Here is a 55,464-nt window from a genome sequence, read left to right on the forward strand (position 1 = left end):
CGGCAGCGTGATCGCCGCGATAGTGTGCGGTCTCATCGCCGCCATGAAGGGCCGTAATCCGTTGGGATGGGGACTTCTCGGGCTGTTCTTCTCGATCCTTACCCTGATTGTTGTCATCGTCATTCCGAGCAAGAAGTCATAGCCGGGCCAGCAAATGGCTGGGCGTCTTGCGCTCCCTATCGAATTGCCGGGTCAACGCGCTCGTGCGCGGTCAGTAGTAAGTGGTCGAAGTCCGATTGGGAGCTGACGCGGGGACCGAGGGTGCGGAAGTCTTCGCAGATCTGTTCGGCGAGCAACCGCAGCTTGATGTTGGCCTCCTGGGATAGCCACTTGAGCAACTCGAAGGCCGGACCATCGGCGATGCCGTAGACCAGCATCAACATGCCTTTGGCCTGCTCGATACCGGCACGCTGTTCGGCGATCTCGGCCAGCTTCGCGGTGACGAGGTCTTCACGTTCCTGGTCGGGCGGCGGAGAAACATCGACGTAGAACCCATGGGTTCCGATGACTTCACCCTGTTTATCGCGCAGCTGGTCACCGACGACCACGACCTGATGGACCTGTCCGCCGGTGTCGATGATCCGGTGGCGCGTGCTGAACGCCTGATGGGTGTTGAGGATCTGATCGATGGTTGCCGCGACCTGGCCGCGGTCGTCCGGGTGTTTGTGAGACAGCACCAGCTCGGTGGTCGGGGTCACGTTGCCGGGCTCGTACCCGTGCAACCGCTGTACCTGTTCGGACCACTCCCAGCGCTGGTCGGAGAAGTAGAACCGGAACCAGCCTGCTCGATGCGGCGCACCGCCGGCCAGGGCTTGTTCGACGTCGGCCGATTGGCCGTTGAGGTCCCAGTTCATCGCGGACTTCGTCTCCTCGGGTTCAATTCACCGACACGACCGACCGCCGCCACACGTGCGCGGTCCACCCCAGAGGGGCACGGAAGATGCGAGAACTCGCGAGGCCACGGCGTCGATATGTAGGGCGCTGGTTGTTCAACGCCGAGGGCGAGTCAAATCATGACATAAGGGTCGGCGCTGCTGGGCCGGTGGCGGGTGCGGCGGCGGTCGCGGAACTCGGCCGCCGCCCCGCCCCAACCAGCCGATTAGGCGTTGATGACCTCCCGTTGGTCGATGGCCTGGCGTCCCTCGCCGCGGCCGATGTTGATCTTGCGGGGTTTGGCTCTTTCGGCCACCGGGATGCGTAGGCGCAGGACGCCTTCGGTGTAGGACGCCTCGATCTTGTCGGTGTCGAGGTTGTCGCCGAGCACCAGCTGTCTGCTGAATACGCCGCGGGGTCGCTCGGTGGCGAGCATCTCCCGGTTGGGATCGAGGGCCGGACGTTCGGCCCGCACGGTCACCACATTCCGCTCGATGTCGATGTCCAGAGAATCGGCGTCGATTCCCGGCAAGTCGAACTCGACGACGAATTCTTCGCCCTCACGCCAAGCGTCCATTGGCATCACCGCGGGGCGGGCGGCCGTGCCCAGTACTTGTTGGGCGAAACGGTCCAGGTCCCGGAAGGGGTCGGTACGCATCAGCATTGCAGCCATCTCACACTCCAATCTGTTGCCATGTTGTTGAACTTATCTATGCCACCTGGCATAGGTTTTATATATCACTGTCGAAAGTTTAGTGCAAGTGTGATAAACAGGTTTTCTGTGCGAGCAAGCGAGGAGGTGCTCGATGACCGACATCCCGGACGAGACCAGCGCGCCGTCGCCCGACCATGGCGTGTACGGCATCTCGGTCGCCGCTGAGCTGTCCGGCGTCGCCGTGCAGTCGCTACGTCTCTACGAGCGCCACGGCCTTCTGATGCCTTCTCGCAGCGATGGCGGAACCCGACGCTACAGCGCCGACGACTTGGCGCGGCTGCGGCGCATCAGCGCGCTGGTCGACGCCGGCGTCAACCTCGCCGGCATCGCGCGCATCCTCAGCCTCGAAGACGACAACGCGGAACTATCCGCGGCGAACTCCGATCGGCGCTCGAGCAACCGCACCTTACGCTCGGCTGCGAAAGTCGGGAAATCCAAAGGGAAGAAATGAACTATGCGACCACGCGGAATCGTTGCGCGGTGGGGTCGGCGGGGTCGGGCAACGTCATGCCCGCCGCCACGCCTGAACGCAGGTAATCGATCACGGCTTCGTCAAGAAACTCGCCGGGTACGACCGCGGGGATGCCGGGCGGATACGGCGTGATCTGCTCGGCCGCGATGCGGCCGGCGGCCTCGACGGCAGGCACCATCTCGGTCGGCCCGAAGAACGCGTCGCGGGGCAGGCATGCGGTCTCGAGCTGCAATTCCGCCGGCGCCGGCAGCTTTATCGCTGGCGGCCGCTCGAAACCCGTTGCCGCTTGCCGCCATTCGTGCATCCCGGCAACGAGCCGGTCTGCGGTCTGCTTGTCGTCGGCGAACGACATGGTGGCCAGTACGCGACGGTGATCGCTCATCCCCAGGTCGATCCGGCGGTTTTCGCGAAGCCAATCCCCGGCCTGGTATCCCGATGCGCCGGTCGCCGCGATGTCCATCAACACCTGTGTGATGTCGAGGTCGCAGGACGCCTCGGCGCCGAGTAGCTCGTCGCCGAGCACCTGCAAGTCCGGAATCTCTGCCAGGCGGTCCCGCAGATAGCCGGCGAGTTCGAGTTCGGCAGAAAGCAGGTCGTGCCCCCGCTCGACCATCTGACGTCGCCAACCATCCAGGGCCGCATACACCATCACGTTGGGGCTGGTTGTCATCAGCAGGTCGGCGCACGCCGACAACAGGGTCGGATCGACCAGGTCGCCCTGCAGGTGAAAGACGGAACCTTGCTCAAACCCGGCTCCCATCTTGTGGACGCTGACCACGCAGACGTCCGCGCCTGCGTCCATCGCCCACGTCGGCAGGTCCTCGTGAAACGGTAGGTGCGCCCCCCACGCCTCGTCGACGATCAGGGGCTTGTGCCGTTGATGGCAGATGGCGGCGATGGCGGCGATGTCGGCACAGGTGCCATACGGGCTGGGGCTGACGATCAGGGCCCCGGCGGCGTCGGGGTGTTTCTCCCAGGCCGTCTGCACCTGCTCCGGCGAGGGCGGATGCGAGAAGTGCAACTCGCTATCCCAGCGCGGGGTGATCCATCTGGGCCGCACGCCCGAGAAGATCAAGCCCGCGACGATGGATTTGTGGCTGTCGCGGGGGACCAGTAGCCCGCCATCCGCCCCGCCGGCGACCGCCATCATCGCGGCCTTTACCGAAAGCGAGCTGCCACAGGTGGAGAAGAACGCCGTGTCCGCGCCGACGGCGTCGGCCATCAGCTCTTCTGCGCGCGCCAGATACTTTCCGCTGGCCTTTCTATCGTCGAGCCCGCCGGTGGCGAGGATGTCGGCACGGAAGGGTTCCTTACCCAATACGGCCAGCACGCGTTCGTCGGTCCCGGCTCCCTGGCGGTGTCCCGGCGGGGTGAAGCCGTACCGGTCTTTGCGGTGATAGTCGGCCAAGGCATCCAGCAAGGGGGCTTGCGACTGATCCATGTTTAACCGGGTACCCGACGCTGATGGCTCCAATCTGGCGACCGAGTGCGCCCGGGACGATTCGATGAGCAGCGGGCGTGCGGCGGCCGAGGATTTTCCGCCACATGTACTGAGGCAGTACTCATTGCTCGCCGACGGCGAACGCGGCGTGATTGTCGGGCCGCGCGGCGACTATTGCTGGATGTGCCTGCCAAGCTGGCACAACGGCGCGGTGTTCAATTCCTTGCTTGGTGGCCCCGGCGTTTACGCCGTGGCACCCGAACAGTCGCGATTTGTGTGGGGTGGATATTACGAACCGCGGTCATTGATCTGGGTTTCGCGGTGGGTGACCAACGACGGGATCGTCGAATGCCGCGAGGCGTTGGCGATGCCGGCCGATACCCACACCGCGGTGTTGTTGCGCCAGATTCACGCGGTGGACGGGCGGGCGCGGATGGCCATCACCCTGGACGTCCGAGCCGGATTCGGCGCGTGCGCGATGACGGACCATGATTGCGGCGAGGACGCCGGAACTCAGATGTGGACCGGCAGATCCGGGTCCTGTCGATTCCGATGGATGGGGGCCGACGGAGCCAGCGTCGGTGACGACGGCGCACTGCACGCGGTGCTCGACGTCGCGGCGGGACGTGACCACGATCTAATTCTCGAATTGTCCGACAGTGAACTCGACGCCCGGCCGATGCGGGCACGGGAAGCCTGGGCTGCCACCGAAAATGTTTGGAAACAAGAAGTTCCGCAAGTCTCCGATAGCCTGGCCGACTTCGACGCAGAGGTTGCGTACGCGGTGCTGCGCGGCCTGACCAGTAGCTCCGGTGGGATGGTTGCCGCGGCGACGACGTCGTTGCCGGAGCGGGCCGAACAAGACCGCAACTACGACTATCGATATTGCTGGATCCGCGACCAGTGCTACGCGGGGCAGGCCGCCGCTGCGGCCGGGTTGTATCCGCTGCTCGACGATGCCGTTCGCTTTGTGAGCGAACGCATCCTGGCCGATGGCCCAGGGCTCAAGCCAGCCTATTCGGTGGACGGCGTCGCGCCGCCGCGCGAACAAGACCTCGAGCTACCGGGCTATCCCGGCGGCGTCGCCAGAACGGGAAATTGGGTGTCGGACCAGTTTCAGCTGGACGTCCAGGGTGAGGCGCTGTTACTACTGGCGCAAGCGGCCCGCCTGGATCGTCTTGATGCCTCGCATTGGCGAGCAGTTGAAATACTGATGCATACCATCGAACAGCGTTGGGATGAACCAGATTCCGGAATATGGGAACTGCACGAGCAGCGTTGGGCGCATTCCCGATTGATGTGCGCAGCCGGGTTGCGCGGTATTGGTGCGGTGGCGTCACCGAGGTTAGGCGCTGAGTGGCAACACCTTGCCGATCGGCTGATCGCCGATGTGGATTCGGACTGTCTGCATCCCAGTGGGAGATGGCAACGGGCCCAGGGTGATCCGCGCATCGATGCAGCGCTGTTGTTGCCCTCGATTCGAGGCGCGATCCCGGGGAACGACCCGCGTACCGTCGCCACGATTGATACGGTTCGCTCGGAGTTGACCGAGCAGGGCTTCGTCTATCGGTTCCGCCCGGACGGCCGAACGCTCGGTGAGGCCGAGGGGGCATTCGTGTTGTGTGGCTTCCTGATGGCGCTAGCCGAACACCAGCAGGGTAATGACCTTGCGGCGGTGCGATTTTTCGAACGCAACCGGACGGCGTGTGGGCCGCCCGGGCTGTTCGCCGAAGAGTACGACGTGGGGCAGCATCAATTGCGTGGCAATCTGCCGCAGGCGTTCGTGCACGCCCTGCTCTTGGAAACGGCATATCGTCTCACACCTTGTCGTACGTAAGACTGCCGATTGGCCTGACCGACACCGGGTACCCGGCCTGCCGAAATACCTTTGACGACCGTAAAGGAGTTGCGATGACGGGAATGTCGGAGGCCGGTGCGCACGTGCTTGGTGGTGCACGGCGCGAAGCCGACGTCTACCGTGGCGACAATCCCAGGCCATTGGGGGGATATCTGGTAGTCCTTGGCGCCTATGGCCTTGTGGTGGCTGTCGCTACCGTGCTCGCGGCGCTCACCGGGCGCAGCCTGCCGCAACGATGGCGCCTGCACGATCTCGTCACAGTAACCCTGGGCGCGCACAAGTTCTCGCGAATTGTGACCAAGGACGCGGTGACGAGCCCCCTGCGAGCACCCTTTACCCACTTCGCGGGTACTAGCGGCCCGGCCGAGGTGAACGAGGAGGTTAGGCAGGCAGGTTCGTTGCGGCACAGCATTGGCGAGTTGCTGACGTGCCCGTTTTGCTTCGATATGTGGGTGACGACCGGCTTTGTCATCGGGCTGATCTTCGCACCCAGATTCACCCGCCTGATCGCCGGCACCTTCACTGTGCTGGCGGGCGCCGACTTTTTGCAGCTCGCCTACGCCAAGGCGCAGCAGGCAGCGGAAAGCTAGGCAGCGCAACAGAGTTCGCAGTCATTTTTCAACGTTGAAGAATGAGTCTCCGTCCTCCGGCGTGCCGTCGATCTGGCCGCGTTCGCGACCGTGAGCCTGCGGGTCGATGCGGTCTAGCTCGTCGTCGCTCACCAACTCGACCTCGTCGGATTCGTCCGAATACCTGGATGACTGGCCGACCCCCGAATCGTCGGGAGTTTCCGCCGCGAGTTTCTCGTCGAGTGACTCGTGATCGTCGGCATCGATCCACCGGTTCGGCGGGTCTACGACTTCGTCACCGTCGTCGTTGCGCACCTCGTCGGAATCGAGGCTTTCGGACTGGTCCAGCATGTCGTCGTTGTTGCTATCCACACTGGCCGATTGCCCGACGGCACAGGGGATTAAACGCCGGTGTCGCCCGGTCCGGGTGATCAGGACCTTTCGTTAACGGGCCCTACCTTCGTCATTTGGCTTCGTGACCGATGATTCCGATTCGCCAGCGTCAATAAGGTTTTGGGTCATGGCTCCCGCGGGTGAAACAGAACTAGCCGCGGCTTATGATTGCGCCAAGCACCACGGTCACGCTCAATAGGTTGATCGCCCCCCCGCGGTGCGGGGGAGGCCCGGCTCCCTTGAGGGGGTATGCATGCCGGACGGCAACAACACCATCGTCGCGGAATTGGCAGAGCTGGTTGCCAGCATCGAGCGCCAGAGCACCGCAACCGAGACCGGGCTCCAAGAGCTCATCGAACGCGGTACGGCGCATGTCGCCGGTTGCCAATACGCAGGAATCACCCTGGTCGACGCGGGCAAAGCGATCACCAATGTGGTTGCCACGCATCGCTACGCGACGGAACTCGACGCCGCGCAGCAGCGCTACCGGGAAGGGCCGTGCGTCGCGGCCGCTTGGGAGCACCACATGATGTGCGTCGCGGATCTCGGCGCAGACGAACGTTGGCCCCGTTATCAACAATTCGCCCTGGAGAACACGCCGATCCGCTCCGTATTGTCCTACGAGCTGTTCGTCGACGGCAGCACGACGGCGGCGCTGAATTTCTATGCCGAGCAACCACATGCATTTCCCGACGAATCGGTTGAGCTCGGCGGCGTCTTCGCCACCCATGTCGCGCTGGCGTGGTCGATGATGCGGCGCAAAGACCAATTTCGCAGCGCTCTGGCATCGCGGGACCTCATCGGTCAGGCCAAAGGCGTGATAATGGAGCGATTCAACATCGATGCCGTCGAGGCATTCGAACTCCTGACCCGGCTATCGCAGCAATCCAATCGCAAGCTGATTGATCTGGCCGAGGCGTTGATCGAGAGCGAACATCCGCTCAAGGGCCGGCATCGGCCTTAGTGCTCGATCGGGAAGGGTACGGTCCGGCGCTCGGCGATGAGCCGTTCGCCGAGGTCATAGTCGTCGTCGGCGTTATGGGTCAGCACCCCGACCACCGTATCGCCCGACTCGTACCACACGGTGAACCCGTCGCGGTGCTCGCGTAACTGGCTGCGTTCGTAGCCGTCACCCCAGGCGTGATACTTCAGGGTCGCGTCGCCCACTGAAGTCCAAAACCCCGGCACGCCAACCCATTTGGTAGGCCAGCTTGCTGCGCACGCTCCCGCGATCGCGCCTTGGTCACTCGCGTCTTGCCAGTGTTCGACGACCAGGTGACGTCCTGCGACCTCATGGTGCGCCAAGGCGACGTCGCCGGCAGCGTAGACGTCGGGTGCCGTGGTGCCCATGTCGGAGCCGACGACGATCCGCGAGTCACGCATCTGCAGTCCCGCCTCGGCGGCGATGCGGCTCTGCGGCGCGACGCCCGTCGCCGCGAGCACCAGATCGCAGTCGATGGTGACGCCATCGTCGAGCCGGACACCCGCATCGGTGATTTCTTCGACAGCGACCCCACCGACATGGCGAGCCCCGGCACCTGTCACCAGATCGCGCAGCCGTTCGGCGGCCTGGCTGCCTAACCGCTTCTCCTGCGGAAGTGCTTCTGGGGCAACCAGAGTCACTGAGACATTGCGCAATGCCAGGGAAGCTGCGGCCTCGCAGCCGATGAAGCCGGAGCCGATCACCACGGCGGAGTCGGCGTTGTCCGCGGCGTGGCGCAGCGCGGTCGCGTCGGCCAGGGAGCGCAACAGCAGGGCCCGCTGACCGCCGGGCACGGGTGGGGCCTGCGGCGCCGCACCGCACGCCAAGATCAAGCTGCCGTACGTGTGCCGCCGGTCGCCGACGTAGAGCGTGCGCGCAGCGAGGTCCAGGCGATCGACTCGGGCGTCCGTGGTGAGCTCGATGCTCCGCTCGGCGAACCACTGCGCATCGTGCAGTGCTACGTCCTCGGTCTGACCGCGCAGGTACTCCTTGCTCAGCGGTGGGCGCGCGTAGGGCACGTCGACGTCTGCGGTGAGGATGTGCACCGGCAAGTCCGCGTTGTGCTCACGAAACGACTCCGCCGCCGCTACCCCTGCCGGCCCGCTGCCCACGACGATCAATCCGGAGTCGACCACTACGGCGTGATACCCGCACAGCGGAGGCTAAACCGGTGCCTTGTTTTGACGACCCCGACGCGGGTAGCCCGCCGTGTATGAAAGCCGTGACCTGGCAGGGCAAGCGCGACGTGCGCGTCGAGTCGGTGCCCGACCCGAAAATCGAACAGTCCACCGACGCCATCATCGAGGTGACTTCGACCAACATCTGCGGATCGGATCTGCACCTGTACGAAATTCTCGGGGCGTTCATGAACCCGGGTGACATCCTCGGCCACGAGCCGATGGGGATCGTCCGCGAGATTGGTCCGGAAACCGGCGACCTGCAGGTCGGTGATCGGGTGGTGATCCCGTTCCAGATCTCCTGCGGCAGCTGTCACATGTGCCACCACGAACTCTTCACCCAGTGTGAAACCACCCAGGTGCGCGAACAGGGCATGGGCGCAGCGCTTTTCGGCTACTCCGAGCTCTACGGCTCAGTACCGGGCGGGCAGGCCGAGCTGCTGCGCGTTCCGCAGGCCCAGTTCACCCACATCAAAGTGCCTGTCGGGCCGCCGGATTCGCGGTTCGTATATCTCTCGGATGTGTTGCCGACCGCATGGCAGGCGGTCGACTACGCCAACATCCCGGACGGTGGCACGGTGGCGGTGCTCGGGCTGGGGCCGATCGGTGACATGGCCGCCCGCATCGCCGATCATCTCGGATACCGCGTTATCGCGGTGGACCTGGTGGCCGAACGCCTGGCTCGCGCCGCGAAGCGGGGCATTCATACCATCGACATCGGGCACCTCGACGTTTCGCTGGGTGACGCGATCCGCGACCTGACCGACGGGCGTGGAGCCGATTCGGTGATCGACGCGGTGGGCATGGAGGCGCACGGCTCACCCACGGCCAAGTTCGCCCAACAGGCGACCACCGTGCTGCCGGATGCGATCGCCAAGCGCTTGATGCAGACCGCCGGTGTGGACCGGCTCAATGCGCTGTATTCGGCCATCGACATCGTTCGCCGCGGTGGGACGATCTCGCTGATCGGCGTCTACGGCGGAATGGCCGACCCGCTCCCGATGCTCACGCTTTTCGACAAGCAGTTGACCCTGCGCATGGGGCAGGCCAACGTGAAGAGGTGGGTCGACGACATCATGCCGCTGCTGACCGACGACGACCCGCTCGGCGTCGACGACTTCGCCACTCACGTCCTGCCGCTGGACCAGGCCCCGCACGGCTACGAGATCTTCCAGAAAAAGCAGGACGGAGCGGTAAAGGTTATGCTCAAGCCATGAGCTGTACTGCCCGAGTCGCGAAATAACAAGTGCACTATGGCGTTTCGCACAGTTGTTTGATCGCGGCATGTCTCGGGTATCAAGTGCGCCATGACTAGAGCCGACGCGCCTGTTCCCACGCCCACCGGTGAATTGTGGCCGGGCAAGGCGTACCCGCTGGGCGCCACGTACGACGGCGCCGGCACCAATTTCGCGCTATTCAGTGAAGTGGCTGAGCGCGTGGAGTTGTGCTTGTTCGACGCCGACGGCACCGAGACGCGGGTAACGCTGCCCGAGGTCGACTACTACGTCTGGCACGGCTACATCCCGGCCATCGAGCCCGGTCAGCGCTACGGCTACCGCGTCTATGGCCCTTACGAGCCCACCGAAGGTTTGCGCTGCAACCCCAACAAGCTGCTGCTGGACCCGTACGCGAAGGCCATCGACGGAACGTTCGACTGGAACCAGTCGCTGTTCAGCTACAACTTCGGCGATCCTGACAGCCGCAATGACGACGACTCCGCGACGAGCATGCCGAAGTCCGTGGTGATCAACCCGTACTTCGACTGGGGCAACGACCGTCCGCCGTCTCACGAATACGCCGACACCGTCATCTACGAGGCACACGTCAAGGGCCTGACGCAGACTCATCCGGACATTCCCGACCAGATCCGCGGAACGTACGGCGCCATCGCGCACCCGGTGATCATCGACCATCTCAAAGGTCTGGGTGTCACCGCTATCGAGCTGATGCCGGTGCACCACTTCGCCAACGACTCCACGTTGGTCGACCGCGGACTGTCGAATTACTGGGGCTACAACACAATTGGCTTTTTTGCGCCCGATTTCAAATACACCAGCTCGGTGTCACCGGGTGGTCAGGTGCAGGAGTTCAAGGCGATGGTGCGCGCCCTGCACGAGGCCGGTATCGAGGTGATCCTCGACGTCGTCTACAACCACACGGCCGAGGGCAACCACCTGGGGCCGACGTTGTCGATGCGCGGCATCGACAACCAGGCGTACTACCGGCTGGTCGACGACGACAAGCAGTACTACATGGACTACACCGGCACGGGAAACAGCCTCAACGTCGGGCATCCGCACTCACTGCAACTGATCATGGACTCGCTGCGGTACTGGGTGACCGAGATGCACGTCGACGGCTTCCGGTTCGACCTGGCCTCGACCTTGGCCCGCGAGTTCTACGACGTGGACAAACTTGCGACGTTTTTCGAACTCGTGCAACAGGATCCGACCGTCAGCCAGGTCAAGCTGATCGCCGAACCGTGGGACGTCGGACCCGGCGGCTACCAGGTGGGTGGCTTCCCGCCGCAGTGGACGGAATGGAACGGAAAATACCGCGACACCGTCCGCGACTTCTGGCGCGGCGAGCCGGCCACACTCGACGAGTTCGCCTATCGGCTGTCCGGATCGGCGGACCTTTACGAGCACACCGGGCGCCGGCCGGTGGCGTCGATCAACTTCGTCATCGCCCACGACGGGTTCACCCTGCGCGACCTGGTCTCCTACAACGAGAAGCACAACGAGGCCAACGGCGAAGACAACAACGACGGCGAGAGCCATAACCGTTCGTGGAACTGCGGTGCCGAAGGGCCGACCGACGACGCCGCCGTCAACGAATTGCGCGCTCGTCAGCAGCGCAACTTCCTCACCACGCTGCTGCTGTCGCAGGGCGTCCCGATGATCTGCCACGGCGACGAGCTGGGCCGCACGCAAAACGGCAACAATAACGGCTACTGCCAAGACAGCGAGCTCACCTGGGTCGACTGGGACAATGCCGACACCGGCCTGCTGGAGTTCACCCGCACCGTTTCGGCGCTGCGGGCCCAACATCCGGTGTTCCGCCGGCGGCGATTCTTCTCGGGCAAGCCGGTCGGCCGCCGCGGCCAGGACGGGCTGCCCGACATTGCCTGGTTCGCCCCCGACGGCGACGAAATGACCGACGAGGACTGGGGTGCGAGCTTCGCGAAATCCGTCGCGGTGTTTCTCAACGGGCACGGCATTCCCGACCGCGATACGCGCGGTCAGCGGGTGATCGACGACTCGTTCCTGCTGTGTTTCAACGCCCACTACGAGCCGCTCGAGTTCACCCTCCCGCCGAAGGAATTCGGCGCCTCTTGGCAGGTGGTGGTGTTCACCGGACCTGAGGAGACCACTCCTGCCGACGAGGTGCCCGGGGGCGGCAAGCTGACCGTGGATGCCCACAGCGCGGTAGTGCTGCAGGTGTTGTCCGACGGCGGCTGAATGCGGCCGCCGTCGGACCAGGGCGCGTTATCGGTGACTTTCGGCCGATGATCTGTGACCTTAAGCCCCAGACACGCGTATGCCTTCCCGTGCAAAATGGCGGTTGCGCCGCCGCATGGGAAGGGGCAGCTCGTGCAGAGATCAGACCCCGACGCATGCCTGAACGACGTGGCCTGGTGCCGTCGAGTCGCGTTGTCGATGGTGTTCGTCATCGCGGTTCTGTCATGGGCCGGCTGGGCGGCCGGTGTCGACCGGTTGACCCGCATCCACCCGAACTGGCCGCAGATGATGCCGTGGACCGGCGTCTGGCTGGTGGCGCTGGGAACGGCGATTTGGGCGCAGTCGGGTGACCCATCGCGGGGCCGGGTGTTTGCCGGCCGTGTCCTGGCCCTGGTAGTGGGGGTTTTAGCCCTGACCACGCTGGTCGAGTACGGGACTCACGGGTCCGCCGGCCTGGACGAGGTGTGGTTCGGCGACGCGGTGCGCGCGTCAGGATGGACCTGGCCGGGCCGGCCAAGCGTACAGACTGCGACGTCGTCCGTGCTCCTGGCGACCGCGGCCGGGCTGATGCGGGTGGAGGGCAGGGCTCCGGTGGTCTGGCCCGCGTTCATCGCCGCCGGCGGGGCCATCCCGTTCGTCACGGTCGGGGCCTACCTGTTCGACGCCCTGGCGCTGGTGGGGACCTCGCCGACGACCGGCCAGGCGCTGATGACGGCGCTCGGGCTGTTGCTGCTCGTCGCCGCGATCGTGCTGGCGCGCCCCGACCGGTTTCCGCTCGCTTGGCTGCTCGCCCGGCCCGACAAGGCGTCACTGCTGCGTCTGGCGACGATCCTCGGCGGCTTTCCGGTCGTGGTCGCGGTGGCTCGGCCGATCTTTCTGTGGCTCGGATTCGGTGAGCAGACGGTCTGGACCTTCTCGATTTTGCTGGGCACCGCCACCGTCGGGGCGATTACGTTCTTCTTCATCCAGCGCGAGCAGAAACTGCTGATAGAGAAGGAGCAGGAGAGTAAGGAACGCGCCGAGGCCGAGATGCGCTATCGCATCCTCGCGGACAATGCGGTGGACATCGTCGTACACCTGCGCGGCAGCGAGCTTGCGTGGGTCTCGCCGTCCGTCGAGGCCGCGCTGGGCCTGCCGCCGCAAGCCTGGACCGGCCCGGATCTGGACCGCTACATCCATCCTCAGGACGTCGAGGCCGTCAGTGCCGCGCTGAGCAGGGTCGCGGCCGGTGAAGCGGTCCTGCAACGCTTCCGCGTGCACTCCACCGACGGCGTGTACCACTGGGTCGAAGGCCACGGAAAACCGTACGTCGACGCCGAGGGCAACACCGACGGTCTGATCGCCGCGATGCGCATCATCGACGAGCAGGTCGAGGCCGAGCAGCGGCTGGAACGGCTGGCCCGGTTCGACCCGCTCACCGGCCTGGCGAACCGGGCCGAAGCCATGGGCCGACTCGCCGCGGCACTGGAGCAGACACAGCCCGAAGGAATCAGCGTGGGGGTTCTTTACTGCGACGTCGACCATTTCAAAGAAATAAACGACACCTGGGGACACGGCGTTGGCGACCTCGTGCTCGCCACTTTGGCAACACGGATCCAGAAGAGCGTCCGCCGGGGCGACACCGTCGGCCGGACGGGAGGTGACGAGATTCTCGTCCTGCTGCCCGGTGTGCGCAGCGCCGACGAGCTCACCCGGATCGCCGAGAAAATTCGTTGTGGTGCCGCCGAACCCATCCACGCGTCCGGCAAGACGTTCCGCGCGACCCTCAGTATCGGCGCCACGATTGCATTTCCCGGCGAGTCCGTCGACGCGGTCACCTCCCGTGCGGACGGGGCCATGTACAAGGCCAAGCTGGGGGCCAGGAACACCGTCCAGCAGAGTTAAGCAGCATTGGTCGCGCAAGGTGGCCTTCGACCTCATGGGCGTGTGCCGCAGGCCCTGTCCGCCGCGGAAGCATGACGCGCCCTGATGACTCTCTTGCGGATACCGCAAGCCTGAGGCTCGAATTCTACCCGGCGGTTACGTGTTCCACCCGTGGTGGATACGCTGTGCCTGCAGCGGGCTCGTTACAGGAGAGGGCAAATATGTCACGGACAGTGGTGGTCGGCGCGTCGAGTGGCCTGGGGCGCTGTATCGGAATCGGGCTTGCCCAACGCGGCGATCGGGTCGCGTTGCTGGCCCGCCGGCGTGAGCGCCTCGAGACCGCTGCGAAGGAGGCCGGGCCGGGGGCGATCGCCGTCGAGTGCGACATCACCGACCAGGCCTCGTGCCGGTCGGCCATCGGTGCGGTAGCCGACACTTTCGGCGGCATCGACAACATCGTGTACACCCCGGCCATCAGCCCACTGGTCCGCATGGTCGACACCGACGCCGAGACATGGCGCCGGATTTTCGACACCAACGTGGTCGGGGCGTCGCTGGTGACCGCGGCGGCGATGACCCACCTGACCGAGTCGGCGGGCAAGGTGGTGTACCTGTCCTCCGACGCGGGCCCGTACGGTCCGCCGTGGCCTGGGCTCGGCGCCTACGGCGTCAGCAAGGCGGCGCTGGAACGACTCGTCGAGGCGTGGCGATCCGAACACCCCGACGTCGGCTTCACCAACCTGATCGTGGGGGAGTGCGCCGGCGGCGAGGGTGAGGCGGCGACCGGGATGAACGCCGGCTGGGATATGGACCTGACCATGCAGGCCTACCCGCTCTGGGTTTCGCGCGGCTGCATGCCGGGCAAGTTGATGCCCGTCGAGGACCTGATCGACGTGGTCCACACGATCCTTCGCACCAATGCGTCGACGTCGATGCCGCTGGTCGTCGCCCGTGGCGCGCCGTCGAGCCCCGCCGCTTTCGCCGAGGCCAATCAGTCCTAGCTCAGCGACCGGTGAGTTTTTCCCGCACCAGGTCGGTGACGAAGCGAACCGGCGACACCGGCTGGAACGCCAGGGCCGCCTCGGTGAGTGCGTCGCGAGACGCGACGGGCAGCTCGATGTCGCCCGCGGCCACGTTGAACTCGAGCTGTTCGACGCTGGATGCGCCCGGAATGGCGACCACGCCCGGATAGCTGATCAGCCAGGCCAGCGCGACCTGGGCCGGCTTGGCGTCGACTTCCTTCGCGACGTCGCGCAACAACTGCAGCAATGGCTCGAGGCGCCGCAGGTTTTCGGTACCGAATAGCGAGTTGATCGCACGGACGCCGCCGGGACGATTGTCGACGCTGTACTTGCCGCCCAGCAGCCCTTGTTCCAGTGGGCTGTAAGCGATCACGACGCGGTTCTCTCGTTCGGCGAATGGCACCAGCTTCTTGAGCGCCTTGGGGAAGGCGAGCGAGAAGTGGACTTGATTGCTGATGACCGGGCGGCCCAGCGCGGCGTCGGCTTTTTGCCAGCGCTCCAGCGAATAGTTCGAGACGCCGGCCGCGCCGATGTCACCGCTGTCGATGAGGTCGCGCATGCCGGGCATGATCACCGAGTCGGGGACCACAGGGTTGGACTGGTGGATCTGGTAAAGCGGGATGCGGTCCAGTTGCAGCCGCCGCGCGCTGGCCCGCTCGCGCTGCTTGATCACCGCCGGGAAGGGTGCGACCGGCATGATCTTGCTGGCCACCGCGACCTCGGCACGTTTGTCGCCGAGCGCCTCGCCGAGAATCCGCTCGCTCTTGCCCAGGCCGTAGACCTCGGCGGTATCGAACAGCGTCACCCCCATCGCCAGCGAGCGCTGCACGATGTCGCGGGCGGCGCCGGCGGCGTACTCGTCCCCGTAACCCCACTCGCGCGAGCCGAATTGCCAGGTACCCAGCCCGATCCGGCCGACCCGGCCCACTCCGTCGACGTCGAGATACTTCATGTGCTCACCGTACTGGGCCGGGCGAGCACATGTGATGGTCAGTCGGGGATCTTGTTGAGGACGTAGTTGACGATGCTCACGGCCGTTTGGCGAGGGCCGCTGGCATCGGTGGTGCCGAGGCTGACGACATACAGGTCGACCACGACGTTGGCTTTGGCCGCCGCCGCCCGGACGAATCGCACCTTCAGGCCCTTGGGTGCCAGATCCATCGTGGTGATGCCGTTGCCGGCATCGGCGGGCGGGCTCAGCGACAACGTGTACGTCGGGCCGCCGCGGGCGGTCAGCGTCACCGGGGCTCCGCCGCAATCGCGCCAGCCGTCGACCAGCTTCGTGCCCTGTGTTTTCGCGGTCGGCGAATCGCGAAACGCCATGACCGCCTGGATCACCTGGATCGACTTCAACAGGGGTTGCGTATCGGCGAACGCCTCCGCGCGATACCGCAGCATGGCCTTGAGGTCGTAGGCCTCCGGGGCGCCGGGCATCACGGCGCCCCAGCACTGCGGACGATCGATCGTCGCATCTGTATCGCTTTTACTCGGCCGATCCCAGGTTTGGCCGGCCTCCAGGTTCTGGTCGTTGGTCAGGCTTTTCAGGGCATCCAGCTTGGGCAGCAGCCTGATGACGTCATCCGGCGCCACCTTGGGTGCCGGCGGTGGCTCGGCGGGGGGGCCGGGGGGGGCCGGGATTGCCGGCGCCGCGGTTTGTTGGGGGCGCGAGCCGGACAGCGTGGACAACGTGACCCACCCGATCAACGCGACGACGGTCAGCGTGATGAACGCATATGACAGGGACAACCCAAAGAGTGCCCGGTCACGTCCGAGCTCACCGGTGCGGCGGATCTGCGCGAGGCCGAGATGCCCGAGAAGCGCTCCGAGGGGGGCGAACACAAATGCGAACACCAGCGATAACGTCGCGAAGGTGTTGACGGGCGGGCGCTGCGGCGGCGAAGGTGGCGGCAAGAAGATCGGCGGTCCGACCGGCGGCGGGCCGTACGGAACGCGGCCCAGCGGATCGTAGGTGAGGGACTCCGGGCTAAAGGGATTGTGTCCGAACGGATCCTGAGGGTTCGTCGCGGCCTCCTAGGTCTGGGATCCTGCCCAGACTCTAATACCGGGACTCAGGCCATCGGTAGTTGTGAATAGATTGAACCCGCGCGTGTTTGACGCGACGATCACTGGGTACGCGCCCGCGGTGAGCCTTCGTAGCCGGGTATTTCGGATGCTCAGTCTCGGCGGATACGTTGCGTTCGACTTGCCCCGGACGGTAACCGGTGTGGGTGCGTTGCTGCTGCTGGGCAACGCCGCGTCGCACCTCTATGTCCTGACCAGCCAGCCGGCGTTGCCCTGGTACTTCGTGGTCTACGCAACGAGCGTCATCGCAGGCTGCGCCCTGAGCGCGGGAACGATCTGCCTAGGGCGCAGTTCCGTTATCGAATCAGGTTGGTTGCTCGGGAGCCTGCTGTCTCTCGCCGTAGTCGGCGCCGACATCGGCACTCGGATGGCGAGCCTCGCAGCCATGACGTCCGTGACCGGGCGATGGGATTTCGCTCCGGCTACCTTCGCCCTGGCCTTCGCCGGCGCGTTCCTCGCACTACGCGCGACAGTGCTGCTGAGGATCAACGTCGCCTATCCGCAGCGGCAGCACTGGGCGGATTGATCGGATCGCAGCATGACGACGCTCGACTATCCGGCCTGGCTTCGTGTAGACCATTGGCTCAACGTGCTGTTTCTGACGTTGTTGCTGCGCAGCGGCATCGAGATCCTGTCCACACATCCCAAGTTGTACTGGCATGACGACAGCAAGCCGGGCACCGAATGGGCGCGGTTCACCACCAAGAAGATGCCGACCGACAAGCTCTACGACACCCTCGACGAAGAAGAGGATTACAGCTCGTTGGTCGCCCTGCCCGGACACAAGAAACTCGGCATGGGGCGTCACTGGCACTTCGTCTCGGTGCTTGGCTGGGTCGCGGTCGGGCTGTCTTACTACATCCTGCTGTTCGCGACGGGCCAATGGCACCGGTATTGGCCGTACTCATGGTCGATCTTCACCGAAGCATGTCACGACATCGTCACCTATGCGACGTTCAATCTGCCTCCACTGCTGCCCGGCGAACCACTGGACGCCGTGCAGAAACTCACCTACGCGGCGGTCATTTTCGTGCTCGCCCCCTTTCAGATCCTCACCGGCGCGGCTCAGTCGCCGGCGATCGAGGCGAGGTTCCCCTGGTTCGTACGTCTCTTGGGTGGACGGCAATCGGCCCGCAGTCTGCATTTCGCTGGACTGATCGCGTTTCTGGTCTTCATCGCGATCCACCTCTCGATGGTCTTCTTCTGGGGGTGGGGCCGACTCACCGCTTTGATGATCTTCGGTTCAGTCCGCAACGAGAACTGGTCGACCGCATGCTCTTTCGTGATCATCTGCGCTGTCGTTGCCGTGCATGTCGCGGCGACGGTATGGAGCCTGCGCCGCCCGGTTCAGGTGCGCCGGGTGCTCGGCGCGGTGGTGACGCGGGTTCGGCTGATTCTGCTGCGGCCTCTGAATTCCCGGCAGAACTATCCGCGACGAATGCTGTCGGACGAGCATCGGGTCAACGGCAAACCACCGTGTTCGGTTGCCTACAAGGTGATGGCAGTGCACAACTTCGTCGACTGGCGACTGCGTGTCGGCGGGCTCGTCGAACAACCGGTGACGCTGGACCTGGACGCGCTACGGACGCTGGCCGAACCGGAAAGTCAACGGGTACTGCACAATTGCGTCCAGGGTTGGTCGAGCATCGGCGAATGGACGGGGCTGCCGCTGGCGCTGCTCGCCGATCTGGTGCGTCCGCTTCCCCAGGCGCGCTACGTGTGCTTCCTGACCATGCAGGACACCGGTAGCGACGAACCCAGCGGGGAAGGAGAGGGGCAGTTCTACGAGGTGATGGATCTCGAACTCGCCTACAAGCCGCAAACCATTCTCGCCTACGAAATGAACGGAATGCCACTGCCCATCAAGCACGGTGCGCCGTTGCGGCTACGGGTGGAGACTCAGGTTGGCTTCAAGATGGCTAAATGGATCAACCAGATCGAGTTCGTCGACGACTACCGTGGCATCGGCTATGGCTTGGGCGGCTGGCGCGAGGACAACGTCCATTACGACAAGGATGTGGAGATCTGAGATGCGCGAGGTCATGGTCCGTCCCGAGCTGCTCACCCTGGACCGCGCCGCGCGCGACCGGGTGCTCGCACGGGTCGCGCAGCAGGGCGGTCACTGCGGATGTTGCGGTGCAAGGGAATTCGACGTCGGAGACGCATTGTTCCTCGGCTTCCTGTTCCTGGACGAAGACCGCGACGCGTATATGGTGGCGTTGACCTGTCGAAACCCGGAGTGCGCCAAGCCACGCACCGCAATCATCCTGCACGAGAAGGACTTTCTGAGCGGCGACTACGCCGGCCCGGACGGAAGCGTTTGGCGGCAGTTGGCGGGGCATCGGTGAATACCGGCTGAGCAAGCCGGAATCGATCGATCACATCCGACAGGGCGTGGAGCTCAGAACGCAGCCCTTTGAACCTGCATTCGTCCAGATCGGTAAGCCGACCCGCCGTGCTGTAGTGCACCATCCGCCGCCACCGTCCGGCCAACGCGGCGCCCCACCTGATGCTGAAGTCGTAGCGCTCGCCCTCGGTCACCGGCTCGTGGCGTTTGTCGAGTTGCCTGAGCGCCGCGATCTGCTCGCTGAGCAGCTCAACGTCCTCGTCGATGTCAATCGCCTTGTCTGGCATGTTCACAGCCGCGGCTTTGCGATGCTCACCACGTAAGGGGAGTCGGCGAGGGTGAGAAAGATCCGGTGTGGGCCTACGGCCAGACCCGAAAGTCGCGCCGCGCCAGCAGCTGCCGGCAAACCGGAACGGTACGGGATAACGCTGAGCGCCGGGATCGTCCGGTGCGCGAAGCCGGTAAAGCTGTCGGACTCGAACACCACCACCTCCTTGTCGGTGACCGCATAGATCCGGGTGTCATCGGTGGCCAGATCACGAATCGGCGAAGGCAATCGGGCGCTGGCGAGAACCTGCAACCCCTGCCCGCCCCGACGCGAGCCGACCGCATACAGCATGTCGCTGTCGTGGCCGGCCACATAACTGCGGGCGACGGCGGTGCCGTCGCCCGCCCAGGCCGCGACATCCATGCGCAGCGCCCCGCGCTCCTGCGGGGGTGATGACGAACCGCGATAGTAGCGGATTCCCGACGACCCGTAGAGGTGGTAATCGATTCCGCGGCCACGGTTGGCGCCGTCGACGCTGTCGGCGGCATCGCCGGGCACGGACGCGGTTGCCAACTTGCGCAACCCGTACTGGTCCACCGGTGTCACTGACCTTCCATCGGAAGAAAGTACGAGCAGGATTCGCATCCCGGCATCTTCTGACAGGTAAGCCGGGGCGGGGCCGGCATCGAAATCCGCTGTCTGGCAAAGTGTTTCCAGGTCAACCAGGGCGACCTTGCCGCGCTCCGGTTGCGGGACGAAGACATAGCGGTCATCTTTCTGACCGATCTGCAGATTGCGTCCAACCGCCATCGGCGCAGACAGCCGGGTCTTGGCGTCTTGGTGGTGAGCGCCGGTCGTGACCTCGGCCAAGCGGTGATCGTCGGTCAGCGCGACCAGTGCATGCATGTGGTAGGACCACACCGGCTGGTGCAGGGCCGTGCCGACCGACCACAGGACAACTTCGGGCGTGCTCTGCAGGGCGGTACCCGGAACCGAACATCCGCACGCCACGAAAGCCGAAGCGGCCACGAAGCAGTGGAGCAATCTTGCGCGGTGGCGAATTCCAGCGGCCACGTTCGCTCACCATCCCCTCGTAGAGCTCCTGCCTGGCGAATGTTTGGTGACTGTCCTGACGGGTAGCCGCTTGCGGGCGCGTCAAACAGTCCGGCGTGCCGAACCACCATCAATTCTGGGGAGGACTTCATGGCTCAGTCCGCCGTCACGTCGCCCACCGATGTGGTCGACTTTCTTACCGGCCAGCACGATCAGATCAAGTCGCTATTCGCCAAGACGCTGACTGTGTCCGGTGAAGCGCGGGAAAAGGCGTTCGTGGACTTGCGGAGATTGCTTGCTGTCCACGAAACCGTCGAGGAAGAAATCGTTCATCCGCGGGCCAAGCGGAAGATCGCCAATGGCGACGCCGTGGTTGGGCAGCGGCTGGAGGAAGAGCACGAAGCCAAGACGGTGCTGCAGCAATTGGAAAAGCTCGACGTCGACAGCGAGGAATTCACCCGGCTGCTGACGGAGCTTCGCGACGACGTTCTCGAACATGCCGAACACGAGGAGAAGGACGAGTTCGCGCGGCTGGGGCAGGAATTGAGCAGCGAGGAACTCGAAAGCATGGGGCGTGCCGCCAAGCTTGCCGAGGCGATCGCGCCCACCCGGCCGCACGCTGGAGTCGAGTCGCAACTTGAGAATCTGATTGCAGGCCCGTTCGCGGCCATGCTGGATCGGGCTCGCGACGCCATCACCGGCAAGGGCTGACCCGTTTCGGGTCGGTAGCCAGGGGTACGCCCAGGGACATGACATCCCTGGGCTACTTCCTGTCATGCGAAGAATCGACTCCCGACGAGCTGGTCCACCAAGCCGTGCGCGCCGAATCCGCAGGCTTCGAACGTTTGTGGATTTCCGACCACTTTCACCCGTGGAACGACCAGCAGGGACAAAGCCCCTTTGTCTGGTCGGTCATCGGCGCGCTCTCCCAGGCATGTTCGTTGCCTATCACTACCGCGGTCACCTGCCCGATCATGCGGATCCACCCCGCCGTGGTCGCGCAGGCGGCCGCGACATGCGCGGCGCAACTTCAGGGGCGATTTGTCTTGGGCCTGGGCTCCGGCGAGGCGCTGAACGAGCACATCATCGGCCAGCACTGGCCTCCCGCGGCGATCAGACGCGAGATGCTGAAAGAAGCGGTAGATGTGATACGGAAACTGTTCACCGGCAAGCAGATCAGCCATCACGGCAGATACTTCACGGTCGAGAACGCCCGGATATACACGCTGCCGACGCACGAGATACCGATTTACATCTCCGGATTCGGTCCGCGTTCCGCCCGTCTGGCGGGCCGCATCGGCGATGGCTATCAAGGCATCATGCCGTCGCGCGAATTGCTGTCGGAGTTCCAGCAGGCCGGCGGGGCGGGGAAGCCAAGTCAGGCGGGCTTCAAGGTGTGCTACGCCGAGACCACCGAAGCGGGCGTTCGGACTGCGCACGAGCTGTGGCCGAATGACCAGCTTCCTGGTGAACTGGCCCAGACGCTTCCTACTCCAAAACATTTCGAGCAGGCGGCCAGCCTCGTCACCCCGTCCGCGGTACAAGAGGCCGTGCCCTGTGGGCCGGATCCCGAGCAGTACATCGAGCGTATCCGCGCGTTTGTCGACGCCGGCTACGACGAGGTATACATTCAGCAGATGGGCTCGGAGCAGGACGAGTTCTTCGACTTCTGGGAATCCGAGATCGCGCCGCGGTTCGCCGCCTGAGAGCAGACCATGACCGCCGCAAAGGGTGCTGAGCGGTACCTGCCCGAGAATCGTTCGCTTCGTTCGCTGGCGGCAGCAGCCGAAACATGCCAGGGTTGTGCACTTTTCGAAAACGCCACCCAGACCGTCTTCGGCCACGGTAAGGCCGAGGCGCCGATCATGCTGGTCGGTGAGCAGCCCGGGGACCAGGAGGACCGCGCGGGCCTGCCGTTCGTCGGCCCAGCGGGCAGACTACTCGCCCGGGCCCTCGGCGACGCCGGCATCGATCCGGCGACGACGTACCAGACGAATGCGGTCAAGCATTTCAAGTTCACTCGCAAGGGTGGCGCACGCCGGATCCACCAGAAGCCCAGTCGCACCGAGGTTGTCGCATGCCGGCCGTGGCTGCTCGCCGAGATTGAGGCGCTGCGGCCGCAGGTGATCGTGTGCCTCGGCGCGACGGCCGCGCAAGCCCTCCTGGGAGCATCGTTTCGGGTAACCGCCCAGCGCGGAGAGCCCCTGCGGTTGCCGGCGGCGGTGGACGTGCGGCTGGAGTCCGAGCCGGCTGTCGTGGCGACCGTGCACCCTTCGGCCGTGCTGCGGGACCGCAGCGACGGTCATGTCGAGGCCTACCGCGCATTCGTCGATGATCTGTGCAGCGCCCGCGAAGCCGGTATGCCCTCAGCAAGCTAACGCGGCACCGGCCGTCAGATGGATCGGAAGTAGGCCGTCGAACCCGCATGCTTCGACGAAGCGTTTCACCCGTGGCTCCGCGCTGACAAGGCGCATAACGATGCGGCGCTCGTCGCATCGTCGCGCTTCATCGGCCAGCACGCCGAACGCACAGCAGCTCATAAAGCTCAAGCTGTTGACATCGACGACGAACGTCCCGGGAGACCGAGCTGCGTTGGCTGCCTCGCTAATCAGGCGACGCCAGATGTCCACGTTGAATGCGTCGACCTCTCCGCCCGCGTGAACGACCACCGCCACGTCGCTACGTTGGGCGACTGCCCGCAATCTGCTCTGCGCATCGCTGAGTTCGGAGACCAGCTGGCTGCTCAAGCTCAACCGTGTGGTGAACGGTTGGGCGACATCCGCATTCATGGTGCCGCGGTATGCGAGCCGGGGGCGGCCAGCCCGGCGGCCAGAACTTGTGCGACGTGCATCGGCCGGCGCTCGGGAGCGAGATCGCGAATCTGGGTGCGGCAGCTGAAGCCGTCCGCCAGCACCAGAGCGCCCGGATCTGCGTCGCGCAGTGCGGGCAGTAGTTTGTCCTCGGCGCAGGCGACCGAAACGTCGTAGTGCCCCTTCTCGAAGCCGAAGTTCCCTGCCAGGCCACAACATCCGGCATCGAGGAGCTCGGCGTCCACTCCGGCATCGGCGAGCAGATGCTGCTCATCGCCATAGGCATCGAGTACCGCGTGCTGGTGACAATGCTGCTGGATGACGGCGGTGCTGTCGATCCGGGGTGGCTCCCAATCCGGAGCCTTGCCGGCCAACAGCTCGCCCAGCGTGAATGTCTGCTCTGCAAGCCGGTGTGCGTCCTCGTCGCCGTAGAGAAGTTCGGGCAGATCGGACCGAAAGACAGCGGCACAGCTGGGTTCCAGCACCACCACCGGCGTGCCCGATCGAAGTGCCGGGCGTAGCGCGGAAAGTGTCCGGCGCATGACGCGTTTGGCGATCCTGAGTTGACCGGTCGAGATCCAGGTCAGCCCACAACAGACCGTTCGGTTCGGCACTTCAACCTCGAAGCCCGCCGCTTCCAGCACCGCGATCGCCGCGCGCCCGACTTCGGGCTCGAAATTGTTGACGAAAGTATCCGGCCACAGCAGTACCCGGCCGCGGGGTTTCGCATTGACGGCAGGTCGATAGTGGTAGAACCACGTGGTGAATCGTTCGTCCGCGAATCGCGGCAGCTGCCGCTGAGGATCAATCCCACCAACCTTTTTGACCAAGGCAGCCAATCCACGCGCATGCGTCGCGGAATTCAGCAGATGCGGCGCGGCCCCGGCCAGCCGGGCCCACAGCGGGATCCAGCCCATCGAGTAGTGGGCCATGGGGCGTAGCCGGCCGCGGTAGTGATGGAACAGAAATTCCGCCTTATAGGTTGCCATGTCGACATCGACGGGGCAGTCGCTGCGGCAACCCTTGCAGGCCAGGCAGAGATCGAGCGCATCGTGAACCTCGCTGGAGCGCCACCCGTCGGTGATCACATCACCCTGCACCATCTCGAACAGCAGGCGTGCCCGTCCCCGGGTCGAATGCTCTTCCTCGCCCGTCGCGCGGTAACTCGGGCACATCACGCCCGACTCGTGGCCGCGGCACTTGCCCACCCCCACGCACCGCGCCGCGGCCCGTGAGAATCGATGGTCGTCGTGTGGAAAGGCGAATTCGATATTCGGCTCGTTCGGGCGGTAATTCACGCCCAGGCGCAGGTTCTCGTCGAGTTTGTAGGGATGCACGACCTTACCGGGATTCATCCGGTTACAAGGGTCGAACAGCGCCTTGGTCCGCTCGAAGGCTCCAACGATGCGCTCGCCGAACATGAGCGGCAACAACTCGCCGCGGGATTGGCCATCGCCGTGCTCACCGGATAGCGAGCCGCCGTACTCCACCACTAGTCGCGCGGAATCTTGTACGAAGGCACGGTATTTGGCAATGCCTTCCGCTGTTCGCAAATCGAACGGGATCCTCGTGTGCACGCAGCCCTGCCCGAAGTGCCCATAGAGCGAAGACGTTCCGTAGTCGTAACGGTCGAGCAACCGGTGAAAGTCGCGCAGATAGTCGCCGAGGCGGTCTGGCGGTACCGCGGCGTCTTCCCATCCCTCGTGGGTCTCGGGCTCGTTGGGCGGATACGCGGTGGCCCCCAATCCGGCCTCGCGCGCTGCCCAGACTTCCTTTTTGCGGGTTGGGTCGTCCAACACGGTGACGCCATTGTGCTCGACCTTGTGCAGCGCATCGATCATGGCCTTGGCCTTGCGATCCGCCTCGTCCTGGTTGTCGCCGTCCAGCTGAACCATCAACCACGCGTTGCCATCCGGCAGCTGGCGCAGCGCCTTCTCGGCCAACCGCCTCGAGTGCTCCAGCTCGACCAGGCGGTGATCCAGACCCTCCAGCGCGGAGGGCTCATGCTTGAGCACGGCGGGTACCGCGTCAGCGGCGGATCCGATGTCATCGAAGCCGATCACCGCCAGCGCGCTGGCCGCCGGCACGCGCACCAGCTGCAGCTCCGCGCGCAGCACCGTAACCAGCGTGCTCTCCGAGCCCACCAAGGCCCTGGCGACGTCAAACCCGTTCTCCGGCAACAGCGAATCAAGGTTATAGCCAGAAACGCGTCTCGGGATGTTCGGGTATGTCGAGCGGATGTCGTCGGCGTACTCTTCGGCAATTGCCCTCAGGCCCCGGTAGATCTCGGCTCGCCGATCGTGTTGGTCGAGGATTCTCGCAAATTCTTCGTCGCTGGTTGGGCCGACCCACATTCGCAGCCCGTCGTAGGTCAGCACTTCCAGCCGGCGTACCGAGTCGACCATTTTGCCGTAGGCCTGGGCGGTGGAGCCGCAGGAGTTGTTGCCGATCATGCCGCCGATCGCACAGCTGACGTGAGTGGATGGTTTTGGACCTACCATCCAGCCCGACGACGCCAGATGGTCGTTGAGCACGTCGAGCTTGATTCCCGGTTGCACCACCGCAATTCCGGCGTCGGTGTCCACCGAACCCACCCTGGTGCAGTACTTGCTCCAATCGATCACCACTGCGGCGTTACAGCACTGCCCGGCCAGACTGGTGCCGCCGCCTCGGGACAGCACCGGCACATCGTGCCGGCGGCACACGCCAATCGCATCGGCACCAGCATCGGGGGTGCGCGGTACCACGACGCCGATCGGCACTTGCCGGTAGTTCGACGCGTCGGTGGAGTAGGCCGCCCGCGAGCCGGGATCGAACCGGATCTCGGCGTCGACATTGGCGCGCAGGTCATCGGCCAGCGCGTCGAACAATTTCGGTGCGCGGTGTGCGTGTTTGGCCGGCATGTCAGCTCCTCGTCGAAAATTCAGTCGTCTCGGTATTTTTCGATGTCCGCTGCGCGAAGAGTGAATCCGTGGCCCGGCGCATCGGGATCGGGCCGCAGCGCTCCGCCGAGCGGCAACGTGGTTCCGTCGAAAGCCATCAGCTCGATGCGAGTGTGGTCGTGAAACCATTCCAGGTGGCGCAGATTGGGCGTAGCCGCCGCCGCGTGCAGGTGTAAATTCGGTGCGCAATGCGCGGAGACATCCAGCCCGTAGGCGGCCGCTACTGCCGCCACGCGCAGCCACTCGGTAATGCCCCCGCAACGCGACGCGTCGGCCTGCAAGCAGTCCACTGCCTGCGCCTGACACATTCGGCGGAAATAGGGGAGGTCGTAGCCGTATTCGCCGGCGGCCACGTCGGCGTGCACCGACCCCGATACCGCGCGCAGCCCGTCGAGATCGTCGGAGGACACCGGCTCTTCGAACCACCGCACTTCCAGATCGGCTGCATCGGCCACCACCCGGATCGCTTGCTTGCGCGTATACGCGCCGTTGGCATCGACGTACAGTTCGACCGCGTCGCCGATAGCGTTACGCGCCTGGACCATCCGGGCCAAGTCGCGGTCGGTGCAGGTGCCCCACGATTCACCTATTTTGATCTTCACTCGGGGAATCTGCAGCCGCTGCGTCCAGCCGGTGAGCTGCTCGCGCAGCTGATGGTCGTCATAGCACGTGAATCCACCGCTGCCGTAGACCGCCACGGTGTCGCGCACCGCACCAAGCAGGCGATGCAGCGGTAAATCCAGCAGGCGGGCTTTGAGGTCCCATAAGGCGATGTCCACCGCGGAAAGCGCTTGTCCACCAATACCTTGGCGGCCCACGTTGCGCAGCGATTTGACCATTGCGTCGGAGGCCGCAGTGACGTCCAGGGCGGCACGGCCGACCACGACATCCGCAAGTAGACCATTGACCACGGGCACACACGCGGGGCTGCCATAGGTCCATCCAGTGCCGACGGTCTCGGCACTATGAGCCTGAACGACGATGAGTGTGGTGGTGTTCCAGCTCAGTGTGCCATCGGCCTCGGGCGCGTCAGTCGGAATGGTATACGCTCCGGCCTTCACTTCCGCGATCGTCCAGTCGCTAGACATGGCCCCGAAGTCAACTGTTCTTGTGCGGTAAGAACTCCTGGGCCTTGGTCTTCAGGCCCTCCTTGACGAACCCGATGCGGTCCTCGTCACCGGCCAGCACCGCGGCGGTGGTCGCCTTGAACTGTTCCCAGGTGGCGTGCGGCGGGATCGGCGGCATGTCGGGGTCGGTGTAGACGTCGAGCACGGTGGGACGGTCGGCCGAGAGAGCCTCACGCCAGGCATTCGCCAGTTCTTCGGGATCCTTGATCGCCAACGCGTTGAGTCCCAGCCCGGACGCGAATGCGGCAAAGTCGACATCGGGAAGTACCTGCGATTCCGCAAATTTCGGAGCTCCGGCCATCGCGCGCATTTCCCAGGTGACCTGGTTGAGGTCGTTGTTGTGCAGGATGGCCACGATCAGACGCGGATCTTCCCACTCCTGCCAGTACCGCTTGATCGTGATCAGCTCGGCCATGCCGTTCATCTGCATCGCGCCGTCGCCGGCGAATGCGATCACAGGCCGTTGCGGGTGAGCGAATTTCGCTCCGATCGCATAGGGGACACCGGGGCCCATCGTCGCCAGGTTTCCGGACAGTGATCCGCGAATGTTCCCGCGGAACTTCAGGTTTCGTGCGTACCAGTTGGCGGCCGAGCCGGAATCCGCCGTCACGATCGCGTCGTCGGGCAGCTGAGGGGAGAGCTCAGAGAATAGTCGCAGCGGGTTAATCGGGTGGGCACTGACATGCGCCTCCTTATCCATGGTTTCCCACCATCGCGATACGTTCTTCTCGATGCCTTCGCGCCAGGACCGGTCTTCCTTACGCTTCAGCTGGGGAATCAGGGCCTGCAGCGCGGACTTTGCGTCGGCGACCACATTGACCTCATACGGGTAGCGCATTCCGATGAACCGGCCGTCGACGTCGATCTGGACCGCCCGGCATTGCCCGAACTCCGGCATGAACTGGGTGTAGGGAAAGCTTGACCCCACAGTCAGCAGGGTGTCGCAGTCGCGCATCAGCTCGTAGCTGGGCCGCGTCCCCAGCAGGCCGATAGATCCTGTGACCCAAGGTAATTCGTCGGAGAGAACGTCTTTGCCCAAGAGTGCCTTGGCTGCGCCGGCGCCAAGCAGCTCCGCGACCTCGGTGACCTCAGCGCGTGCCCCTCGCGCGCCGGTTCCCACCAGCATGGCAACTTTCTTGCCCGCGTTGAGTATCTCGGCCGCACGAGCGATCGCGGCATCGTCGGGGGAAATGGCCGGCCACTCGACACCAAGGCTGGACGGCACCATTTTGAAGGCGTGGGTGGGTGCCGAATACGGCAGCTCTTGCACATCGGCAGGAATGATCAGTGCTGTCGGGGCGCGCTGCGCCAGCGCCACGCGGATGGCACGGTCCAGCACATTAGGCAATTGTTCTGGGACGGTGACCATTTGGACGTAGTCACTGGCGACGTCTTTGAACAGGCTTAGCAGGTCGACCTCTTGCTGGTAGGACCCGCCCATCGCGCTTCGGTTGGTTTGTCCGACAATGGCCACCACCGGAACGTGGTCGAGCTTGGCGTCGTAGAGACCGTTGAGCAGGTGGATCGCACCGGGCCCCGAGGTGCCCATGCACACTCCAATCCGGCCGGTGAACTTCGCGTAGCCGACCGCCTCGAAGGCGCTCATCTCCTCGTGACGCGACTGGACGAACTTGGGTTCGTTGTCGGCGCGACCCCACGCGGCAAGGATTCCGTTGATACCGTCCCCGGGATAGCCGAACACATGTTGAACGCCCCAGGCGCGCAGTCGCTCCAGTAGGTAGTCACTCACCTCTTGCTTGGCCATTCGTTTCCTTCCTAGACGCAACAGTTCGATGACAGGGCTCAAAACAGGTGCTCACCGGCACCACCGCCGCAGCCTGCGTGTGGCGACTCCGGCCGCCGCCGCGAGGGCCGCGGCTGCGCCGGCGCCGAGAACACCGTGGTGGTGCGAAGCCCACAGCTGACGGCTACGACCCTTGGACCGGTCGTCGAAGATGCCATGGGCGCCGTAGTCGTGGCCTTCGCTACCGTCGGCGGGATGCCACAGATTGGCCGGCTGATCCGCCTGACGGTCACGATCGGTCTGCTGAGAGCCGAAACCGGTTCGGGCCAAGTAGCGATCCAACAGACCGGGAGCTATCGCATTGCCTGCCAGCGTGCCCATCGTGCTGCTGCCCACCCAATACTCGCGCCGCCGAGGATGATTCGCCGCGTACAGCACCGCTCGCGCGGCCACCTCGGGCTGATAGATCGGCGGAACTGGCTGCGCTTGCTTGGGCAGCCGTGAAAGTACCCAGGAGAATTGCGGTGTGTTCACCGCCGGCATTTGCACCATCGTGACGTGGACGTTGCTGCGCTCATGCAACAGCTCGCAGCGCAACGCCTCGTGAAATCCTTGAATCGCGTGCTTGGCGCCGCAGTATGCGGTTTGCAGCGGAATGCCACGGTAGGCGAGCGCGGAGCCGACTTGCACGATTGTGCCGGCGTTGCGTGGGCGCATTCGCCGCAACGCCGCCATCGTCGCGTAGACATAACCCAGATAGCTCACTTCGGTGACGCGCCGGTACTCGGCGGGGGTGATTTCCCAAAACGGGGAAAACACCGATGTGAAAGCAACATTCACCCACACATCCGTCGGCCCGAACGCTCGCTCGGCCGTCTCGGCGGCCGCCTCGCACTGGTCGGGATCGGCCACGTCGATGGGTATCACGTAGGCCTTACCGCCGGCCGCCTCGACGTCGCGGGCCGCGCCGGCCAAACCCTTCTCGCCCCGCGCGACCAGGCCGACGTTCGCGCCCTGTGCGCCGAACGCCACCGCCGATGCGCGCCCGATTCCGCCACTGGCACCAGTGACCACCACGTTCTGACCCGGATGGGCGTCTGCGACTCGTCGCACGCGTGTCGAGGTACCCGCAATATTTCTGGTTATGCGTAGTTCAAACCTGTGACTGTTCGTAAAAAAATCAGTCCGAGAACGACTAGCTGTCCGGTCGGCTCACATCCTTGGCGGCGGCCGCCGGCGGCGCTGTGGCCTGGCCGTCGAGTGTCACCCCGTCCAGCCAGCTATCGACGTCCGGACCAAGCACTATCGCGTGATCGGGCGCCAACAGCGCTCCCGTCGCCAGCGCGCCAAGCTCGGGCTCTGTGACGCGTACCGCGCGGTCATCGCCTTGTGCGGCGAGCAGCTTCGATACCAGTCGGGGCAACCGGATGGCTTCCGGACCGGTGATTGTGCGCGGGGTACGTGTCTGCCCCAGAGCGGCTTCGACGAGCACGTCGGCGACGGTGTCGGCCGCGACCGGCTGAATCAACCAGTCCTGGGCAATGACGTGACCGTCGTCGAAGTCCACCGCGGCCGGGTTGGTAGCGAATTCGAACCATTGCGTGGACCGCACGATGGTGGCCGGCACCGGCCCTGCGAGCACTACGTCGTGCGCGGCCCGTTTGGCGACGAAGTAGGGAAACTCGTCGAACACGGGGTCCTCGATGCCGGCGATCGTCGACACGACCAATCGCTGGATTCCTTTGGCGCTGCACACCATTACCAAGTTGCGATATGCGGTGTTGAGTGTGTGCACAATATCGGCGTGCGCATGGTCGGGGACCGGGTCGCTCACGTCGATGACGACGTCGACGCCCTCGAGCGCGTCGGCGAGACCATGCCCGGTAACGAGGTCTACGCCGCCACCACGCGAGGCTTCGACCACCGTGACGCCGCGACCGCGCAGTCTGGCGGCGACGCGGGACCCGGCCGTGCCGGTGGCTCCGATCACTGCGATGGTGGTCGTGGCGGCACCTGCTCTCGGTCGTCCGGCGGGCAGGACTGCGGTACCCCGGAAACAGCTGTCCAAACTGACGAATTGGACCGGCTCCCATCGGCCCGTTGACCAGGCGAGACTGATCGGATTGCGCGGCGGCCGTTTGGCGGGCGACGTGGTGGGAAGTCGTAACGTGCGGACGAATTGATCGAAATGGCAGATGGCTTGTGTGGTCACGCCTCTTGCGCCAGTCCAGACGAGTTGGTCAATCGGTTCGCGATGAAGCGAGCGCAAGCTCACCAACACCAGGGAGGATCGAGCTATGGGCGATCAGAACAGTGGTCCAGAAGAAGGCATCAAGGGAGCCGTCGAGGGCATCAAGGGCAAGGCCAAAGAGGTCGGCGGGACCCTGGTGGGTCGCGACGACGTCGTAGAAGAGGGTAAGGCCCAGCAGGACAAGGCCGATGCTCAGCGCGACGCGGCAAAGAAGGAAGCCGAAGCCGATGCCGCGCGTGGCGGCGCCAAGGCCGCCGAAGAGCGCCAAAAAGAGCACCAGTAATTCGCCAGACTCGAGTGGGGCCGGCGCAATGTTGCGCCGGCCCCATTTGGCGCGTAGTGCAGGTATCGGCAACGAACTGTCCGGTCGATGGTTTCAACCCTCGACTCCGGGTTATCCCTGGCAGGAACCGCGGACACCGGGCCCGCGCCGGGGACAGTGAGGTGAGGGAGAAGATGGGCCATCGAATGTCGGGCATTCTCACTTTTCTCCGGAATGGGTACCCCACCTGCGCGCCGCCGGTTGGCTACCTTTCGCTGCTGGCCTTATTGCCGCGCCGCATCTCCGAGGACGAAGTCTGCGAAATCGCCTGGGACCTCTCGGTGCGCGGGTGTCCGGTCGATGACGCCGATATCGGCGTGGAGATCACCCGGAACATCCATGAAATGCCCTTGCCCGAAGACATCGAGCGGGTCCGGCGGCGACTCATTGCGATTGGCGGGCCGGATACGATTGCTCACGACGGATAATCAGGTTGATTCGAGAACGTCTGTGCGCCAGTGCTATTCGTAGCCGGGTATAGCGCGGCAGCGTTGGCTGTCGCGCCAAACGGGCAGTCACTCGCGATCGAGGTCGACCACCAGCGGCCGATGATCGGAGATCGACATCGGCTCGGTCTCAATCGTGGTGCCGCACAGGTCGCGGTCATCGGTCAGGATGTGGTCGAGCTGGCGGTCCGGGACCTCCGCGGGAAACGTGTCGGCCGTCGCGAGCGCCCGCATGCCCGACCAGCGATGCAGTGCCGGCGGCGTCATGTTGAGGTCACCGGTCAGTAGCCGCGGACCGGGAAATCCGCGCAAATCGTGGATCAGGCGGCGCAATTGGCGCCGGTTCCAGCCGGGCACGAAGGACAGATGCGTGTTGGCCACGGTCAGCGGACCTAATGGTGTGTCCAGCCGGGCAATGACGGCCGCTCGGGGTTCTTCGTCGACGACCATCACCCGGTTGGGACCGGGCAGGTACATCGGAAATCGCATCGGAATCCGGGGCAGACGCACGACTTGCCAACTGGCCGCGGGGAATCGGGACAGCAGCGCGATTCCGTATGCAGCGGTCCCGGGTTGTTCATCGCCGGTGGCGGCCATCCATGTCGCGCCTGGCGTGCCGGAGATCGCGGCCACGAATCGGTGTTCCACTGCTCCCATCGCTTCGGCTGCCAATGCGGTGAGGTCGGCTCGCGAGGACCGCTCCTGGTCACAGTCGACTTCCTGCAACGCCAGTACGTCGGGATCCAGGCGTCGCACGCAGTCCAGGAGCCGCTGCGGGTCGACTCCGTCGCCCACGGTGCGGCCGTGCAGGATGTTGAAGGTCGCTACGCGCATGGACTTTCGGCTTCCGATTTCCCGCTACCGGGCTCCGGGCACTTTTTCGCGTGCCGCCACCGAGCGGCCGTCGCCGGTATCGAAGACCTCGACGACGACGTCACGGTCCTGGTAGCGGCCCAGCGATGTCAGGCCCGGTGTTCGCGCGATGATCGCATGGGCCGCGTCACCGGTAAGCGGGTAGTCGGCCACCGGGTGGCGCCAGTGTGCGGCGACAACATTCGCGCCGGCCTGCAGCCGAACGCATTCCCGGGTCAACACCGCGGCAAGCGTCTCCGCTTGCAGGTAGTAGGCGATTTCGCTGAGCACGAGCAGATCGAAGGGGCCGGACGGCCACGAAGCATCGAGAGAAGACCGGGCCAGCGTCACCCGGTCCCGGCACCCGGCCTGCTGCAGCCGTGACTCGGCGGCACGTACCGCCACGTCGGCCACATCCACCGCCGTCACGTGGTCACAGCGCTGTGCCAGCTGCGCGGTCAGCACCCCGATCGAACAGCCGGGCTCGAAGGCATGCCGATAGCGGCGATTGGGCAGCAGGGCCAGCGTGATCGCGTACTTGCGCTGCTCGTACCATCGCGTCGATAACTGCCACGGATCGTCGGCGTCGGCATACATCTGGTTGAAATATGTGTCGGGGAGGCGGGCGCTCAGCGGAACGTCACCTCGCCCACGGCCATCAGTCGCGGCAGGACGTAGGTCGGCAGCACCGGTGGCGAGCCGGCGCTCGATTCGAATTGGCTGCGAAAGCACTGCGCGGCACGGCGTTTGCGGACCACCGCCCAATCGGGCATCGGTGAGGAACGCGCACGATCCCACGGCACCGCGGGATCGTGGGGAATAGCCCAGTGCCACATCCAGATCGGATACTCCAGCAACACGGTGTCGGTGCGTGCGCAGGCCGTGGCGGCGGCGCGTCCAACCGCCTCGTGATCGGGATGTCCGTCACCTCGCCAGGTGGCGGCGCACCAGGGTCGCACGTCGGCTCGATCGAGGATCTCGACGAGCAAATCGGTGAGCTTGTCCTCGTAGTCGGCCAGCTGGCCGTCCGGCAAGCCGAGCGAAACCGGTGGCGAGACTCCCAAAATGCTTGTTGCTCTGCGCAATTCGTGCTGTCGTGTCGCCTCCATGCGCTTCTGGTCCAATGGTGTCGCTCCGGGGTGTGCCGCGCCGCCGTCACTGACCGATACGACCTGAACGTCGACGTCGGCTGCGACCAACTGGGCGATCGTGGCGCCCAGGCCGAGTGTCTCGTCGTCGGGATGGGGTGCGACGACGACCAGCCCCGGGCACTCGGTGAGATCCAGTGGCGCAACGGGTTGGTCGTTGAGCGCGGTCAGCCACACCGGCGCAGGTGTACCGCTGTGGGTCAGCGGCTTGGCCGCAAACCTGGCGCAGTTGCTGGTCGACAGTGTCTTCACGTCACTCTCAGCGCCGCTGCCCCGCAAGCTCCCCGAGCGCGGCCAGATCCCGCTCGGCGTGGCTTTGCCGGATGTAGATGCTCAAGTCGGCCACCCGCTGGGCGTGGCGGCCATCCTGGCACAGGGGGCCGGGTCCCAACGCGCGGCCGGTCCGGGTGATCGCCTCGTCGGCGGCGTGTTCGACGATCGCCCGCACCCGGCGCGCCAGCAGCTCGGCGCTGTCGGATCGGTCGAACGGGTCGGCGTCGACCTGGGCTGACGCGGTGCTCAGCATCGCCTCGCCGGCCGCCAGCGCGGCGTCGACGGCACCCAGATGTGCCAACGAGTAGGCGTCCGCTGATTCACTTGCGGCACAGCGATATAACGGCTCGGCAACCCGGCGGGCACCGCCGAGCCAGCATGCCGCCACGCCGATGGCGCCATGCCAGAACCCGGGCCGGCTCAGATAGTCACCGGGATCGCCGATCGCCACGGCCTGGGCGTTGGTGAACTGCACCGGCCGGGTGTCACTTCCGGCCATCCCGGCGTTCCACCACGTGGACGGCAACGCCTTGACCGCGGGGTCGACGACGGCGACCGCGAAGAGGCCTCGCTCGCCGTCATCGAGCCGGGCGGTCACCAGGGCATGAGTGCAGAACCCGGCGCCCGAGCACCACACCTTGGTGCCGTTGAGCACGAATGCCCCCTTGACGTTGGTGGCCGTCACCACCGCATCGGGTGACTCGGCCGCCCACACCCCCCACAACTGGCCGAGATCGGGTGGCTTGCCACCTAATTCGTCGAGGATCGCAACGGCGTCGACGTGGGCCTCCACGATGCGGGCCGCAACGACGTCTTCTTCGGCCAGCAGGGCCAGACGTTGCCAGCGTTCCAGCGTGCGTCCCGACGCGGGCAGTGGCAGTTCGAGTCGTCCGGAATCCAGCCAGTGCTTGATCAATCCCGCGGTCACGCGTGATCTCCTGCCGCCGTTCTCCTCAATTGCCTTAACTCGTAGGCGAATCCGTGCGGGGCTCGGGCCTGGGTTCGTGCCGAGGTGATGACCGACAGCTCGGTGTCGCGGTGAATGCGATAGCCGACAGCTTTGAATCGCTCGACCAGGTCGACGTCCTCCCCGCAGGCCAGTGCGCGGAAGCCGCCGAGCCGCCAGTACGCGCGGGCACTGAAACCCATGTTTGCGCCGTGAATGTGGTCGTGCTGGTCGCTCAGACGAGCCTCGTAGGCCTGCGTGTAGCGCTCCGCCGTGTCGGGCGAATGCTCGCGCCAGTCGGTGATACGCACCACGCCCAGAACCATGTCCGCACCAACCCCGAGCTGATGGATCAGCCAGCCCGGGTCGACTCGGCTGTCCGCGTCCGTTGTGGCATACCAGCACTCGTCTTCATCGCTACACAGCGAGCGGCCATAGCCGAAACCGGCCGCCCGCGCGGCACCCACGTTGTGGGCGTCGACACTGATGAAGTGCACATCGGGCCCATACTCGCCGGCCAGCAGCGCGCTGTCGTCGTCGCTGGCGTCCAGAACCACGACGATGGATACCGGCATCGGTACGCACAGCGCACTGGTCACGACCGCACGCAGACACGCCGGGAGGTGCGCCTTCTCGTTGTGAGCGGGGACCACCACGACGACGCGATCGTAGCTGCGAGGCGACGGCACAGACATAACTGGCGATTGCCCAATTCGCCACTGTTTAAACAGATGACAATCGGGTTGCGTGCGCCGTGGGCCGGGTATCACCTAGTCACATGGCATCTACGGCAGCACCAATCGAATCGGACGGCGGCTCGGCGCGACTGCGCGAGGCGTTGCGGGGTGCGGCATCCGCACTCAAGGAGAACGGTCCGCGCTTCGCCTTGGCAGGCAGTTATGCGTTATGGGCGTACGGCGCACCTGAACCCAGCCATGACGTTGATCTGGTAGTCGCCGAATCCGACGTGGCCGCCGCGGCCGCCACGCTGCGCGGCGCGGGGTTCACGATCGAAAACCCGCCGGAGGATTGGCTGTTCAAGGCTTGCATTGGCGAGACGTTCGTAGACGTGCTGCACCGCGTGAACGGTGAGCCGGTGGAGGCGGCGACGCTGGATTTTGCCGAGCAGCGTGACGTGCTGGCAATCGCGATGCCCGTCTTGCCGCCCACCATGGTGTTGATCCAGAAGTTGCGTGCCCTCAACGAGCACCACTGCGATTTCGCAAAGTTGCTACCCCACGTGCGCGCGATCCGGGAACGGCTCGACTGGGCCAGCATCAGATCACAGACCGCCGGCAACGATTACGCGGTGGCCTTCTTGGTACTCGCCGGCCGGCTCGGGCTCACCGGCTGAACGCCGGCGGTCAGTGGTTGCGCAGTTTGGCGACCAATTTGTCCTTCGTCAGGCCTGAATAGCCGGACATACCAAGTTCTTTGGCGCGCTTTTTGAGCTCCGGCACCGTCCAGTCGGTGTACGAACCGGACTTGCCGCCCTTGCGGCCGACCGAAGACGTGCCCCGAGCGGCGGCGGCGTTGGAGATCCGTGCCGCTTTCTCCTCGGAGTTGCCCTGCTTACGCAGCTCGCGGTACATCTTCTCGTTTTTGATCGACGGGTTGGGCACGATGGTCACCTTCCTGTCATCGATGGGATACTTTGGCCAGAATTCCCGGCTTGACCGCGGTGAAACCACGGCGGCGAAACTCCTGTCCATCACCGATGCGGTTACCTATCCTTGAGTGGGGTAGTCGAAAATGGTGAGTCCAGCGCCCGGCAACGGCCTTCGCGGTGTGGTGGCTATTGGTGCCTCGGCGGGTGGCGTCGAGGCACTGTCGAAGCTGGCTGCCGGGTTGTCGACGGACTCGCCGTACGCCTATCTGATGACTTTGCACATCCCCGCCGGTGCGCCGAGCATCCTGGCACGCATCATCAACCGCAGCGGACCGCTGCCCGCTGTCAACGCGGAGAATGGCGCGGCGCTGGAGCCGGGCCACATCTACGTGGCACGGCCAGACCGTCATCTGCTGGTCGACGATTGTCGCGTCGTGCTGTCGCACGGGCCAACCGAGAATGGTCATCGACCAGCAATCAATGCGCTGTTTCGCTCGGTTGCGTTGGCGTTCGGGCCACGCGCGATCGGGGTGCTCCTGTCGGGCGTGCTCGACGATGGCGTCCTCGGGCTGGACGCGATCCGGTCGCGCGGCGGGATCACCATCGGCCAGTCGCTCGATGATGCGCTGTTCCCGTCGCTGCCCGGAAATGCGCAGGACGCTGGTGTATTGGATCAACAGGCTGCGGCGGCCGACATCGGCGAAGTGCTCGAAGCGCTGTCGCACCGTGAGATCAAGGAGCTGAATGTGGAGCCTGATAATCGGATGGAGTTGGAGAATCGCATCGCGATGACGGCCCGATTCTCGACGAATTTCGATACCCAAGATATTGGTCCGGCGTCGGGATACACCTGTCCGGATTGCAATGGATCACTAGTTGCGCTCGGGGAGAGGCACTTTCGTTGCCGAGTAGGTCACGCATGGACGCCGGACGCGCTGCTGGCCGCTCGCGACGATGAAGTCGAGAGTGCGTTGTGGATCGCCCTGCGCAGTCTGCAGGAAAAAGCGAAGCTGGCCCGGCAACTGGCCGACAGCGTCGGACACGGTCCGCTCTTTGTCCGGTACAGCGCGCGGGCCGAGGAAACCGAACGCGCGCTGAGCATACTCAGCGAACGGCTGGCGGCGACGAGTTCCCGCGCAGACGAGTTGGGCGATGTCGGTGGTTGACTCATCCGTCCAGGTCGGCGTTGAACGTCGCGGAGATGTCGCCGTCCTGACGATCGGCGGAGTGCTCGACGGCACCACCTACCGGAGTTTGCGTGATGCCGTGATCAAAGCCGCCCTGGACGAGCCGCGCGCGGTGATCGTCGATGTCAACGAGCTGTCGGTGCCCGCCGACTCCGCGTGGTCGGTGTTCACCAGCGCTCGTTGGCATGTCAGCACCTGGCCGGACGTGCCGATCCTGCTGGTGTGTGAAAGCCTGCGGTCTCGGCGCGCGATCAGCGCTAACGGTGTCTCCCGGTACGTGCCGGTGTACGGCGACCACCAGGCCGCGGCCGACGCCGTGCTGGATCGGTCATGTGACGGCCGCCGCCGGGCGCGGACACAGCTTCCCGCCAGGGCGGTCAGCGTGGGCTTGGCCCGCGCATTGATCTCCGAGTGGCTGACCGGGTGGGCCCAGGGTCACCTGATTCCGGTTGCGGGCACGGTGGCGACGGTCTTCGTCGAGAATGTCCTCGACCACACGGACAGCGCGCCGGTGCTGATCGTCGAGAGCTATCGGGACACCGTCACGGTCGCAGTCGAAGATGACAGCACGGAGCCGGCGGGCCGGCTCGAAACCGACGCCGGCACCGCGACCCTTTCGGGTCTATCCATCGTCTCGGCGCTGTGCCGTGCATGGGGCAGCACTCCCACCTCGTCGGGCAAGGCGGTTTGGGCACTGGTCGGTCGCGAAAACGAGCTCTAGCACCGCGAGTAGTGTTCAAGTCCTCAAGCAGCCGATCTTCGAGGGACTTCCATGGACGACACCACCGACGAGTCGTTTGAGGCCTTGCTGAGATATCTGCGGGATTCTCGTGGATTTGACTTCACCGGCTACAAACGGACGTCGTTGATGCGTCGCGTCCGTCATCGGATGGAGCATGCCGGCTACAGCTCCTACGAGGAGTACCTCGACGTCTTGCAAGCCAGTTCGGACGAATTCGCGGCGCTGTTCAACACCATCCTGATCAACGTCACCGCGTTTTTCCGTGACGTAGAGCCCTGGGAATTCGTCCGGGACGAGGTCATTCCGCGGCTGCTTGCCGAGCGGGGTCCCACCGACCCGATCCGGGTATGGAGCGCGGGATGCGCGTCCGGACAAGAGGCGTACACGCTGGCCATGCTCATGGCCGACGCACTTGGGGCCGACGAATTCCGGCAGCGGGTCAAGATCTATGCGACCGATATCGACGAAGAGGCGCTCGCCGAGGCCCGCGTCGCGTCCTACGACGCCAAAGCCGTCGAGTCGGTACCGCCAGAGATGCTGGCGCGCTACTTCGAACAGGTCAACGGCCGCTACGTGTTCCACAAAGATCTGCGTCGCGCGGTCATTTTCGGCCGTAACGACCTCGTCAAGGATGCGCCCATCTCTCGAGTCGACTTGCTGGTGTGCCGTAACACCCTGATGTATCTCAATGCCGAGACTCAGCGAAATGTGCTGGGACGCTTGCATTTCGCGCTCGGTCCGCAAGGCACGTTGTTCCTGGGGCACGCCGAGATGTTACTGAGCCACGGTGACCGCTTCACTCCGCTGAACTTGCAGAACCGGATCTTTCGCAAGGCGGCCGGGACCCACGGCAACGTGGATCGCTACGATCCGGCGGCGGCGTTCTACGATCGCCACGGTGACTTGCCGGGCCTGATGACGGTGCGCGAGTTGGCTTTTCGCGCCAGCCCGGTGGCGCAGATCGTGGTCACCGGCGAGGACACCGTCGCGATGATCAATCAGCAGGCGGAGAGCGTCTTCGGTTTGTCGGCTCGCGACATCGGCCGCCTGCTGCGTGATCTCGAAGTCTCCTACCGCCCCGTCGAGCTGCGCGCCTACCTCGAGCAGGCGAAGGTCGAGCGGCGTTCGGCGCGGATTCCGGACGTCAAATGGCAGCGGCCCGGCGCCGAGACGGTGTGGTTCGAGATTCATGTCAATCCTCTGGTCGACGCCGAAAACGGCTTGCTCGGGGTGTCGATCGTGTTCTTCGACGTCACCGCGACGCGTGCCCTACTGGACAAGGTCGTGCAGACCAACCGCCAGCTGGAGGCAGCCTACGAGGAGTTGCAGTCCACCAACGAGGAGCTCGAGACGACCAACGAGGAACTGCAGTCCACGGTGGAGGAACTCGAGACCACCAATGAGGAATTGCAGTCCACCAACGAAGAGCTCGAGACCATGAACGAGGAGCTGCAGTCCACCAACGACGAACTGCACACGATCAACGACACACTGCGGGAACGCAGCCTGGAACTCGACGACGCCAAGAACTTCCTGGATTCGCTGACCAACTCGATGCAGCTGGGCATGGTCGTGGTGGACCGCGAGATGAAGGTGGTGGTGTGGAACCGCGGCTGCGAGGACCTCTGGGGATTGCGGGCCGATGAGACGACCGGCGCCAGGCTGACTTCGCTGGATATCGGGCTCCCGTTGGAGACCGTGCGGCCACTGATCGGCAACGCGTTCGTCGACCAGGACAGCGTCGGTGAAACCGTGGTGGACGCGGTCAACCGGCGTGGCCGGGCGGCGCGAATTCGGGTGACGTGTACGTCATTTCGTTCGGGGGATGGAGCCGTCGGAGGGGCATTGCTTCTGATGGAGGTTCTAAGCGAGCAGCGGCCTTAGTCACCGGTTGCCCGGTCGGCTGCCGCATGGTTGGCGGCCTGCCGTGCTTGCATGGCCCGACGCAGCGACTCTTCGGCGCGGCGTCGGGCGATAGCCACCGATTGGGCCGTGGCGCCGAGTCCTGCCGCCAGATCCCGACGCCGACGCTGGAGTTCGGCCGCGCGCCGGCGCGCGGCCTCGGCGCGACCCGCCGGAGTATTGGCGGTGCGGTTCAACGACAGCCGGTTCAGGCCGCCGCGCGGTGGGCCAGTCACTTCCTCGGTTTCCATCGCCTCTCTTTCCTCACCAGTGGTGTCGTCGATACTCGGCATTGAGTTTGCGGCCTCGGCTTCGGCCGATGGGCACGGGGGAGGGGCGCCCTCGACGATGCTGGCCAGGACATCGCCGATGACGTTAATCGGCAAAACCAGATCGGCACCGGCCTGGGCCGCCGCGATGGGCATCGAGGGATATTCGGCGGTATCCGGGCTTTGTGCGATGGCGAAGGCGCCGGCCCGCTTCATCGCCGCGACTCCTTCGGCGCCATCCCTGCCGGAGCCCGACAACACCACGGCCAGTCCCCGTGGCCCGTATGAGGCGGCCACCGACGCCAGCAAAACGTCGAAGCGGTGCTCGGTGGGCGACCGCATTCTGCGCAGTCGGCAGCAACCCTGCGGTGTCACTTCCATGTGCATATCCGGCGGGCACACGATCACGTGGCCCGGTTCGACCATTTGCCCGTCGCGCGCCCAGCTCACTCGATGACCTGTGGACCTGTGCAGAATCGTCGGCAGCACGCTGGATTGCCCGCCGAGATGTTGTTGCACGATGACGGCTGCGCCGAAATCCGCCGGCAGGTCACCTAGGAGCGCCGATAACGCGTTCAATCCACCTGCCGACGCCAACAGCACCACCACTGCCACCCCAGGGCGGTGCTCGCCGGTCGTCATGCGGTCCAGTGTCCTCCTACCGGTGCTCTCGCCGCAGTCCCCGGCGGCCGCGGTATCCGCGAGGCGAAGTGGTTCGCCGGTCGGCGAAAACGCCGGGACTTACGGGTTTGGGTCGACATTTATCTGGGTACGGCCCTGTGTCGCGGGCGCCACGGCGCTGCGGCGCACCGCGCGTGGAGTACTTCGACGCAAGTTCGAACCGGCTACGGAAGGACTTTGTCGTGAAGATCGCGATCGTTATCGGCGACGACTTCGTGGGTGACGACCCGGCGCGCCTCAGTACCGCAATGACCGCCCTGGGTCACGACGTCACGGTCTACGTGCGGCAACGGGATCGGCGTACCGAGCAAAAGCGGCCCGACCGGGGCTATCGCATCGTCTCGGTGCGCGTCGGTCCCGGTGCGGCGCGGTCAGCGGCCGACGCCTTGCCGTTCGTCGGGCATTGGGCGGCCACACTTGACCAGCAGTGGTCACGCGATCGACCCGATATCGTGCACGCATTTGGCTGGTTGGGCGGGATGGCGGCGCAGCTGGCCGCACGACGGAGTGGCCGGCTGACTGTCCAGACTTTCCAGGGCTTCACCGCGTTGTCGGCGACACCCGGGACCGCGACGGGTGAAGACGCGGCGCGTGCGCGCCTGGAGCCGCTGTTGGCACGCAGCGCGGGCTGGGCAACCGTCGAGAGCACTTCAGAACTCGAGACGGTCGCCAGATTGCGGCACGGACGGGAGCGGGCGTCGGTTCTCACTGGGGGCGTCGACGTCAAGCGCTACACTCCGGTGGGCCCGGCGTTCGACCGTACCGACGTCTACCGTATTCTGTGCTTGGCACCAAATGCATTGTCGGGCAATGGTTTTGACATCACAATCCAGGCCTTGCCCCGGGTCCCGGCGGCCGAGGTCGTGGTCGCGGAAACCGAGTCGACCAACCGCAGAAACGACGAGGCGCGAGCGAAGCTGAAACAACTCACCATCGAGTTGGGGGTGGCCGACCGAGTGCGATTCCTGGGTGCCGTTCCCGATAGCGAATTGCCGATGTTGTTGCGATCCGTCGACGTCGTCGCGTGCACACCGCGCCGGCCGCCGCGGGCGACGGCGGCGTTGCAGGCCATGGCGAGCGGAGTCGCCGTAGTCGGCGTGCCCGTCGGTGTGCTCAATGATGTCGTCGTCACCGATGTGACTGGCCATCTGTTGTCGGACGACAGCCCCAAAGAACTGGCGACTGCCTTGAGAACGCTTGCCGCGGAACGGTTTCGTTGTGAGGGCATGGGCGCGGCGGGCAGAAGCCGGGCAATGTCACGCTACACGTGGGATCGGATTGCGCTGGACTCCCTGGCCATTTATGGGAGACTCAGTGCGGGACACTTGCCGTCGGGACGGCAAGCGAAGGCGATGGAAGAGGTCACACGGTGACCGGTACGCAGTCTTTCGGTGACTTCACTACACCGACGGCGAAGTCATGACCAGCGTCGCCGAAAAGTCCGTCGACGTATCCGATGGATCGCCTGAATCGCGCAATGACGACTACGGGGCCGCCCGTGACCCCGGAAGGTTGTCACGGCCGGCCGCACTTCGGCACGAGCAATTTCGCACGTTCGATCCGGGCCAAGCGCGTCGCTTCTTTGCCGCCGCCTACACGCCGGGTTGGCAAGTCATGGGTCTCGCCAGAGGATCGGCCGTTACCCACCGGCGTTGCGATACCGGCTCGCTGCATTTCGACGAGGTTCTGATTCAGGGCCGGGTCAGGTGCGAAATTCCCGGGGCGACATCGGTTCTCGTGATCCAACCCCGTGCCGGTTCGTTATCCACCGCCATAACCGCGGCCACCGAGTCCGAGTACCCGGTGCTCGTCGCCGACGGTATGCCCTGTGTGCTCCAAATCAATTCCGCGCAATTCGATGTCGTCAGCATCGGGGAAGACGTGCTGCGCAAGGTCGCCGCCGGTCACCATGCGCCGTTGCCGCAGAAGATCCGGTTCTTGGACCCGCGCCCGCGCTCGCTCGCCGCCGCCCGGGCCTGGCACCGGGCAATGGATTACGTCACGGCCACGCTGTCGTCGGCCGATACGGCGCAACAGCCGCTGATCGCCGCATCGGCGGCCGCCGTAATGGCGACCGCACTGCTCGAGTGCTACCCGTCCACCCTGACCGCGGACAGCGACGTGCTGAGCGACCCGGAGATACCGGAAGCACTAAAAGACGCTGTTTCATTCATCCACCGAAACGCGGCGAGCGACGTAGGGATCCACGATGTCGCGGCCGCATTGCGCCTGACGCCCAGGGCGGTGCAATACCTGTTCAAACACCAACTCGACACCACTCCGACGCGATACATGCGGCGCGTTCGGCTACACCGCGCGCATCTGGACTTGTTATCCAGCGACCGTTCCACGACTACGGTCGGCGAGATCGCACAGCGGTGGGGCTTCGTACACACCGGTCGCTTCGCGGTGCAGTACCGGCAGACCTATGGCCAGAGCCCGCATACCACGTTGAGGCAACTGGACTAGCGCGTCGTGCGGCGCATCGAATCAACTTCGTTTGAGGGATAACGACGTCGCGCGGCGAACCGCTGGTATTTGTCAGCTCAAATTGCCGATGGGAAACCTACTGCGTAGCTTGCCATTCTGATATTGCACATGGGCGTGTGCCGTCATGCGAGCATGCGGGACTCAGGTATTGTCGCTAGGCTCTGGTCAGGTTGAGTCCACAGCTGCCGACATCTTCGGGGCCACCTGGACATCGTTGTCACCCGCCCTGTCGCCAATCCACTCAAGATGGGCGCAATTACATGACTGCTTTACCTTTTCGACATGCACCAGACTTTCGTGGGCAACCACGTTGCCGCCATCTGATCGATTGCGCTGGGGCGCAATTACATGTGCACGCGCGCAGTTTGGCAACCGTCTTGCGCGTGGACGGTGAAATAGACGCATCGAACGCCGACCTGCTGGGCGACGCGATCCGCCGCTATTCGCGGCTGAAAGCTCCTCTGATCCTGGACCTCAGCGAGCTGGATTTCCTTGGCATGGCTGGATTTCGGATGCTGCTTGTCCTCAACTGCGAACATCGGCGGGCCCACCTCCACTGGAGTGTGGTCACCGGCGCGCGGCTGGATCGTCTTACCCGCGTGGTCCCCAACCACGGTCTACCGCTTGTCGATTCGGTCCCGGAGGGACTTCAGCTGGTCGACGACCGGATACAGGCGCGGCGTCGGTGCCATAGGGGCGCAGCGCGCCAACACGAACCTCAACGGAAAACCGCCTGACGCGGGCTACGCTGTCTTCGCCAGCGCGGAATGAGACACCTTGTCGCCCTTGGCTACTCTACGAATCAACATGCGAGTCGCCTTCTCGAGTATCTCCTGCGCCGCGTCGGGCCGACGCGCACGCTCGGCGCGCTGCGCGGCGGCCCCGATGGTGAGTCCTTGCTCGTAGCCGACGACGACACGCGGATCGACGTACGAGCCGCGTGCCACCGCCGCAGTGTTGCCCAGTCCCTCGGCGACCTCCTTCATCACCGCGGCCTCAACGCGTTTGGTCACGCGTTGGGATACGGGCGGGTCGGCATCGACGAATGCGGCGGCCGCCAGCACTGTTCCGTGCCACGTGCGCAGGTCCTTGACGGTGAATTCGCCGCCGACGAGCTCTTTGAACCGGGCATTGAGGTCCTCGGCGCGAATTTCAGTCCATCCGGATGCGTTGCGGTACACCAGTAATCGTTCACCGCTGCCGCGGCGTCGCATCAGCGAGCGCACCGCACGGACGACGTCGGCATCCTTGACCGCAACGGTGCGCTGCACCCCGCTCTTGGCGGGATAGTCGAATTCGATCGCGTCGCGATGCACAGTCACGTGCTCACACAGCAGCGTGGCAATTCCGTAGGACTCGTGTTCGTCGGCGTATTGCTCACCACCGGAGCGGAAATAGCCACGGTCCAGCAGTCGCAGTCCCAGCGCCAGCACGCGATCTCGGGAGGCGCCACGATCACCGAGGTCGGCGACGATGCGGGCACGGAATTCCGGCAACCGCGTGGACATGTCCAGGACGCGGTCGAACTTCTCCTCGGCCCGCTCCTGCTGCCACGCGGAATGGTAGAGATACTGGCGGCGTCCCGCTGCGTCGGTGCCGACGGCCTGGATATGTCCGTTGGGGTGCGGCGAGATCCACACTTTCTTCCACGCCGGTGGGATCACCAGGTCCTTAATGCGCTGTAGGGCGGCTTCGTCGGTCAGCGGGTTGCCGTCAGGCCCGACGTAGGTGAAGCCCTTGCCCCGGCGCTTGCGCGCGATTCCGGGGTTGCTCAGGGTGCTTCGGCGCAGCCGCATCATCACCTCCAGTCCCGTGGCTGACTGGAAATTACCCACCCGCGCTGCGGTTGACACCAGTTCAACCGCACAAGCAAACGACCCGCCACGGCAGTGTGGCGGGTCGTTTGGCGCGGAATCAGCCTGCCATGAATTCGTGGTAGGCCGATTCCAGGTTGCCCGGCAGGGCCGACACGTTGCACTGGCGCTCGGTGTCGCCGATCGGCGCCAGGATGCCGCGCAGGTCGTAATACTCCTGCGGGTGCGCGGTGAAGTAGCCGCGCAGGCTGGAGGCGGCCTCCCCCCGGGGCTGTCCGTAGGCCGCGCTGACAACCTGGTTGGCACCGGGGTGCGCGGCGAGGTACTGCTCGGCCGCGCCCTGTACCGAGGAAACCGTGGCGTTGACACCCGCGGGGCTGCAGTCGGGTGCGGCGGTGGCTGACGGCGCGGCGACGAGGCCCAGGGCCATTCCTCCGAGCAGGCAACCGGCGCTCATGCCGGCGACGCGCCGGCGCGCGACGATACTGCTGAAATTCATGATCAGTGTTGTCCTTCGAATCGATCCGAATTGATTCGCGGGGACTCCCGACTCCCCGGAGTCCAAGGTAGCTAAGGATGATGTGGGCAACCTGCCGATCGTGCGTGTAGCTAACGCTTGGATGGACAACAGTTCTCGGCTTGGTCACGCCCAGGCAGTCAGTACCCGCACCTTGTGACCAAATCGTGACCAACTGAAGCGGGTGCCAGCAACATCACCTTATGATTTCTCTAAGGCGCCGATCGCGGTGTCGTGTGTCCCCGCAAAGATGTCTGCCGTTGCCAGCCCGTGCGTGATGCCGCGTGGCCCGGCCCGCGGCTAGCATGGCGTGCGGTCAATGCCGTAACTGCCGGGCGGGAGTTCTGATGGTCGAGATCCACGTGGAACGTATGATCGCCGCGCCACTCGAGCAGGTCTTCGACTGGCTGGCCGACCCCGTCAATTTGGCCGCCGCGCCGTTGGTTCTCAAGGGCTATTGGGCCAAAGGCACGTCTGGCCCGGAGCCCGGAGCGCTGCGCGAGGTGATCGGCATCGGCACCTATTTCCGTGAGGAATTCACGGCCTATGACCGGCCGCACAGCTATACCTACAAGATCGTCAAGTCGATCCCACCGTTCAAGCACGACGGTGGCACCCTGACGTTCACGGCCGCGGGCGATGGGACGCACATCGACTGGCTGACCAACTACACCCATCCGGCCGCGGCCGGAGGAAAAGTGCTGGAAGCGGTCAGCCGCCGACTGCTGCGCGGGAGTTTCCTCGCAATCCTGGACGCGTGCGCGAAGGCGCTCGAGACGTAACGTCGAGTTGCTTGGTAGCGCAAGGCTATCGGCTCGCTCGTCAGTGATGTGGGGCGACCGAGTCGGCCAGCTGTGAGCCGATAACGACCGCGACGATGATCACGATGAGCGCAGCGGTCGGCCACACCCACATGACCCGCTTGCGCGCAGCCGCGATGATGACGCCGCCGATGGCGATGATGGCCGCGACGCCGACGCCGCCCCAGGTCACCACGTAGGCCCAATCGAGCGCCGACGTGTCGCACCGGTTGCCCGCGCACGAATCGGTCGCCATCGCGAAAAAGAAGGAAAACGTGATGGTCAGCGCTCCCGCGATCCCGGCGAGCACGAACATGGTGATCGTGGCGATGGTGTCGGCAGTCGAACGCTGTTTCTGCTGCGGGGGATGGTTAGCCGTCATGTAACACCTATGCCCAATCCACGCCTCAGTAATCGCGCGGCAAAGCCGCCACCATCGTCTCGACCTGCGCGCGGTTGAGCGCGATGATGCTGCCGTCGGGTAGGCCGAGAATCCGGTCGGCGGCCACCCCGTGCAGTTTGAACCTGGTGGTCAAGACATCGATGGCATGCTGCCTGCTGGGCTCATCGGTCGCGTCGGCGATCTGGATGACGTTGGAGTGCAGGCGCGCGGCCAGACCTTGAATCATGTCGGCGACACCCTCGGGGTCGAAGGTGTGAAAAATGCCCTCGGCCACTCCGTCGGAGATCAACCGGGTCAGCAGCGGTTGCGTCAACTGCTCGCTCACCGTGACGATGCGCCCGTACAGATGCGCGTTCTCGGGCCGTAGCAGCGAGACCATCGCCGCCAGCTGCTCGGGTGTGCCGGTCTGCATCTTGACGTCGAAACCCGCCCGCAGCAGCGTGTTGAGCCGATCCAGCGCATTGCCGTCGCAACGCGCGATCGCCTCTTCGATGGCGGCGAGCTGTGTGTGGGCGCTGCGCTCGGCCAGCGTTGTGATGAGCGCGTCCTTCGACGGAAACCAGTGGTAGAAAGCGCCTTTGGAGACACCGGCGTCGGCGATCAGCTCGTTGAGGCTGACGTTCTCGTAGCCGCGCGCAACGAACAGCGCCGCAGCGCGATCCAGGATCTCGGCACGGCGTACGTCGGGGTGCTTAACTACTCGCGGCATCGGAGTGGTCCGGCACGGTGGGCTTCGCGATCCAGCCCACGTAGGTCAGGTACAGGCCGACCAATGCGATGGCGCCGAAGATGGCGCGCACTACCGGTATGGCATTTTCCTGCAGCGACTTGCCGGCCGAGTCGTATACGTCGGGAATCGCCAGGACGAGTATCCCGCGGATCGCGAGAAACCACCCCAGCAGTGAAATCAGAACCGCTGCGACACTTCGCCAATACTGAGGAAAGGCGATGATGACGCTGCCCCACATCAGCAGCAGCGCCCCAAGCGCCCACTGCCACATAGGATCTCGGCTGAACTCGTCGAGCAGTACGGGCATTTGTGAGGTCGCGCGAAACGCGACGATCGTCGGCACGATCAGAAAGAACGGTCCGAACGCGCGCGCGAACATCCGGGTACGAAACCGCGATGGATCCGGCTGGTTCATTGCTACCTCCACGGCCGAGAACGATAACCGACCAGTGGTCGGTATACAAGACCGATGGTCGGTAATGTCGTATGGATGTTTGCCCGCCGGCGGGGTATCCGGGAGAGATGGACGTTGCCAAGGACATCAAGGACTTCTTGATGTCGCGACGGGCGAGGATCACCCCCGAGGCGGTCGGCCTGCCGCCGGGGCGGCGCCGCCGCGTGCCCGGGCTACGACGTGAGGAAGTGGCTCGGCTGGCCGGTGTGAGCATCGACTACTACACGCAGGTAGAACGGGGGAATGTGGCCGGTGTCTCCGACGACGTCCTGCATGCGGTCGCCGGCGCCCTGCAACTCGGTGAGGCAGAGGAAACTCACTTGTTCGACCTGGTTCGTGCCGTCACCAGCAAGGGCGCCCGGAGCCGATCGGTTTCTCCCGCGGGCCGAACCATCCCGGCGGGGGTGCAGGCATTGCTGGACAGCATGGTCACCGCGCCCGCGATCGTGATCAACGGCCACCTCGATGTGGTCACCGCGAACACGCTCGGGCGCGCGCTCTACGCACCCGTCTTCGCCCGTGCCAGGGCGACACCGAATCTGGCTCGATTCATGTTTCTCGACGCCGCGGCCGAGCGGTTTTTTCCCGAGTGGGACCGCGAAGCCGACGACGTCGTTTCGCTGCTGCGGGCCGAGGCGGCGCGCGCCCCCGATTCACCGGCCGTCACCGACCTGGTCGGGGAGCTCGGATCGCGCAGCGAGCCCTTCCGCTCGAGTTGGGCGGCGCACAACGTCAAGTCACATCGCCACGGCTCCAAGCGATTCCGGCATCCCGAGGTCGGTGAACTGGAACTGACCTACAACGTCTTCGACATCGCCGGCGTCGGTGGGCTGTCGTTGATCGGCTATACAGCCGAACCGGGTTCACCTTCTGACGAGGCGCTGCGGCTGCTCGCCAGCTGGACGGTGACCGCGCGCGATTCAAATGCGGCGTCCACCTAAACTACTGAGCGCTTTGGTGTTTCGCGCTAGCTCTTAATCCGGCGCATCAGTTGGTCGGCGGCATAGCGTCCACTGACCACGGCCCCGATAACGGTGGACGGGTTTTTGGTGTCGGCAGCCTCGCCCGCCAGGTAAAGCCGATCGCTGATCGGGTCCCGCAGGCAGCGGCGATCGTCGAGCCCGGAACCGGGCGCGTGGAATGAGTAACTGCCCCGCGCATAGGGGTCGGTGCTCCAATTCGAGGTCCGGACTTCCACCGGCGCGACGTCGTCGCCGAACAGCTGGCGAGCGATCGGCAGCGCCCGGGCGGTCACATCGGCTGCCGAGGACGCCTCCACCGCCCGGCCGCGTTCGCCGGCATTGAAGGCCACCACGATCGGTCCGGCGCTGTTGGACAGGGTGAACCACTGCGCCCACGCGCCCGGGTCGGTGCCCATGAAGAGGTAGAAGGCGTTGTCCGTCTTCCATGTTCGCCGGTTGAACCGGAAGAAGGTCTTCGACAGCACGCCGAATCCCAGGGCGTTCACGGCGCGAGCATGTTGGTCGGGGAGCGGGGGATCGAAGGCGATCGCACCGGCTTTGAGCACTCCGAGAGGGACGGTGACGATCGCAGCGGGGCCTTCGAAGGACTGGTTTCCGGCGTGCACGGTGACGGAGCTGTCACGTCGAGTGATCGCGGTGACCGGCGTGCCAAAGACGATCTGAAGTCCGTCGGCCAGCAGCTTCGGCAGGGCGTCGTAGCCGTTCGTGATCACCGCCTGGTCGCCGTCGGCGTAGTCGCCGGTGTCAAATGTGTTGGCGGAGAGCTGGTCTGCGCCGGCCGCGTATTCGTCCTCGATCTCGGTGGCGACAAAGAATGCCAGCTGGGTGCGATCCGAACCCGAAAGCTCCGCGCGCTTGGCCGCGGCGTCGACGGCGGCGCCCAGGCTCCCGCCGGTGACCCGATCGCAGGCCCGTTCGACGAACTGGCGCCAGGAGTCGGCGTCGTAGCCCGTTGCCGGCAGCCGGCGATCCACCGCGAGCTTCGCCCAGCCGTAGTAGTCGGTCGGGATGACCTCGGCGTGCGCGTCGTGAGCCAGTTCCATCATCGGGTCGCTGGCGGTGCCGTGGATCCAGGACGCGCCCATCTCGATCGGCACACCCCAGTCGCGGTTGGTATAGACACGACCGCCGATGCGGTCGCGGGCCTCGATCAGGCGCACCGGCCATCCCGCGTCGACCAGGCGGCGCGCGGCGGCCAAGCCGGCCATGCCGGCACCCACGATCAGGACCGACCCGGTGTCCGGTTTGATCTCCGGCGGCGGGGGTGGTGGTGACACCGAATGTTCACCCGGTGCGCAGGCAGCCAGCAGCCCGCCAGTGACCGCGCTCATCGTTGCTGTGAGCACCGCCCGACGGGACATCGGGGACATGACAGTCAGCCTCTCACACCGCAACCGGCGCGGTGCCGGGGTTTGCCAGTTAACGACGAATTGTGTGCTGTGATCCGGGCGCGCGGGTTGGCCGAAATTGCATAGTTGGACGCTCGTGCCGTTATAAGATCGCTGCATCCAGAGTGCGGCGACGGGGCCGTGTTCGACGGGGGGAGCTGGCGATGAGTGCTCGGCGAACGACACGTGGGATTGACCCGCTGCCCGGCGTACTGCCGTCGAGCCGCACGCTGACCGTCCGCGCGGTCGACGGCACCCCGCTGCACGCGGAGGTCTTCGGGCCGCCGGACGGCTATCCGATCGTGCTGACTCACGGCATCACCTGCGCGATCCGGGCGTGGGCCTACCAGATCGCGGAGTTGGCCTCCGAATACCGGGTGATCGCGTTCGACCACCGCGGCCACGGCCGAAGCGGGGTTCCGCGCCGCGGCGGATACAGCCTGAAACACCTTGCGTCCGATCTGGATTGCGTGTTGGACGCGACGTTGGCGCCGCATGAGCGCGCCGTCATCGCCGGGCACTCGATGGGCGGGATCACGATTGCCGCGTGGTCGGCCCGCTACCGCCACAAGGTCCACCGGCGCGCTGATGCCGTGGCGTTGATCAACACGACCACCGGCGACCTGGTGCGCCAGGTCAGGCTGTTCTCGGTGCCGGGGCGGCTGTCGCCGGCGCGATCGCTCGCCGCGCGCGGGTTGATCAACGTGTTCGGCGGCGTCCCGATTCCGGGTCCGGCGCTGCTGGCCACTCGCAGCCTGATTGCAATGCTCGCGGTTGGAAAGGACGCCGACCCGAGTGCCGCCACACTGATCCACGACTTGTTCGCGCGGACACCAGCCGCCGGGCGCGGCGGTTGCACGAGGATGCTCGTCGAATCCCTGGGGTCGCGGTACCTGGACCTGACCGGGTTGACGGTCCCAACCCTGGTCATCGGCAGCGAAGAGGATCGCCTGACACCGATCGCCGCGGCCCGCGAGATCGCCCGCACCGCGCCCAACGTGGTCGGCCTGGTCGAGCTGCCCGGCGGTCACTGCTCGATGTTGGAGCACCACCGTGAGGTCACCGGCCAGCTGCGGTCACTGGCCGAATCCATCACCCTGCCGGTCGCGCAGATCAGCTCATAGCAGGGCGGTGATCTCGGCGGCCGCTCGGAGGCCGGACCGGACCGCCCCGTCGAAAAACCCGGTCCACTCGTCGGCGGTCTCGGTGCCCGCCCAGTGAATCGGTCCGACCGGTTCGCGCAGCCAGCGCCCGAACCGCGTCCACGACCCTGGCGGCACCGCCGCGGTCGGGCCACCCGGAGCGAAATCCTCGGTGCCCCAGCGATGATCCACATAGTCGAGTGGCTGAAGGGCCTCCTCGCCGAACAGCGACGCGAAGCAGCGCAAGGCGTCGCGGCGGCGTTGGTCGGTGGGCAGTGAATCGAACGCCCGGGCGTCGACAAAGCCCAGCAGGATTCCCGGCCCGTCGGCCTGCGGGCTGACGTCGAAGGTGATGAACACCGGTCCCTTGTCGGACAGCGCCTGTCCCGAGAGTCCGTTGGCTCGCCAGAACGGTGTCGAATATGCCGCGAAAGCCTTGCTGAGCCGGCCCTGCGGCCACTGTTCGACCAGACGCTGGTACTCGACGGGTAGTGGGGGGGTGAACTCGATGGCCCCGCGATGAGCCGGCGGGATCGCGACTATGACGAACCCGGCGTCGGCCGTACCCGCATCGGAGGTGACCGTCACGCCGGAACCGTGCCGTTCGATGCGGTGCACCGGGGCATTCAGCACGACGCGTGCGCCCAGTTCGTCGGCCGCCGACCGGGCGATTTGCTGGGTGCCGCCCGGGAAATGGTCCTGCTGGGCGCCGTCCTGGGTGTCGAGCATCCGGTCCAGACCGCCCGCGGCCCGGATGTAGCGCGCGGCGTGCAACATCGACACGTCTTCAAGTTCGCATCCCCAGGTGACCCGGGCCATGATGGCCATCAGGTCGCGCGACGAGGCGCTGGCGCGCACCGAACGCAACCACTGTCCGAACGACACCTCATCGAGCTGGCGGGCGCGCTGTGCCCGCCACGGTGCGTCGACCGGAATGCTGCGCGCGATTCTTTCGAATTGCCAACGCAGCCGGGCGATGTCGAGCAACCCCGTCAGCGAAAGCTTGGGGATGGTGCCGTGGTAGGAACGTGTCCAGCCGCGCCATTGGATGACGTTCTTGCCGTCATGGTAGGTAGGCGTAGTCGGGATCTGCAGTTCGGCCGCCAGCGCCAGCACCGCATCTTGGGTGGGGCCGACGAACGCGCCGCCCATATCCGCCGGCAATCCCGCGACGCTACCGGTGAACGCGCGCCCGCCCACGCGGTCGCGACCCTCGAACACCACCACGTCGTGACCCTGTCGCGTCAGCTCCCGCGCCGCGGCGAGACCGGCAAACCCCGCGCCGACCACCGCAACATCGACAGTCCACGACGGCATCGTCACACCCCCTAGTCAACCGCATGGTGACACGCCCGCGGTAGAGGACGTTCGCATCACGGCGATGGCAACCGTATGCCCGCGGCGGCGAACTGCCTAATCTGCGATCACGTGATTGCCACTGAGCCGGCCGCTACGGCTAATACAAGACCACAGCTGCGAACCGTAGCTCTAGGAAGCATGGTCGGCACCACGATCGAGTGGTACGACTTCTACCTCTACGCGACAGCGTCCGCGCTCGTGTTCAAACCGCTGTTCTTTCCTCATGTTTCGTCAACAGCCGGGACTTTGGCCTCCTTCGCCACCTATGCGGCCGGGTTCGGCGCCCGACCGATCGGTGCCGTGATCTCCGGTCACTTCGGGGACCGGTTGGGGCGCAAGGCCGTTCTGGTAGCCGCCTTGCTGACGATGGGGCTCGTCACCACCGCGATTGGGCTGTTGCCGACCTACGCCGCGGTGGGGGTGACCGCACCGGCGCTGCTGGCCGCGTTACGGGTGCTGCAAGGACTCGCGGTCGGCGCCGAATGGGGAGGCGCGGCCGTGCTCTCGGTTGAGCATGCACCGCCCGGGCGCCGTGGATTGTTCGGCAGCTTCACCCAGCTCGGTTCCCCGGCCGGCATGTTGCTGGCGACGTCAATCTTCTTTTTGACCCGCAAGGTGTGCGGCGCGGACACGTTCCTGGCTTCCGGATGGCGGATACCCTTTCTGTTCAGTGCCGTTCTGGTGGGGATCGGGCTGTTCATCCGGCTGCGGCTCAGTGACGACGCCATTTTCGAGCGTCTCAAAGAGCGCGACGACCTCTCGACGTTGCCGGTGCTGGAGGTGTTGCGCAGCCAGCCCCGTAATGTGTTGATCACCACCGGGTTACGAATGTCCCAAATTGCACTCTTTGTGTTGCTGACCACGTATTCACTTACCTACCTGCAGGATTCGTTCGGCAAGGGCAGCGGCGTCGGATTGATCGCGGTGCTGATATCGTCGGCACTCGGATTGCTCAGCACGCCAGGCTGGGCATTGTTGTCCGATCGAATCGGTCGCCGGCCCCCATATCTGTTCGGCGCGCTGGCGGGGGTGGTCGCGCTGGCGTTGTTTTTCGTCGCCGCCGCAAGCGGGTCAGCCATCGCGGTGGTGCTCGCAATCGTGTTCGGCGTCAACGTTGTTCACGACGCGATGTACGGGCCGCAGGCCGCCTGGTTCGCCGAACTCTTCGACACCCGGCTGCGTTACAGTGGGTCGTCGCTGGGTTATCAAATCGGAGCCGTGCTGTCGGGAGGCTTCGCGCCGTTGATCGCGGCGGCTCTGCTGGTGGCCGGCGGCGGTAGACCGTGGTTGATCGTGGGGTATTTCGCGGTGCTGGCGGCTATCACGGTCGCCGCGGCCTACGCGGCACGGGAAACGTACGGGGACCAAATCGAGTGGGCACGATGAACAGGATCTACCTCAATGCCTTCGACATGGCCTGTGTCGGGCACCAGTCGGCCGGGCTGTGGCGTCACCCCGAGGACCGCGGTTATCGGTATCGCGAACTCGGCTATTGGACCGAACTGGCCAAAATCCTGGAGGCCGGCGGCTTCGACGCGTTGTTTCTCGCCGACGTG

Annotated in this window: 57 protein-coding genes (2 of these 57 cut by a window edge); 29 read left to right on the forward strand and 28 right to left on the reverse strand. The window is 65.1% G+C overall.

The features are described 5' to 3' along the window. Positions 1-142 carry the 3' portion of a deoxyribodipyrimidine photolyase gene (locus tag MAAFP003_RS06535; protein WP_096290915.1) on the forward strand. Its footprint begins 86 nt before the window's first position, so only the last 142 of its 228 coding nucleotides appear in the window; its start codon lies off the left edge, out of view; it ends in the stop codon at positions 140-142. Positions 143-176: 34 nt separating this feature from the next. Here MAAFP003_RS06535 and MAAFP003_RS06540 read toward each other — a convergent pair whose 3' ends face one another. Both MAAFP003_RS06540 and MAAFP003_RS06545 read right to left on the reverse strand, forming a co-directional pair. After that, the gene (locus MAAFP003_RS06540) at positions 177-854 is read right to left on the reverse strand and encodes a PAS and ANTAR domain-containing protein (protein ID WP_096285462.1); all 678 of its coding nucleotides are present in this window, start codon (positions 852-854) and stop codon (positions 177-179) included. A gap of 245 nt (positions 855-1,099) precedes the next feature. Beyond that, positions 1,100-1,537: an Hsp20/alpha crystallin family protein gene (locus MAAFP003_RS06545; protein WP_096285466.1), complete on the reverse strand. Its 438-nt coding sequence runs from the start codon at positions 1,535-1,537 to the stop codon at positions 1,100-1,102. Positions 1,538-1,679: 142 nt separating this feature from the next. Between MAAFP003_RS06545 and MAAFP003_RS06550 the strand changes: the two genes are divergently transcribed. After that, complete coding sequence (locus MAAFP003_RS06550; RefSeq protein ID WP_096285468.1) at positions 1,680-2,039, forward strand: MerR family transcriptional regulator; 360 nt, start codon at positions 1,680-1,682, stop codon at positions 2,037-2,039. 1 nt (position 2,040) lies between these two features. On the opposite strand, the gene MAAFP003_RS06555 is transcribed toward MAAFP003_RS06550, so the two are convergent. After that, on the reverse strand, positions 2,041-3,501 hold the full coding sequence (locus tag MAAFP003_RS06555) for an aminotransferase class I/II-fold pyridoxal phosphate-dependent enzyme (protein WP_096285470.1): 1,461 nt from the start codon (positions 3,499-3,501) through the stop codon (positions 2,041-2,043). 64 nt (positions 3,502-3,565) lie between these two features. On the opposite strand from MAAFP003_RS06555, the gene MAAFP003_RS06560 reads away from it, so the two are divergent. Further along, on the forward strand, positions 3,566-5,338 hold the full coding sequence (locus MAAFP003_RS06560) for a glycoside hydrolase family 15 protein (protein ID WP_096290916.1): 1,773 nt from the start codon (positions 3,566-3,568) through the stop codon (positions 5,336-5,338). 74 nt (positions 5,339-5,412) lie between these two features. Then, positions 5,413-5,949: a DUF1360 domain-containing protein gene (locus tag MAAFP003_RS06565; RefSeq protein ID WP_096285471.1), complete on the forward strand. Its 537-nt coding sequence runs from the start codon at positions 5,413-5,415 to the stop codon at positions 5,947-5,949. A 21-nt stretch (positions 5,950-5,970) separates the two neighbouring features. On the opposite strand, the gene MAAFP003_RS06570 is transcribed toward MAAFP003_RS06565, so the two are convergent. Continuing rightward, on the reverse strand, positions 5,971-6,279 hold the full coding sequence (locus MAAFP003_RS06570) for a hypothetical protein (protein ID WP_096290917.1): 309 nt from the start codon (positions 6,277-6,279) through the stop codon (positions 5,971-5,973). A gap of 295 nt (positions 6,280-6,574) precedes the next feature. Between MAAFP003_RS06570 and MAAFP003_RS06575 the strand changes: the two genes are divergently transcribed. Then, positions 6,575-7,285, forward strand: coding sequence for a GAF and ANTAR domain-containing protein (locus MAAFP003_RS06575; RefSeq protein WP_096285473.1), 711 nt, complete (start codon positions 6,575-6,577; stop codon positions 7,283-7,285). Here MAAFP003_RS06575 and MAAFP003_RS06580 read toward each other — a convergent pair. Next, positions 7,282-8,439, reverse strand: coding sequence for an NAD(P)/FAD-dependent oxidoreductase (locus MAAFP003_RS06580; protein ID WP_096285475.1), 1,158 nt, complete (start codon positions 8,437-8,439; stop codon positions 7,282-7,284). The genes MAAFP003_RS06575 and MAAFP003_RS06580 overlap by 4 nt on opposite strands. A 77-nt stretch (positions 8,440-8,516) precedes the next feature. On the opposite strand from MAAFP003_RS06580, the gene MAAFP003_RS06585 reads away from it, so the two are divergent. The 4 genes from MAAFP003_RS06585 (at position 8,517) to MAAFP003_RS06600 (ending at position 14,806) form a co-directional block, all read left to right on the forward strand. Next, positions 8,517-9,698 (forward strand): zinc-dependent alcohol dehydrogenase, encoded by a 1,182-nt coding sequence (locus MAAFP003_RS06585; RefSeq protein ID WP_096285477.1) that lies wholly within the window; start codon positions 8,517-8,519, stop codon positions 9,696-9,698. Positions 9,699-9,788: 90 nt separating this feature from the next. Further along, positions 9,789-11,942, forward strand: coding sequence for a glycogen debranching protein GlgX (glgX, locus tag MAAFP003_RS06590; protein ID WP_096285479.1), 2,154 nt, complete (start codon positions 9,789-9,791; stop codon positions 11,940-11,942). A gap of 132 nt (positions 11,943-12,074) precedes the next feature. Further along, the gene (locus MAAFP003_RS06595) at positions 12,075-13,826 is read left to right on the forward strand and encodes a sensor domain-containing diguanylate cyclase (RefSeq protein WP_243393793.1); all 1,752 of its coding nucleotides are present in this window, start codon (positions 12,075-12,077) and stop codon (positions 13,824-13,826) included. A 212-nt stretch (positions 13,827-14,038) separates the two neighbouring features. After that, positions 14,039-14,806 (forward strand): SDR family oxidoreductase, encoded by a 768-nt coding sequence (locus MAAFP003_RS06600; protein WP_096285483.1) that lies wholly within the window; start codon positions 14,039-14,041, stop codon positions 14,804-14,806. Between the two features lies 1 nt (position 14,807). Here the strand turns inward: MAAFP003_RS06600 and MAAFP003_RS06605 are convergent, their stop codons facing one another. Then, complete coding sequence (locus tag MAAFP003_RS06605; RefSeq protein ID WP_096285485.1) at positions 14,808-15,779, reverse strand: aldo/keto reductase; 972 nt, start codon at positions 15,777-15,779, stop codon at positions 14,808-14,810. 38 nt (positions 15,780-15,817) lie between these two features. Beyond that, positions 15,818-16,678, reverse strand: a complete 861-nt coding sequence (locus MAAFP003_RS06610; RefSeq protein WP_243393795.1) for a sensor domain-containing protein — start codon at positions 16,676-16,678, stop codon at positions 15,818-15,820. 292 nt (positions 16,679-16,970) lie between these two features. On the opposite strand from MAAFP003_RS06610, the gene MAAFP003_RS06615 reads away from it, so the two are divergent. Genes MAAFP003_RS06615 through MAAFP003_RS06625 form a run of 3 tightly spaced genes read left to right on the forward strand, consistent with a single transcriptional unit; the run spans position 16,971 to position 19,257 of the window. After that, on the forward strand, positions 16,971-17,435 hold the full coding sequence (locus MAAFP003_RS06615) for an oxidoreductase (RefSeq protein WP_243393796.1): 465 nt from the start codon (positions 16,971-16,973) through the stop codon (positions 17,433-17,435). Between the two features lie 12 nt (positions 17,436-17,447). Then, complete coding sequence (locus MAAFP003_RS06620; protein WP_096285489.1) at positions 17,448-18,938, forward strand: molybdopterin-dependent oxidoreductase; 1,491 nt, start codon at positions 17,448-17,450, stop codon at positions 18,936-18,938. A 1-nt stretch (position 18,939) separates the two neighbouring features. Then, positions 18,940-19,257 (forward strand): hypothetical protein, encoded by a 318-nt coding sequence (locus tag MAAFP003_RS06625; protein WP_243393797.1) that lies wholly within the window; start codon positions 18,940-18,942, stop codon positions 19,255-19,257. A 288-nt stretch (positions 19,258-19,545) separates the two neighbouring features. On the opposite strand, the gene MAAFP003_RS06635 is transcribed toward MAAFP003_RS06625, so the two are convergent. Then, the gene (locus tag MAAFP003_RS06635; RefSeq protein WP_243393798.1) at positions 19,546-20,553 is read right to left on the reverse strand and encodes a hypothetical protein; all 1,008 of its coding nucleotides are present in this window, start codon (positions 20,551-20,553) and stop codon (positions 19,546-19,548) included. Between the two features lie 174 nt (positions 20,554-20,727). Between MAAFP003_RS06635 and MAAFP003_RS06640 the strand changes: the two genes are divergently transcribed. Genes MAAFP003_RS06640 through MAAFP003_RS06650 form a run of 3 tightly spaced genes read left to right on the forward strand, consistent with a single transcriptional unit; the run spans position 20,728 to position 22,955 of the window. Beyond that, on the forward strand, positions 20,728-21,288 hold the full coding sequence (locus MAAFP003_RS06640) for a hemerythrin domain-containing protein (RefSeq protein ID WP_096285493.1): 561 nt from the start codon (positions 20,728-20,730) through the stop codon (positions 21,286-21,288). Positions 21,289-21,326: 38 nt separating this feature from the next. Continuing rightward, complete coding sequence (locus MAAFP003_RS06645) at positions 21,327-22,283, forward strand: TIGR03557 family F420-dependent LLM class oxidoreductase (protein ID WP_096285495.1); 957 nt, start codon at positions 21,327-21,329, stop codon at positions 22,281-22,283. Positions 22,284-22,292: 9 nt separating this feature from the next. Continuing rightward, a complete protein-coding gene (locus tag MAAFP003_RS06650; RefSeq protein ID WP_096285497.1) occupies positions 22,293-22,955 on the forward strand; it encodes a UdgX family uracil-DNA binding protein in 663 nt (220 codons plus the stop codon). Here MAAFP003_RS06650 and MAAFP003_RS06655 read toward each other — a convergent pair. The 6 genes from MAAFP003_RS06655 to MAAFP003_RS06680 form a co-directional block, all read right to left on the reverse strand. Next, a complete protein-coding gene (locus MAAFP003_RS06655) occupies positions 22,944-23,366 on the reverse strand; it encodes an anti-sigma factor antagonist (RefSeq protein ID WP_096285499.1) in 423 nt (140 codons plus the stop codon). The genes MAAFP003_RS06650 and MAAFP003_RS06655 overlap by 12 nt on opposite strands. After that, the gene (locus tag MAAFP003_RS06660; protein ID WP_096285501.1) at positions 23,363-26,290 is read right to left on the reverse strand and encodes an FAD-binding and (Fe-S)-binding domain-containing protein; all 2,928 of its coding nucleotides are present in this window, start codon (positions 26,288-26,290) and stop codon (positions 23,363-23,365) included. Before MAAFP003_RS06660 ends, MAAFP003_RS06655 begins: the two co-directional genes overlap by 4 nt. A gap of 20 nt (positions 26,291-26,310) precedes the next feature. Then, positions 26,311-27,417, reverse strand: coding sequence for an enolase C-terminal domain-like protein (locus tag MAAFP003_RS06665; RefSeq protein WP_096285502.1), 1,107 nt, complete (start codon positions 27,415-27,417; stop codon positions 26,311-26,313). 10 nt (positions 27,418-27,427) lie between these two features. After that, a complete protein-coding gene (locus MAAFP003_RS06670; protein ID WP_096285504.1) occupies positions 27,428-29,221 on the reverse strand; it encodes a thiamine pyrophosphate-requiring protein in 1,794 nt (597 codons plus the stop codon). Positions 29,222-29,272: 51 nt separating this feature from the next. Then, positions 29,273-30,277, reverse strand: coding sequence for an SDR family oxidoreductase (locus MAAFP003_RS06675; protein WP_165796375.1), 1,005 nt, complete (start codon positions 30,275-30,277; stop codon positions 29,273-29,275). Between the two features lie 118 nt (positions 30,278-30,395). Then, positions 30,396-31,190 carry an SDR family oxidoreductase gene (locus MAAFP003_RS06680; RefSeq protein WP_243393799.1) on the reverse strand — a complete coding sequence of 265 codons (795 nt, stop codon included), beginning with the start codon at positions 31,188-31,190 and terminating at the stop codon, positions 30,396-30,398. Between the two features lie 307 nt (positions 31,191-31,497). Here MAAFP003_RS06680 and mbp1 point away from each other — a divergent pair, with 307 nt between their 5' ends. Then, positions 31,498-31,734 (forward strand): microaggregate-binding protein 1, encoded by a 237-nt coding sequence (gene mbp1, locus MAAFP003_RS06685; protein WP_096285508.1) that lies wholly within the window; start codon positions 31,498-31,500, stop codon positions 31,732-31,734. A 161-nt stretch (positions 31,735-31,895) separates the two neighbouring features. Continuing rightward, positions 31,896-32,201 carry a DUF3349 domain-containing protein gene (locus MAAFP003_RS06690; protein WP_243393800.1) on the forward strand — a complete coding sequence of 102 codons (306 nt, stop codon included), beginning with the start codon at positions 31,896-31,898 and terminating at the stop codon, positions 32,199-32,201. A gap of 87 nt (positions 32,202-32,288) precedes the next feature. On the opposite strand, the gene MAAFP003_RS06695 is transcribed toward MAAFP003_RS06690, so the two are convergent. Genes MAAFP003_RS06695 through MAAFP003_RS06715 form a run of 5 tightly spaced genes read right to left on the reverse strand, consistent with a single transcriptional unit; the run spans position 32,289 to position 36,133 of the window. Next, positions 32,289-33,053, reverse strand: a complete 765-nt coding sequence (locus MAAFP003_RS06695; protein ID WP_096285510.1) for an endonuclease/exonuclease/phosphatase family protein — start codon at positions 33,051-33,053, stop codon at positions 32,289-32,291. Positions 33,054-33,077: 24 nt separating this feature from the next. After that, positions 33,078-33,668, reverse strand: a complete 591-nt coding sequence (locus MAAFP003_RS06700; RefSeq protein WP_096285512.1) for an SAM-dependent methyltransferase — start codon at positions 33,666-33,668, stop codon at positions 33,078-33,080. Between the two features lie 32 nt (positions 33,669-33,700). Continuing rightward, positions 33,701-34,471 (reverse strand): PIG-L deacetylase family protein, encoded by a 771-nt coding sequence (locus MAAFP003_RS06705; RefSeq protein ID WP_096285514.1) that lies wholly within the window; start codon positions 34,469-34,471, stop codon positions 33,701-33,703. Between the two features lie 7 nt (positions 34,472-34,478). Beyond that, on the reverse strand, positions 34,479-35,420 hold the full coding sequence (locus MAAFP003_RS06710; RefSeq protein ID WP_096285516.1) for an acyl-CoA dehydrogenase family protein: 942 nt from the start codon (positions 35,418-35,420) through the stop codon (positions 34,479-34,481). Next, positions 35,417-36,133: a glycosyltransferase family 2 protein gene (locus MAAFP003_RS06715; RefSeq protein WP_096285518.1), complete on the reverse strand. Its 717-nt coding sequence runs from the start codon at positions 36,131-36,133 to the stop codon at positions 35,417-35,419. Before MAAFP003_RS06715 ends, MAAFP003_RS06710 begins: the two co-directional genes overlap by 4 nt. Before the next feature lie 83 nt (positions 36,134-36,216). Here MAAFP003_RS06715 and MAAFP003_RS06720 point away from each other — a divergent pair, with 83 nt between their 5' ends. Next, on the forward strand, positions 36,217-36,792 hold the full coding sequence (locus MAAFP003_RS06720; protein ID WP_096285520.1) for a nucleotidyltransferase: 576 nt from the start codon (positions 36,217-36,219) through the stop codon (positions 36,790-36,792). A gap of 10 nt (positions 36,793-36,802) precedes the next feature. Here MAAFP003_RS06720 and MAAFP003_RS06725 read toward each other — a convergent pair whose 3' ends face one another. After that, positions 36,803-37,060, reverse strand: a complete 258-nt coding sequence (locus MAAFP003_RS06725) for a DUF7218 family protein (RefSeq protein ID WP_096290922.1) — start codon at positions 37,058-37,060, stop codon at positions 36,803-36,805. A 130-nt stretch (positions 37,061-37,190) separates the two neighbouring features. Here MAAFP003_RS06725 and MAAFP003_RS06730 point away from each other — a divergent pair, with 130 nt between their 5' ends. From MAAFP003_RS06730 to MAAFP003_RS06740, 3 genes are read left to right on the forward strand one after another with little or no spacing between them, the layout of a single operon-like run. Beyond that, positions 37,191-38,213, forward strand: a complete 1,023-nt coding sequence (locus tag MAAFP003_RS06730) for a chemotaxis protein CheB (protein ID WP_096285522.1) — start codon at positions 37,191-37,193, stop codon at positions 38,211-38,213. Continuing rightward, positions 38,200-38,955 carry an STAS domain-containing protein gene (locus MAAFP003_RS06735; protein ID WP_096285523.1) on the forward strand — a complete coding sequence of 252 codons (756 nt, stop codon included), beginning with the start codon at positions 38,200-38,202 and terminating at the stop codon, positions 38,953-38,955. Before MAAFP003_RS06730 ends, MAAFP003_RS06735 begins: the two co-directional genes overlap by 14 nt. Before the next feature lie 51 nt (positions 38,956-39,006). Next, positions 39,007-40,860: a CheR family methyltransferase gene (locus MAAFP003_RS06740; protein ID WP_096285525.1), complete on the forward strand. Its 1,854-nt coding sequence runs from the start codon at positions 39,007-39,009 to the stop codon at positions 40,858-40,860. Here the strand turns inward: MAAFP003_RS06740 and MAAFP003_RS06745 are convergent. Then, positions 40,857-41,789: a chemotaxis protein CheB gene (locus tag MAAFP003_RS06745; RefSeq protein ID WP_096285527.1), complete on the reverse strand. Its 933-nt coding sequence runs from the start codon at positions 41,787-41,789 to the stop codon at positions 40,857-40,859. The genes MAAFP003_RS06740 and MAAFP003_RS06745 overlap by 4 nt on opposite strands. Before the next feature lie 221 nt (positions 41,790-42,010). Between MAAFP003_RS06745 and MAAFP003_RS06750 the strand changes: the two genes are divergently transcribed. From MAAFP003_RS06750 to MAAFP003_RS06760, 3 genes are all read left to right on the forward strand, one after another. Beyond that, positions 42,011-43,201: a glycosyltransferase gene (locus MAAFP003_RS06750; protein WP_096285529.1), complete on the forward strand. Its 1,191-nt coding sequence runs from the start codon at positions 42,011-42,013 to the stop codon at positions 43,199-43,201. Positions 43,202-43,247: 46 nt separating this feature from the next. Further along, on the forward strand, positions 43,248-44,297 hold the full coding sequence (locus MAAFP003_RS06755; protein ID WP_096285531.1) for a helix-turn-helix transcriptional regulator: 1,050 nt from the start codon (positions 43,248-43,250) through the stop codon (positions 44,295-44,297). Positions 44,298-44,578: 281 nt separating this feature from the next. Beyond that, positions 44,579-45,055: an STAS domain-containing protein gene (locus tag MAAFP003_RS06760; protein WP_096285533.1), complete on the forward strand. Its 477-nt coding sequence runs from the start codon at positions 44,579-44,581 to the stop codon at positions 45,053-45,055. A 6-nt stretch (positions 45,056-45,061) separates the two neighbouring features. On the opposite strand, the gene MAAFP003_RS06765 is transcribed toward MAAFP003_RS06760, so the two are convergent. Together MAAFP003_RS06765 and MAAFP003_RS06770 are read right to left on the reverse strand one after the other, a co-directional pair. Then, complete coding sequence (locus tag MAAFP003_RS06765) at positions 45,062-46,114, reverse strand: DNA topoisomerase IB (protein WP_096290923.1); 1,053 nt, start codon at positions 46,112-46,114, stop codon at positions 45,062-45,064. Positions 46,115-46,232: 118 nt separating this feature from the next. Next, entirely contained in the window at positions 46,233-46,631 is a 399-nt protein-coding gene (locus MAAFP003_RS06770; protein WP_096285535.1) for a heme-binding protein, read from the reverse strand. A gap of 365 nt (positions 46,632-46,996) precedes the next feature. Between MAAFP003_RS06770 and MAAFP003_RS06775 the strand changes: the two genes are divergently transcribed. Beyond that, positions 46,997-47,431 carry an SRPBCC family protein gene (locus tag MAAFP003_RS06775; protein WP_096285537.1) on the forward strand — a complete coding sequence of 145 codons (435 nt, stop codon included), beginning with the start codon at positions 46,997-46,999 and terminating at the stop codon, positions 47,429-47,431. Positions 47,432-47,471: 40 nt separating this feature from the next. On the opposite strand, the gene MAAFP003_RS06780 is transcribed toward MAAFP003_RS06775, so the two are convergent. From MAAFP003_RS06780 to MAAFP003_RS06790, 3 genes are read right to left on the reverse strand one after another with little or no spacing between them, the layout of a single operon-like run. Then, positions 47,472-47,831 (reverse strand): hypothetical protein, encoded by a 360-nt coding sequence (locus tag MAAFP003_RS06780; RefSeq protein ID WP_096285539.1) that lies wholly within the window; start codon positions 47,829-47,831, stop codon positions 47,472-47,474. Positions 47,832-47,856: 25 nt separating this feature from the next. Then, on the reverse strand, positions 47,857-48,561 hold the full coding sequence (locus MAAFP003_RS06785) for a TetR/AcrR family transcriptional regulator (RefSeq protein ID WP_096285541.1): 705 nt from the start codon (positions 48,559-48,561) through the stop codon (positions 47,857-47,859). After that, entirely contained in the window at positions 48,545-48,997 is a 453-nt protein-coding gene (locus MAAFP003_RS06790) for a hypothetical protein (RefSeq protein ID WP_096285542.1), read from the reverse strand. Before MAAFP003_RS06790 ends, MAAFP003_RS06785 begins: the two co-directional genes overlap by 17 nt. Positions 48,998-49,104: 107 nt before the next feature. Between MAAFP003_RS06790 and MAAFP003_RS06795 the strand changes: the two genes are divergently transcribed. Continuing rightward, entirely contained in the window at positions 49,105-49,977 is an 873-nt protein-coding gene (locus MAAFP003_RS06795; protein ID WP_096285544.1) for a helix-turn-helix transcriptional regulator, read from the forward strand. Between the two features lie 26 nt (positions 49,978-50,003). Here the strand turns inward: MAAFP003_RS06795 and MAAFP003_RS06800 are convergent, their stop codons facing one another. Then, positions 50,004-51,350: a flavin monoamine oxidase family protein gene (locus MAAFP003_RS06800; RefSeq protein WP_341477076.1), complete on the reverse strand. Its 1,347-nt coding sequence runs from the start codon at positions 51,348-51,350 to the stop codon at positions 50,004-50,006. A gap of 221 nt (positions 51,351-51,571) precedes the next feature. Here MAAFP003_RS06800 and MAAFP003_RS06805 point away from each other — a divergent pair, with 221 nt between their 5' ends. Next, the gene (locus tag MAAFP003_RS06805) at positions 51,572-52,531 is read left to right on the forward strand and encodes an alpha/beta fold hydrolase (RefSeq protein ID WP_096285548.1); all 960 of its coding nucleotides are present in this window, start codon (positions 51,572-51,574) and stop codon (positions 52,529-52,531) included. Here the strand turns inward: MAAFP003_RS06805 and MAAFP003_RS06810 are convergent. Then, positions 52,526-53,872: a flavin monoamine oxidase family protein gene (locus tag MAAFP003_RS06810; protein WP_096285550.1), complete on the reverse strand. Its 1,347-nt coding sequence runs from the start codon at positions 53,870-53,872 to the stop codon at positions 52,526-52,528. The two genes, MAAFP003_RS06805 and MAAFP003_RS06810, sit on opposite strands and share 6 nt — an antisense overlap. A 174-nt stretch (positions 53,873-54,046) precedes the next feature. Between MAAFP003_RS06810 and MAAFP003_RS06815 the strand changes: the two genes are divergently transcribed. After that, on the forward strand, positions 54,047-55,294 hold the full coding sequence (locus tag MAAFP003_RS06815) for an MFS transporter (RefSeq protein WP_165796321.1): 1,248 nt from the start codon (positions 54,047-54,049) through the stop codon (positions 55,292-55,294). Then, positions 55,291-55,464: the 5' end (the start) of an LLM class flavin-dependent oxidoreductase gene (locus tag MAAFP003_RS06820; RefSeq protein ID WP_096285554.1), read on the forward strand. The gene runs 1,179 nt beyond the window's last position; only the first 174 of its 1,353 coding nucleotides appear in the window; its start codon is at positions 55,291-55,293; its stop codon lies beyond the right edge, outside the window. The genes MAAFP003_RS06815 and MAAFP003_RS06820 overlap by 4 nt, the downstream gene beginning before the upstream one ends.

The sequence above is a fragment of the Mycobacterium ahvazicum genome (genome assembly GCF_900176255.2).
Taxonomy (GTDB): Bacteria; Actinomycetota; Actinomycetes; order Mycobacteriales; family Mycobacteriaceae; genus Mycobacterium; species Mycobacterium ahvazicum.

Coding starts and splice junctions, on each gene's coding strand:
- MAAFP003_RS06540 (WP_096285462.1), bottom strand. CDS start 854: ATGAACTGGGACCTCAACGGCCAATCGGCCGACGTCGAACAAGCCCTG.
- MAAFP003_RS06545 (WP_096285466.1), bottom strand. CDS start 1,537: ATGCTGATGCGTACCGACCCCTTCCGGGACCTGGACCGTTTCGCCCAA.
- MAAFP003_RS06550 (WP_096285468.1), top strand. CDS start 1,680: ATGACCGACATCCCGGACGAGACCAGCGCGCCGTCGCCCGACCATGGC.
- MAAFP003_RS06555 (WP_096285470.1), bottom strand. CDS start 3,501: ATGGATCAGTCGCAAGCCCCCTTGCTGGATGCCTTGGCCGACTATCAC.
- MAAFP003_RS06560 (WP_096290916.1), top strand. CDS start 3,566: ATGAGCAGCGGGCGTGCGGCGGCCGAGGATTTTCCGCCACATGTACTG.
- MAAFP003_RS06565 (WP_096285471.1), top strand. CDS start 5,413: ATGACGGGAATGTCGGAGGCCGGTGCGCACGTGCTTGGTGGTGCACGG.
- MAAFP003_RS06570 (WP_096290917.1), bottom strand. CDS start 6,279: ATGCTGGACCAGTCCGAAAGCCTCGATTCCGACGAGGTGCGCAACGAC.
- MAAFP003_RS06575 (WP_096285473.1), top strand. CDS start 6,575: ATGCCGGACGGCAACAACACCATCGTCGCGGAATTGGCAGAGCTGGTT.
- MAAFP003_RS06585 (WP_096285477.1), top strand. CDS start 8,517: ATGAAAGCCGTGACCTGGCAGGGCAAGCGCGACGTGCGCGTCGAGTCG.
- glgX (WP_096285479.1), top strand. CDS start 9,789: ATGACTAGAGCCGACGCGCCTGTTCCCACGCCCACCGGTGAATTGTGG.
- MAAFP003_RS06605 (WP_096285485.1), bottom strand. CDS start 15,779: ATGAAGTATCTCGACGTCGACGGAGTGGGCCGGGTCGGCCGGATCGGG.
- MAAFP003_RS06620 (WP_096285489.1), top strand. CDS start 17,448: ATGACGACGCTCGACTATCCGGCCTGGCTTCGTGTAGACCATTGGCTC.
- MAAFP003_RS06625 (WP_243393797.1), top strand. CDS start 18,940: ATGCGCGAGGTCATGGTCCGTCCCGAGCTGCTCACCCTGGACCGCGCC.
- MAAFP003_RS06640 (WP_096285493.1), top strand. CDS start 20,728: ATGGCTCAGTCCGCCGTCACGTCGCCCACCGATGTGGTCGACTTTCTT.
- MAAFP003_RS06645 (WP_096285495.1), top strand. CDS start 21,327: ATGACATCCCTGGGCTACTTCCTGTCATGCGAAGAATCGACTCCCGAC.
- MAAFP003_RS06650 (WP_096285497.1), top strand. CDS start 22,293: ATGACCGCCGCAAAGGGTGCTGAGCGGTACCTGCCCGAGAATCGTTCG.
- MAAFP003_RS06655 (WP_096285499.1), bottom strand. CDS start 23,366: ATGAATGCGGATGTCGCCCAACCGTTCACCACACGGTTGAGCTTGAGC.
- MAAFP003_RS06660 (WP_096285501.1), bottom strand. CDS start 26,290: ATGCCGGCCAAACACGCACACCGCGCACCGAAATTGTTCGACGCGCTG.
- MAAFP003_RS06665 (WP_096285502.1), bottom strand. CDS start 27,417: ATGTCTAGCGACTGGACGATCGCGGAAGTGAAGGCCGGAGCGTATACC.
- MAAFP003_RS06670 (WP_096285504.1), bottom strand. CDS start 29,221: ATGGCCAAGCAAGAGGTGAGTGACTACCTACTGGAGCGACTGCGCGCC.
- mbp1 (WP_096285508.1), top strand. CDS start 31,498: ATGGGCGATCAGAACAGTGGTCCAGAAGAAGGCATCAAGGGAGCCGTC.
- MAAFP003_RS06695 (WP_096285510.1), bottom strand. CDS start 33,053: ATGCGCGTAGCGACCTTCAACATCCTGCACGGCCGCACCGTGGGCGAC.
- MAAFP003_RS06700 (WP_096285512.1), bottom strand. CDS start 33,668: ATGTATGCCGACGCCGACGATCCGTGGCAGTTATCGACGCGATGGTAC.
- MAAFP003_RS06715 (WP_096285518.1), bottom strand. CDS start 36,133: ATGTCTGTGCCGTCGCCTCGCAGCTACGATCGCGTCGTCGTGGTGGTC.
- MAAFP003_RS06720 (WP_096285520.1), top strand. CDS start 36,217: ATGGCATCTACGGCAGCACCAATCGAATCGGACGGCGGCTCGGCGCGA.
- MAAFP003_RS06730 (WP_096285522.1), top strand. CDS start 37,191: ATGGTGAGTCCAGCGCCCGGCAACGGCCTTCGCGGTGTGGTGGCTATT.
- MAAFP003_RS06735 (WP_096285523.1), top strand. CDS start 38,200: ATGTCGGTGGTTGACTCATCCGTCCAGGTCGGCGTTGAACGTCGCGGA.
- MAAFP003_RS06740 (WP_096285525.1), top strand. CDS start 39,007: ATGGACGACACCACCGACGAGTCGTTTGAGGCCTTGCTGAGATATCTG.
- MAAFP003_RS06745 (WP_096285527.1), bottom strand. CDS start 41,789: ATGACGACCGGCGAGCACCGCCCTGGGGTGGCAGTGGTGGTGCTGTTG.
- MAAFP003_RS06755 (WP_096285531.1), top strand. CDS start 43,248: ATGACCAGCGTCGCCGAAAAGTCCGTCGACGTATCCGATGGATCGCCT.
- MAAFP003_RS06760 (WP_096285533.1), top strand. CDS start 44,579: ATGACTGCTTTACCTTTTCGACATGCACCAGACTTTCGTGGGCAACCA.
- MAAFP003_RS06765 (WP_096290923.1), bottom strand. CDS start 46,114: ATGCGGCTGCGCCGAAGCACCCTGAGCAACCCCGGAATCGCGCGCAAG.
- MAAFP003_RS06770 (WP_096285535.1), bottom strand. CDS start 46,631: ATGAATTTCAGCAGTATCGTCGCGCGCCGGCGCGTCGCCGGCATGAGC.
- MAAFP003_RS06775 (WP_096285537.1), top strand. CDS start 46,997: ATGGTCGAGATCCACGTGGAACGTATGATCGCCGCGCCACTCGAGCAG.
- MAAFP003_RS06780 (WP_096285539.1), bottom strand. CDS start 47,831: ATGACGGCTAACCATCCCCCGCAGCAGAAACAGCGTTCGACTGCCGAC.
- MAAFP003_RS06785 (WP_096285541.1), bottom strand. CDS start 48,561: ATGCCGCGAGTAGTTAAGCACCCCGACGTACGCCGTGCCGAGATCCTG.
- MAAFP003_RS06790 (WP_096285542.1), bottom strand. CDS start 48,997: ATGAACCAGCCGGATCCATCGCGGTTTCGTACCCGGATGTTCGCGCGC.
- MAAFP003_RS06795 (WP_096285544.1), top strand. CDS start 49,105: ATGGACGTTGCCAAGGACATCAAGGACTTCTTGATGTCGCGACGGGCG.
- MAAFP003_RS06800 (WP_341477076.1), bottom strand. CDS start 51,350: ATGAGCGCGGTCACTGGCGGGCTGCTGGCTGCCTGCGCACCGGGTGAA.
- MAAFP003_RS06805 (WP_096285548.1), top strand. CDS start 51,572: ATGAGTGCTCGGCGAACGACACGTGGGATTGACCCGCTGCCCGGCGTA.
- MAAFP003_RS06815 (WP_165796321.1), top strand. CDS start 54,047: ATGGTCGGCACCACGATCGAGTGGTACGACTTCTACCTCTACGCGACA.